Below are 54232 nucleotides of genomic sequence, written 5' to 3'. Positions count from 1 at the left end.
CCGAATCCGAAGGTCGCCGCCACCGCCTCCGGTCTGACCGAGCTTGCCGGCGGCATCGCGCTGGCCACTGGCCTTTTCACCCGGACCGTTGCGCTGGCGGTCGCGTTCAACATGGGCGTCGCCACCTACAAGGCGCACTGGAAAAACGGCTTCTACGGACAGGGCGGCTACGAGTTTCCATTGCTACTCGGCACCGTGGCGTTCAGCCTCTGCCTCACCGGCCCGGGCCGCCTGTCGGTCGACCATCTCACGTCGTTGAAGTAACGTCCGCCTAAGGACTAACCGCTCAGCTTGCCGAGAGCCGCGGCATCGACGACACCGATCAGCTTGGTCTCACCGCTGGGGTCGTAACTCACGACCGAGAATCCACCGGCGACGTTGTGCCATGGATCGAACACAATCGGTCCTGACGGCCCGACGTACTGGATGGGGTGCTTACCGGCCAGGGCCGTGATCCCCTCGTCGAACGAGTGCACGACCACCGCGTTCGCCCCGGCATCCGTCACGGTTTTGATGAAGCGGTTGTAAAAGCGCGGATCGGTCGTTCCCGCCTCGACCATGGCGAGGGCGGCGATTGTCACCGCGTCATAATTCGCGATCGCGTATGGATCGCTGCTCCACTGTCCCGGGTTCGGCACTGCCGGGCCCGCGGCCAGTAAGGCGTCGTTGAAGATCTCCCACGGCCGGCCCTGCGGCGCCGCGTACGGCTGAACACCGGCGTAGGTGCTCGCCAGCGTATGGGCGCCGATCGAGCGGGACACCGCCTGGAGCCAATCCGGTTGGGCGGTGGCCTGCGTGCCAACGATCGGGATCGCCGGCTGCCGCTTGACGAACTCCGAAAGAAAGGCGGCTGCACTCGGTGGGTCGATCTCCGTGAAAATCACGTCGGGGCGGGCCTGGATCACGGCGGCGACCTCGCCGGCATACGACGTTTTGCCTTCCACCAACGGCTCGTTGATCACGATGGTGCCGCCGAGTTGCCGGAACCCTTTCAACAAGGTCGGCACGGTCGTCTGGTCGGTGTCGTTTCCAAAGAGTGTGGCACCGCGCCGATAACCCTGCTTGTAAGCCCAGATCGCCAGTGCATAACCAGCCCCATCGTCGGAGGCCGTGAGTCGCCAGAGGTATTGATAGCTGGTCCGGTCGTAGAGTCGCTGCCCCGCGTCGAGGAACATCGGAATGTGCGCGGCATCGATCAATGGGACGGTGGGCACGGATTCATCAGAGCTGGGGCCGAGGATGGCCACGAGGTTCGGGGTCGAGGCGAGCAGGTTCCGCAGCGCGAGCTCGCCTGCGACCGGGTCGCCGTGCGTGTCGACATTCAGGCATTCCAGCGGATGACCCAGAACGCCGCCGGCCCGATTAATGAGCTGGATCGCCGGATAGCAGCCAGCGAACTCCTCCGGGCCGAAGCTCGCATCGGGACCAGAAAAGGGGTTGAAGGCGGCAATCGTAAGCGTTCCGGTCATCGTCCGCGGCGTGGCCGCGCCGCTGCCGCCGCAGGCGCTGGCCGCCAGCGCCATCACGATCATCAGGACGGCCAGCCGCCTCATGATGCCAACCTCGACGCCTCTTTTTCCCGGTACATCGCCTGGTCGGCCGACGCCATCAACGCCTCGAGTGTCACGGGATGCGCCGGGTCTGACCTGGCCACCCCCACGCTGATCGAGAGCTGCCATGAAAATTGTGCCTCCTGGTTGAACGCCTTGATGTTTTTTTCTACGCGGTCAAGGACGGTCCGCAAACCGTCGCTGTTGGTGTCGGCCATCAGGACGATGAACTCGTCACCGCCCAGACGCGCGACCACGTCAGATCGCCGGAAGGTCCGTAGCAAAAGCCCGGCCAGCTCCCTGAGCGCCTTGTCACCCTCCTCGTGGCCAAACTGATCGTTGATGCGCTTAAAGCGGTCAATATCGAGGAAGATCAAGCAAAGCGACGTTCCCTTTCGCTCTGCCAGGCTGCGCTGGTACTCGGCGAGCAACATGAAGCCTCGGCGGTTCGGGAGCCCGGTGAGCTCGTCGGCGATGGCCAGTTGACGGACTTGCTCCAGCATTCGGTGCCGTTCGATCGCGTAACGAATGGCGCGGGGTAGCACCTCACCATCCACCCGCGCTTTGCGGAGGAAATCCTGGGCTCCCTCATTGACGGCCTTGAGCGCGATCGATTCGTCGTTTAGTCCCGATAGCACCAGGATCGGGCAGGCTGGAGACAGGGCATGGACAGCGCGGTACGTTTCGAGGCCCTGGCTGTCGGGCAGGGAGAGATCCAGCAAGACGACATCCACCTCGTCGGCTGCGGTGCGCAGCGTCTCCAGCGCTTGTTTCAACGATTCAGCCACCTGGACCATGAACTGGCCGGGGAGCGCCTCGTTCAATGCTTCGCGTACCAGGCGAGCGTCACCCGGGTTGTCTTCGACCAGAAGGACACGGGTTCGCTCGACTACCACGTCAGCTCACTCCGAGGGCAGCTTGACGATTTCCACCCAGAACTCCTCAATAGCCTTGACCACCTGCAGGAAATGGTCGATGTCGACCGGTTTCGTCACGTAGGCATTGGCATGTAGCTCATAGGCGCGCGCGATATCGCTTTCGGCCTCGGACGAGCTCAGCACCACCACAGGAATGCGCCGGAGATCCTCATCCTTCTTGATGGCGGCCAGCACCTCCCGACCGTCCATCCGCGGCAAATTCAGGTCCAGCATGATCAGGTGCGGCCGCATCGCGCCGCTGTACTGGCCCTGACGACGGAGGTACGCGAGCGCCTCGACCCCGTCACCCACCACCTCGACCTTGTTACGGAACTTCGCCTCCTTGAGCGCCTCACGCGTCAGCCGCACGTCACCAGGGTTGTCCTCGACGAGCAGAATCTGGACGAGTTCGTGAATGTCACTCATGCTGCAATTTGCTGACCTCCTGTGGCGGGCAACGTGAAGAAGAAGGTCGTGCCCTTGCCCGGTTCGGACTCCAACCAGATGCGACCCCCGTTCCGCTCTACGATCCGCTTACATACCGCCAGGCCGATTCCGGTGCCTGGATACTCACTCTGTTTGTGCAGTCGCTGAAAGATCAAGAAGATGCGGTCCTTGTATTGCGGATCGATGCCGATCCCGTTGTCCGCCACCGAAAAGACCCAATCCCCGCCACGCGCTTCTGCCTGGATACGAACGATCGGCCGCTCGGCTTTACAGAACTTCAGGGCGTTGCTGATCAAGTTCTGGAACAGGCGAACCAGCATGCCGTGGTTCGCCCAGACCGTTGGCAGCTGACCGCATGACACCATGGCAGAGCGGTCATCGATCGCTGTCTGGAGATTGGCCAGCGCTTGATCGAGGGCGACCTGCGTGTCGACCGCTTTGGCTGCAACCTCCTCGCGGCCGACCCGGGAGTAGGAAAGCAGATCATTGATCAGCGATTGCATCCGGTTGGCGCCGCTCACCGCAAATTCGATGTACTCGTCCGCATCGGCGTCCAGCTTGCCGCCGTAGCGGCGCTTGAGGAGGCCCGTGAACCCGCTCACCATCCGCAGCGGCTCCTGCAAGTCGTGCGACGCGACATAGGCGAATTGCTCGAGATCGGCGTTGGAGCGTTTCAGCTCAGAAGCCTGTTGGTTGAGCGACCGTACCATCGTCGTCATCGCGCGTGAGAGGCTGCCGATTTCATCGCGCCGATGCGTGAGCCCCGGCTCGACCATCTCACCAGCCGCAATCCGATCGGCGGAGGCGCGCAGCCGTCGCAAGGGCGCGGAGATGCCGAGCGTCACTGCGATGGCCACCGCCAATGCGGCGCCGATACCGATCAACGAGGCCATGATGACGAGCCGCGTCGAATCGGACGCGGATTTCTGGGCGTCAACCGCTGATATCCGAATGTCCAAACCGATGTCGTCAGCAATGCTGGCCGCCGTCGATCGCGCCGAGTCGACCAGGACAATCTCCGCGTCACCTTCGGCGCCAAGAGGCAGTCCTGACCGAAGCGTGGCGATCTCCCGGCTTGATTCCGCTTCTACGGATTGAATCTGCGTGCGGAGCCGGGTGATGGTCGGAATCAGCGCTGCAATACCGGGGTCTTTTTCGAACTGAGCCAGTGCGGCCAGGTCGCCAAAGATTTGGTCATGGGCTCGGAAGTAGGGTTGAAGCAGATCTTCCCTGCCGCGCGGCACGGTGTCCACCGACCCCTCGAAGCGAGTCAGGGCGATTTGCTCGTTGAGGATCTGCACCCTGAGATCGTCGATGAGTTGCAACTCGGGGACATCCTCCCGGCTCAGGCGATCCGTGACCGCCGCGGTGTCGCGCAAGCGGACGAGAGTCAGCGCGGCGATGGCGAGCATCACGAGCAGAATCAGCCCGTAACCGGCGGCGATACGAACAAAGAGTGGGACGCCTGGCGCACGGAGTCTCGGTTTCACAGCACGAGCCTCAGGTACGACGCCGCCCAAGCGTAGAGAATGCAAAATGGCAGTCAGGACCCGAAAACCAGCAAACGCCGGTTGACTTAGTGCGTGCCGATCAGCTGGCTGACCACCAGCGCGACGGATAGCAGCGTGATCAGACCGGTCACGACCCAGCCGGCCACGTAGAGCGGGAGACTGCTGCGCAGCCGGCCCAACAGCCGGCGGTCCCGGCTCATCAACATGACAAAGACCAGGATGAAGGGCAAGAGCAATCCGTCGAACACCTGGCTGAGGTACATGACGGCGATCAGCGGCAGGCCGGGGATCAGGACGAAGAGCGCCGAGAATCCGACGAAGAAGGCCAGCAAGCCGTAAAAGGCCGGCGCCTGGCGCCAGCTCCGGTCGAGACCCTTTTCCCAACCAAACGCTTCCGTCACCGCGTAGGCGCTCGTCAGAGGAACCGTTCCCAGACCCAGGAGAGAGGCGGTGAGGAGCCCCAGCGCGAAGAGCAGCTCCGCGGAATGCCCCGCCAGCGGGCCGAGGGCGCGCGCGGCGTCGGCGGCGCTCGCGATGGTCGTCTGCCCATGCGACCAGAGGGTCGCGGCACAGGCGACCACGATGAAGCCCGCGACCAGGTTGGTGAGGAAGGCACCCGCCCCAACGTCGATTCGCGATGCGGCGAGATCCTTCGGCCCAAGGTGTTTGTCCGCGGCATAGGACTGGATGAACGCCTGGCCCCACGGGGTGATCGTGGTGCCCACCGTCCCCATGACCGCGACCAGGTACAAGGTGGTCACCGAACCATGTGGCACGACGGTGTATGAGAGCGCCGCACCCCAGTCGGGATGGGCGAGGATCGCCGAAAGCGCATACGCGAGTGAGGTGCCGATGCCGACCGCCAGAAAGACAAACTGGATACGACGGAAGTTCGCACGGGACAGAAGGAAAATGATGAGCAGCGCAGCAAGCGCGGAGCTCACCGCGATGGGCACGCCGAAGATCGCGAGCGCGGCGCCAATGCCGGCGAACTCGGCTACGGTGTCACCCAGGTTCGCCAGGAGCATGACCCCGATCGCGAATGCCGCGCGCCGGATGCCATATTGCTGGCGGATCAAGCCCCCGAACCCTTGCCCGGTGGCGAGCCCGAGCCGGGCCCCGACCTCCTGCGTGATCCCGAGCGCGATCATGCTGGCAAGGACGACCCACATCAAGTCATAGCCGAATTGGGCGCCGACGACCGAATAGGTCGTGATGCCACCGGCGTCGTTGTCGGCGAACCCGCTAATCAGCCCGGGACCCAGTGCGGTGAGAAACGCCAACCGGGGCAGTCGCGAACGCAACAACCAGCGCACGTACGGGCGCAGGCCACCGGGGGCTCGGCCGCGTCGGGCACGGGGCTTCCTCTTCAACATGGATCTTTCGGTTTCATCCAGACGGGCGGGCGCAAACTTGCCGATCGTATTTTCGGGTACAAAGGCACTGATGCCTGAACCGAGGACGCTGCCCCTACTTCTCGCCTCGGTGGAGGACGTCACGCCACACATGCGCCGGATCCAGCTCACCGGTCCATCACTCGAGGCATTCGAATATTTCGCTGGGCAGGACCTGGCCCTGCCGGTCGTGCGCGATGACGGCAGCGTCGTTCGCCGCCGATACACGATCCGCCGGTATGATCCCGAGCGGCGCCTGATCGACCTCGACTTCGTGATGCACGGTGATGGTCCCGGCATCCGGTGGGCGCAGGCAGCGCGCCCTGGTCTGGCCATCGAGGCGATCGGCCCGCGCGGAAAGATCGGCCTGAATCCAAACGCGAAATCGCACCTGTTTGCCGGTGACGCGACGGCGGTCCCGGGCTCGTTGGCCATGATGGAGGCGCTGCCCGCCGGCGTGCGCGCCAATGCGTACCTGATGGTTGGCGGTCCCCGCGAGCGGCAGTCGTTCGCGGCCGACGCCACCAAGACGGTGACCTGGCACTACGAGAGCGGCATGGGCGGACCCGATGGGCTGGTCGCTGCCGTCTCAGCCGTCGGGGTCGTACCCGATGCAGGGCACGCGTACCTGGCCGGCGAGGTCGCTTTGGTCTCGGCACTCAACGCCACCCTCCTCGCTCGCGGCTGGACCGCCGATCAGATCTCGGCCAAGGCGTACTGGAACCGCGGCCGAGCGAATGCCGATCGGGGCGAGCCTGAGGTGAAGGCTTAACGAGGAAAGGCCGGCAGGCGTCAGGCGCGGAACTGCGCCTCGCTAAGCTGCCAGAGACGGCTGGCGGCCTCGCGATCCTGAGCCGCCGCTGATGGCGCGACCACGTGCTCGTCGACAAAGTAGCCACCGGTGGTCGCACCCGCGGCATCCGAGTCGACGAGCCAGACCAACGTCTGCGCGCCCTTCACGGCGCTGTGAGCGAACGGCCGTGAGATCGCCATGCCGATGCGCATCAGAAAACCGTTGTTGCGATTGAAGCCGGTGGCCACGAATCCCGGATGGAAGCAGTTGGCGGTGACGCCGGTGCCGGCCAGGCGGCGCGCCAGCTCGCCCGTGAAGAGAATATTGGCCAGCTTGGTCTGGCCATAGCGCGGAAACCCGAAGCCGCCCCACGAGCGCTCGGCATTCAAGTCGTCGAAGGGGATTCGGGCACCCTCGTGCGCATCCGATGAGGTGGTGACAATCCGCGCCGGCGCGCTGGCCTTCAGGCGGTCGAGCAGCAAGGTGGTGAGCAGGAACGGCGCCAGGTGATTCACGGCCCAGGTTAGCTCGATGCCATCGGGGCTGAGCTGTCGCGTTGAGTAAATCGCGCCCGCGTTGTTGATCAGCACCTCGATGCTGGAGTACTTCGCCTGGGCGTCGAAGGCGAATTGCCGGATGCTCGCCTGTGACGCAAGGTCCGCGGTCAGCACGTCCACGCTCGCGTCCCTGGCTGCGGCCTGGATCTGGCGAACCGCGTCGGCGGCCCTCACCTCGCTCCTGGCGACCAGCGTGAGCAAGGCTCCCCGCCGGGCAAGCTCGACGGCCGCTGCCAATCCAATCCCGCTCGTCGCTCCGGTGATCACGACGCGCTTGCCGGCCACGCCACCCCAGGTCTGCATTAGAAGTCCCGGCGTCCCTCGAAGGTCGCCGCCGCACCTGGCCTGGTGAGTTCGTAGACCGCGATCCGTTGCCCTCCGGGGGTGCGGAACGAACAGATCGGACCGTGGGGGATCTCGAACGTCTCCTCTGGTTTCCACCCCTGCTTGGTCAGCCGCGCCAGCGCCTTGGCGAGGCTCGGAACCCGGTAGACCAGGATTGGCGTGCTGCCCTTGACGTGATCCGCCAGCAGCAGGAGCGGCGGTGGCGGGGCGAGCTCGATGGCGGCGACCTGCGCCCCCATACCCTCCACGGCAAAGCGGAGGCGACCGCCGAGGACATCTGTGAAATAGGCAACGTCCCGCTTCACGTCGCGACTCGGGTGATAAACGAAGTCAAGCGACTCGAACGCCACCGCGATCAGCTCTTGGACCGGTCGCTGCGGTCCTGGATCTCCCAGGCATGATCGAGCACGTGCCAGGCGATCCGGCGCGCGGCATAGCGCTGGGGCCAGCCCTTCTGCAGCGGCGGAGCACCGTTCGACGGTTTTCGTAACGCCGCGATGATCGCCTCGCGGAAGGCGACGACCGCCTTCGCGTCGTCGCGGTCTGGCCGCTTGAGACCTACGCCAAGCTTTCGGACGTAGGCCCCCTCGGCATCGAGTACGTGGTCGGCGATCTTGTCGCGATCTCGGCCACCGCCCCTCGGCCCCTTTCGCAGCTCCGCGGGAGCCTGCGCAACTACCTGGTCGAAGACCGCCCAGGCTGACTTGACCAGGCTCGCCAGCCGCTCACCATCTGACTTCGCGAGCGGTTTGGTGTCCAGCGTGGTGACTTTCGCGGGTACCCCGAAATCGGTCGAGGCGTCGCCAGGAATGCGTTGCGAGACCCGGAGATCGATGGCCCCGGCCGGGAATGGGATCCGCGCCCGCCGGGCGATGGGCGCATAACGCGGCGCGTACGCGGCGAGCGCGGCGACCGCCGACGCTTCGTCCTTCCCCGACCGGCACCAACCGGGCCAGTCGCTCGCGCAGGCGAAGGTGCGCGTGCGACCAGCCTCGATGTAGACGGTCGTCGCTTTAGCGGACGCCGGCAGCTTCTTTGGCAGCGACAGGAGCCTTCTTCTGCAGCAGGCGGATGAACTCTCGCATCCAGCTCGGATGATCGGGCCAGGCCCGGGCCGAGACCATCTGCCCGTCCACCACCGCGTCGGAATCGACATAGGTAGCGCCCGCCGCCTTGACGTCGGGCTCGAGGGCCGGATAGGCGGCCGAACGCCTGCCCTTCAGCACGCCGGCGGCGGCCAGCACCAACGGGGCGTGACAGAGTTGGGCGACCGGTTTCTCCTCGTCGAAGAAGTGACGGATGATCCGTTGAACGTCGCGGTCGTTGCGGATGTACTCCGGGGCGCGCCCGCCGGGGATAACGACAGCCGCGTAGTCGGCGGGGTTGACGTCCTTGAAGGCGAGGTCGGCGTCCCAGCTATATCCGGGCTTCTCCGTGTAGGTGTCGTAGCCGGGCTCGAAGTCATGGACGACGAAGTGCAGTTTCTTCTTGGTCAGCGCCGCGATCTGGACGTCGTATCCCTCTTCCTTGAGCCGCTGATAGGGATACATCACTTCCAACGACTCACCGGCATCACCGGTCAGGATCAGAACTTTTGGCGTCGACATAGGTCATCCTCCTCAATTCAGGGCGGCCGATGCAACAAACCTAACTTATACGCCCGCCGACCCTGATCGACGAGTATCGAGCACGAAGCGACTCAGCCTACATCGTCATTCCGGGTAGACCGTGCGCGGTCACGAGGACGACGGCACCGTACGCCACGAGCGCAACGCCGGCAACTCTTGCGATCGCCGATCCCCATCGCAGCGATTTCTCGGCAAAGATGAGGAGCGTGAGCAAGACCATGGCCGAGATGTTCATCACGCCGAGCGGGAAGAGGATGGCGAAGAGCAGCCAGCAGCAGCCCAGGCAGTAGGCGCCGTGCTTCAGGCCCATGACGAAGGCGCCGCCGTACCCATCGCGCCACGATGTGAGGAGGAAGCTCAGCGGGCTCCGGCACTTCGCCAGACAGAGGCTCTTGAGCGGAGACAGTTGGTAGAGGCCTCCGACCAGCAGGACGGCACCGCCGAGCCGCACTGCGTTGCCCATCAGCCAGGTCGACTGCATCGCCACCGCCTCGAGGCCGGCGGCCGCGGCGTAGGCCACCACCCCAAAGCTAATCCACACGGTGAGGTAGGCACTGACAAACACCCAGGTCGGGACGAACGGTTGGGCGCGCTGCTGTTTCCCCGCCGCCACCGTCCCAAACATCACGATCATCGGCGCCGCCGTCGGGAACATCATGGCGATCATCATCGCCACCCAGGCGAGCAGGAAGAGTGGCAGCGTCAGCCCCATGGTGAGTCCCATCCCCTGCGTCGTACCCGCCTGGCGAAGCACGACGAGCCAACAGGCCCCGGCAAGCGTCAGCAGCGAAGCCAAGACGACATTACGTTGACGGCGAAGTCGTGCGGCGCTCGACTGGGCGATCACGACAGAGGATCCGATTGGTGAGGCTAGTTCTCGTAACGGAATTCTGTCAGGAAGGCATTCGTGCCATCGACCTCAGCCTTCCAGAAGTGGTCATAACGCACGACGCCGGCCTTGCCCTTCCGAACGGGCTGGGTCACGGCCCCAAACGGCGCGTTGCTTATCACCACTGGAGACTGCCCGTCGCCGCCTTTGAGTTCCTCGATCTCGCCGCGAAGGTACTGGCCGACCGCCAGTCGGCGCTTCCCAGCGCCACTCTCGAACGTGATGGGTGCGGCCGTCACGCCGGCGACGCTGCCCACGAGAGGACCGAGGTTGGCGAGATGTCCACCTGCCCCGCCCGAGAAGATCCCGGTTAGCGCCTCCGCCTGCCCCTTGTTTGCCCGCTCATCGATATACAGCGCGAGTTTCCAGCCACCGTCCGTCATCTGCTTGGGCGACCACACAACCAGTGCCGCGTTGAGCCCCTTGAGGTCGACATCGCCCATCTTCCCGTTCCTGATGTGCCAACCGATGAAAACGTCGCAGTGATCCTCGGTGGCCGGTGCCAGGAAGATGCACGAACACATCACCTTGCAGCTGCATGCCTCGAAGTAGTCGCCCTCGACCACGAACTTCGTCTTCGGCTGAGTCGTTGCCGACATAGCCTGGGCCATAATCCCCTCCTATCCCCCACATACCGACGGATGCTGATCCAGTCTAGCCTCTTCGGCTCGACGTCGCCGAAGGCCTAGCAACCCCGATCAGCCGAGCCTCGAGCGCCGCGGGCCGATCCCCCACGCGAGCCGCGCTTCAGTGCGATGCGAGCGTTAGAGGCGTTCAATGATCATCGCCATTCCCTGTCCGCCGCCCACGCACATCGTTTCCAGGCCGATCGTCTTGTCTTCGGTGACGAGACCGTTGAGCAGCGTGCAGAGAATGCGGGCCCCGGTCATGCCGAATGGATGACCGAGCGCGATCGAGCCGCCGTGCGGATTCAGCTTGTCGCTGAAGGGGTCGATCCCTAGCTCCCGAGCGGAGGGGATCACCTGTGCGGCAAACGCTTCGTTGATCTCCACGATATCGACGTCCTCGATCGACATCCCCGCGCGCTTGAGCGCCTGCCGCGACGCCTCGATCGGGCCAAGGCCCATGATCTCGGGCTCGAGTGCGGAGACCCCGGTGGCGACGATCCTGGCCAGCGGACGGATCCCGAGGTCCTTCGCCCGGCGGTCGGAGGTGATCACGACCGCGGCCGCGCCGTCGTTCAGCGGACACGAATTGCCGGCCGTAACGCGCCCGTTTTCTCGGAACACTGGCTTGAGGGTTGCAAGGACCTCTATCGTGGTATTGGGACGCGGGCCGTCATCGCGGCTCATCGTTGTGCCGTTTGGCAGTGGCACGGGGATGATTTCTCGGTCGAAGAAGCCGCCGTCGCGCGACTGGACGGCACGCGTCTGGCTCTTGACGGCGTAGCGATCCATTTCCTCACGCGTGATCTGCTTCAGGTCGGCGACGTTTTCCGCGGTTTCTCCCATCGCGATATAGATGTCGGGGTACTCTTCGGTGTTGCCCCGCTTGAGGCGGGGGTTCTGGGCATCCGGCTGGTCGGCAAACCCATTGACGTATCGCGAGACGCACTCCACACCGATCGAGAGGAAGGCGTTCCCTTCTCCAGCCTTGATGGCGTGGAAGGCCATGCGGCTGGTTTGTAATGACGAGGCACAGTATCGGTTGACCGTCGTCCCCGGCACATCGAGACGGGTCAGGATGCTCACCGCCCGGCCAAGGTTGAATCCCTGCTCGCCGGCCGGGAGGCCGCAGCCGCAGATCACGTCGTCGATCGTCCCACGGGCGAGCTGCGGCACTTTTTGCAGCACCTTGTTCATGACGTGGGCTGCCAGGTCATCCGGACGCACCTCGACCAGCGAGCCCTTGCCCGCTCGTCCGATTGGGGATCGACCGTAGGCGACGATGACAGCTTCCGGCATGGCGCCAGATCAGTCTATCGGTCTAAGAAACGCCTCTAACGCTCGCATCGCACTGAAGCGCGGCTCGCGTGGGCCGGCAGGCCCGGCTTGCGGTCGCGATGCATGTGCAGCCGCACCGTCGTCCCGCTCTTGAAGGAGCGTAGCTGTACCAGGTCGCAGAGCTGGTTCGCCAGCCAGAGCCCGCGGCCGCCGTCCTGTGTGGGAGCGGGTCGGCGCCGGTCGGCGAGCGGGTCATCGAAATGTCCGAGGTCCCGAACCTCGCAGACCAGGACGCCGCCGTCGCGCCAGATCCGGAGGGTACCCGACCCGCCGCCGTGCTCGATGCTGTTGGCCGCGACTTCGCCGACGGCTAGGACCAGATCGGCGATCGGTCCGCTGGCGAAGCCGGCCCGTGCGGCTTCGGTCGACACCAGCCGGCGTACCGGCCTGAGCCCCATCCGGGTGAACGCCAGCGTCGCGCGGGCGGCTGGCGGCTCCGGAAGCGGGGTGTTGAACGGCGCGCGCGCAATCGCCTCCTCGGCGTAGAGGCCGCTGGCGACGTACGAGTGATCGTAGGCGACATACGGATGGCTGCGGTGTGCCTCCTCAACCACGTCCGGCGGAAGCGCCGTCGTGTTGTAGGGGCACAGGAGTCGCCAGGCCGGTCCTTCGTCGAAGGCCACGTTGAGGAGCGCTTCGTGGCGCTGGCATTCGATGAGCTCGGCAGCCGAACGCTCCGGGTAGATTGGCTCGCCGATCCCGCGGAACGGACGCCCCGCCCCGACATGCGACTCGACGAACTGGTGCCACGCCGGGATGATGCGGGCGGGATTGGCGCCCACGTCGGCCATATTCTTGAACTGCACGCGGCCGGCGTCGGGCCCGAGCCGAGCCTTGAGCGCCGCGATCTTCGGCGCCCCAACCACCACCAGAATCGGCTCCGATGTCGCAAGCCCCTCCCGGATGAATGCGAGCGTACCGGCCAGGTATTCATCCATGTCTGAGTAGAGCAACGCCTCATGACTGAAGCGCTCCACCGGGACCGTCCCCATCATCCGCTTACCCCTCCAGCGATCGCCAGATTCGGGAGCGGCGCCCAGTCGACGATCTCCAGTGCGCGCTCGAGCTGCCGCGGGATACCGTGGAGCACGAGGCGGTGACCCGCACCCAGGGCCTGGGAAGCTCGCACGATCACCTGGAGCCCGCCCAGATCGCAGAAGAGCAAACCACTGAGGTCGAGATGCACGTCGCCAGCATGTCCGCAGGCCCGGGCGAGGGCCTGGGCCACCGCCGCGACGTTCGATCGGTCGACGTCGCCGACCAGGGCCAGACCCGGAGGATCCACCGTGGGGAGGATCTGGAGAATGGTGTCCGAGTACAGCGGCCGGTCCCACAGCCGGCGCGCCGCCGAGACGACAGGCTCGATGGGAGCCCCCAGGAAGGCGCGGGCCGGCCGGTCAAAGACTTCCAGCGGCTTCTCGTCGAGTCGCGGCGTGGCGAGTTCGGGGGTCCGAACCCAGGCCCAGACCCACTCCTTGATGAGCTGGCGTAGCGGCTCGGCCGGGAGCCCAACGTCCCGAAAGCGCTCGTCATTCTGCTCCAGGAAGCGGTCGATGGTGCCGAGAAACCCATTGATCAGCTGCTCGAGCTCCGGTTCTCGCGCCGCAGACGCCGGACCGGAATGGAGGCGGGCGCGGGCGTCGAAGAGCCGCTCGCGGTGGGGCCGGCTGAGCTGGTCGAACTCGTCCTGGAGGGCGCGGACGACGTCGAGCTTGGCCGGGCTCACCTGGGCCAGCCATTGCACGCGCTGCTCCTTGTCACCAAGCGCACAACGGGGGTAGAAGCGGCCTCGGTTCTCCAGGTCATTCCCGGTGCCGAGATGGCGGCAGGTCCGCCAGGTGCCGAGTGGCTTGTTTCGGGAATCGGCGGCGATGAAGCTGGCCGCCTGGAACGCCGGGCAGGCGTCGAACCCGTCGGCAAATGGGCGCGGATACACGCAGCGGTCAGCGTGGTGGTCAATCAGGGCCATAATCGCCCATCCGGGCTAGCACATATTATGCCCGATGGAATGGGCCGTCAACCACCTCCGCTGCTGCGTACCCCGCGCACGGGCCGGAGTCTGCCTTACATCGCGTTGAAGGTTTCGGCGACTTCGATGCTGCCGCCACCCGCCAGGACCGGACAACCCTTAGCCAGCTTCACGGCGGCGTCCAGGCTGTCGGCCTTGATCACGCTATAGCCACTGACCGGGTTCTGCCCACCGCCATCGCTGACTCCGCCCTTGCTCGTGATGGTTTTTGCCTTCATCACCGGGTTCCCGCCGTCGACCAGAGCCGAACCAAGGTCCTGGAACCACTTACCCCACTGGGCCATCAGCTTGTTACGAGCCGACTCATCCTGCGCCATCCCGCCGCCACCGTGATACGCGAGTAGATAGTTCGCCATTCGCTGTCCTCCTCTGCCTCGATTTACGTTGACCGGCGATCGATAGTCGCTGCGCTCGAGCATACGGCGACATAGTCGGGCAACACACCATTCCATCCGGATTGGTTGGCGTCGCGCCACCCCGGTCCGCGGCTGCCGAGACGCTCCCAACCCCGGTGTTCGATCTCGACGCGCGTGTGATCGGCACCCTGGTGGTTGAAGCGGATCTCCACTTCGGTCGCGTCCGCTCGATCGGTCCGGATGTACCAGAGGTAACAAAGGCGACGAGGTGGGTCCCATACGGTGATCTGGCCCCATTCCACCTCCCGACCGGAGGGGGTTCGCTCGAAGATCCGTCCGCCCGGGCGGCTCTCGAACACGACCTGCACACCGGGGTCGGCGGTCACCGTATGGTTAGCCGGCCACCAACTCGCCGGCCGCTGCGTCCAGACATCGAAGGCGTGCTGCACCGGGCACTGGACCTCGAACGTCATCCGCAGTGGCTCGATCACGCCTTACGCCTCGAGGGGCGGGTATTCTCCGCCAGGAGCTTGAACCGGGTCGCGGCGTCGCCCCAGACCTCCAGCAGGTACGCCTGCACCGCCTCGACACCGCGCGCGTGCAGCTGGTAGATCCGCCGGGTGCCGCGGGGTTCGTCGATGACGAGTCCGGCCTGTTTGAGCAGCCGCAGATGCCGCGATACCGCCGGACGGCTGATGGGAAGCGCTTCGGCGATTTCGCCAACCGTCCGGCCACCCGAGCCGAGCAACTCGACGATGGCGCGGCGGTTGGTATCGCCCAGTGCGTCGAACGGGTCGCCGGCGAGCGGCAGAGCGGTCACGATGGGAGCGTAACAAAAATGCTACCGTTGTCAGAGCCGCGAGGCAGCATCATTCGACGGAGGAGGACGACGTGAAATTCTACGAAGCGACCTCGACGATTTCCGCCAAACCCGAGGCGATCTGGTCGATCCTGACCGACGGCGGCAGCTACCCGTCCTGGGACTCCGGGGTCGAGCGGGTCGAAGGCCGGATCGCGCCGGGCGAGACGATCAAGGTCTATGTGAAAGTCAATCCGGGTCGCGCCTTCCCGATCAAAGTCACGGAGTTCGTGCCCGGGCAACGGATGGTGTGGTCCGGCGGCATGCCGCTCGGGCTCTTCAAGGGGGTGCGGACCTACACGCTGTCGCCACAGGGAAACGGAACCACGACCTTCAAGATGCGGGAGGAGTACACCGGCCCCATGCTGCCGATGATCTGGCGCTCGATCCCGGACCTCGGACCATCCTTCAGGCAATTTGCGAACGGCCTCAAGCAGCGATCCGAAACCGCCGGGCGCTAACCGCCTAATCCCAACCGGATCGCTACTACCCCGACCGCCCGGACTCCGACGACGACGACACCCGCGGTGACGAGCCCGACGGCCACGACCCCGGCGGAGACCAGGCCGAGGGCGACGACGCCGACCGCGACGAGTCCGAGCGCAACCGGGGCCACGGCGATGACGCCTACGGCCACGATCCCGATGGCCACCACCCCGACCGCGCTGTCGCCGACGGCGATCACCCCGCGGGCTCGTGCCGCGCGATAACGACCACCCTCCCGGCGGCCAAAGGCAACGTGCACCAACGGAATCCCGCGCCAGTTCTCCGACGATCGATACTCAAACCCCGGCATCTCAGCTCCTCAGCGATCTGATCGGATGACGGCCGCAAGCGTACGTTGCGGCCAGCATCCTGACCATTCACTGAGGTCAGTGCCTTTGCGTGACGGGTGTCATCGACGCCAGGCGGAGGGCCAGGACCGGGCAGGCATCGACGGCGCGCCGGGCATGCTCGACGAGGCTTGGCGGAAGCGTGCCGGCTTTGATGATCGGGAAGCCCCAGTCGTCCAGGCTGATCAGCTCGGGGAGCAGCTCGGCGCAAAGCCCGTGACCATCGCAGCGGATGCGATCGATCTGCAGTGTTTCGGCCATCAAGCCACCGCCACTCTCGCCGGCACGGAGGTCGTCAGACAGCGCCGGCGCTGATGCGCGGCAAAATCGTCGGCGAAGACGTGCATCGCACTCTGCAGCAGGGCGACCGCCCCATCGGGATGGCGGCACGCGCCGCGCCCCGTCAGCTGCCCGCTCCAGCGGGCGATGCGCTCGAGGTCGTCAGCCTTCGGCGACCTCGCACCCAGCCGCTGGGTGGCGCCGGCGATCGCCGCCAGACCGAAGACGCAGGGTCCGCACTGACGCGCGCTCTGCGAGGCGAGGTAAGTCATGATGCGGGCGGTAGCCTCAACCCCGCAAGTCTGGGCGGGGAGGAAGTGCACAACCCCGCAGCCCAACGCCAGGCCCCGAGCGCGCATCGAGTGCGCGTCGAGCGGCAGCCCCCACTGCTGGTCGACGTCAGCCCAGCCCCCGAAGTAGCCACCGAGGAGCACGGCGCCGACATCGCCGCTCACGCCGCCCGCTGCGGCCGCCGCGTCCCCCAACGTCGATCCGAATTCGACTTCGCGAACCCCAGCATGGTTAACCGCGCCGGAGACGGTGACGAGGCCAAGGCCACGTGCCTGGCCGTGACCGAGACCCTGGTACCAGGCGTGGCCCCGACGAGCGATGAGCGCGGCCAACGCGAGGCTTTCGACGTTCTGCACCAGCGTCGGCCGGCCGCCGACACCACGTTCGAAGGGGCGAGGCGGTATGGTGGTCGGGCGGGCATCGCCCGCATTCACGAAGTGCACCGCGGCGGATTCCTCCCCCGACACGTACCCGCCCGGCGCAGTGGCGATGCGGGCGCCACCCTGCAGGTCCCGACTGCGCTCAGCGAGGGCGTCTCGCAGCGCCGCTTGGGCCGCACGGTGTTCGCCCCCGACATAAAAGATGATGTTGTCGGCGGCAACGGCGCGCGCGGCGAGCAGCGCGCCGTCGATCACGAGATGCGGCCGGCCCGCCATCAACGTCCGATCCTTGAGGCTCAACGGCTCGCCCTCGGCACCATTCGCCAGCACGACCGCACCGCCCGAGGAGCGTTCGGCGACCGCTCGCCACTTGCGCCCCACCGGGAAGCCGGCGCCGCCTCGTCCGAGGAGCCCGCTCGCCTCCAGTTCGGCGATCAGCTGGCCGGATGGCAGCGTCGGGAGCGGCCCCAGGCGCTGGCGATGCGCGGCGAGGCTTTCGGCCCCGGGCGCAAGCGGGATCAGCTCCATTTCCGCGCCCGAGGTGTGACGGCTGGGATCTGGCGCCAGCCCGCGTTCGGGCGGCTCACGCGCCAGGCGACCGCGGCCATGATGCTCCCGATACAGACCGCCTCGATCACCAGCATCCATGCGAAACGCGGGTCGGTGCCGGTGCCGATGCCGTGGATGACGGCGATCGGCCACATGAGGTAGGCGAGCCAGTGGACGAGCCGCCAGGTGCGCGGTCCGAAGAGCGGGCGAAGCAGGCTCGTCACCACGATCGCGAGCAGCAAATAAATGGCAACCACGCCGAGGCCCAGCCAGAATCGACGGTATGACGACGAGAACGGAATGAGGGCAGCCTGCCAGCCGAGCGCCGTGAATGGGTCGACGACGGCCGTCACGATGTGAAGCGCGAGGAAGATGAGCGTCGCGAGCGCCAGGTTGCGGTGAAAGCCCGTGGTAAGAAAGCGCGGCCATGACGCGGTCTGCCAGCGCATTGCGCTCGCGATGCCCAGCGCGACAACGCCGGTCAGCAGGGCGAGGCTGACGACGCCGGCGCCGCGAGTCGCGTACCAGAGAATGGTGTCGCTCACGCCGCCACTCCCGATGGATCCGGCCAGCGGCCGATGTAGTGAATCGTTCCATCGTTTTCGACCAGCCGGGCCGGCAGGCCCCAGCTCGTCAACCAGTCGATGGCCGCCTCTCCTCGAACGATCGCCGCCGTTGATGCGATGTTGGCGTCGAGGCAGGTCGCGGCGGCGACCGTCACCGTTCGGAAGGGACCGGTCGTCGGCCGGCTGGTCTCCGGGTCGATGATGTGATGGAGGACCGCGGCGCCGCGAGTCCACCGGCGGACGGTGGTGCTCGAGGTGGCGACTCCGCCGGCGGGGAGGCAGATCACCTCGCCGTCCCCATCAGGTTTTTCGCGGCTGTCTTCCGCCACGTGGATCCGCCAGGCGCCGGACGGCGGCGTCCCCGCGGTGGCGATGTCGCCCCCGAGGCTGACCAGCACCCCGCCTGCGCCGGCGGCCGCGAGGGCGGCGCGCGCGGCGATGTCGGCCGCCAGCGCCTTTCCGGTCGAGCCCAGGTCGAGCTCCACTCCGGGCGGCAGCAGGACCGTGCGTGACCGGCGGTCGAAGCGGATCGCCCGCCAGCCCGGGACGCGCCAGGCGCGCAGGTTGATCGGACCGTCTTGAGCGGCAATCCGTGAGAAGTCGTCGTCATACCCGGCCACGCGAATGGCGTGACCGATGGTGGGATCGACCGCCCCATCGGTCAGGCGCGCCGCGCGCTGGGCCGCGTCGATCGCGGTTGCCAGCAGCGGGCTCACGCGGACGGTGCGGCCCGGGCTCGCGTTCAGGCGGCTCAGCTCGCTGTCCTCGCGAAACCGGCTGTAGGCGGTGTCGACGTCCTCGAGGACGTCGCCCACCGCGGTGGTGGCACGGCCGAGCCCATCGGCATCGGTCGCGATCACGTGCACCGAGGTGCCCAGCGCCGTCCAGCTCTTGAGCGCGACGGTCATCACGAACCGCCGCTGGTCACCGTGCCGCTACCGCTGCTGCCGGTGGTGGGCGCTTGGGTCGACTGCAGGCTGCTGCCGGTCGCCGAGCTCGAGCTGGAGTTATCCGTCGTTGTCGTCGACGTCGTGGCATTCAAGGCGGTCGTGGACGATGACTTGCCGGCGTACGAGGCGGCGGCGACGTAGCTAACGCCCACCACCGCGACCAGCGCACCCGCCGTCGCTCCGAAGGTCAGTCGCCGTAGGCGCTGCAGCCCACGGTCCCGCTGGATCGCTGTTGCTGAGTTCATAAGAGCATGGTGCCGGAGGGCACCTTGCAAAACCGTGACGCCAGCTTTTAAGAAACTAGGCGTCGAGCCGGGCCAGCGGCGGAGGCGTCTCCGATACCGCCGACCGGGTGGCTGCCGGGCGGGCTAGCAGCCTAGGCCAGGTGACCGCCATGCTGGCGCCGCCTGCCGCCGAGGTCGAGACGTCCCAGCGCCCGTTGGTCGCGCGGACGACGGCATCGGCGATCGCCAGACCGAGTCCGGCTCCGCCCGGTTGGTCCGTGGCGCGCCGGAACCGGTCGAAGATTCCAGCCCGCTGGTCCAGGGGAATACCGGGCCCGGAGTCGTCGACGACCAGCTTGATGCGGTTGCCTTCGGCGGCGACGCGAACATCGATCGTGCCCCACTCCGGCGTGTACTTGCAGGCGTTGTCGAGCAAAACGCCGATCAGGTGATCCAGCCATTCGGGTGAGGCGGCGATCACGTGGGAATCTCCGGTGAGCCGGACGCTCAGCCGCTGCTGACGGGCCTCGGCGACCGCGGCAAACCGGTCCACCGCCTGTTGCGCCATCACGCCGACATCCACCGGCTCCGCCTGGCCCGAGCGCGGCATGGCTTCGAACCGGGCGAGCCAGAGGAGGTCGTCGACGAGGTGACGCATGCGTCGGCTTTCCTGGTTGACACGCGTGAACGCTCGTTGATACCAGTCCCCGTCGCGAGGTTGCGATAACGCCAGCGATGTCTGTGCCTGGATCACCGCCAGCGGCGTGCGGAGCTCGTGTGAGGCGTTGGCGGTGAAGTCCATCTGCCGCTGGCGTGCGTGCTCGATCGGCGCGGCAACACGGCGACCGATGGCCAACGCTCCGAGGAAGACGATGACGAGGAGCACTGGGCCGATCAAGAGTTCAGCCTGGATGAGGTTTGTCCGGGCCTGGTCGACACTGCTCATCGACTGGGCGACGACTGCCCAGTCGTCCCCGACGTGGCCACCCATGACTCGCAGCGGGATGCCGGACACCGTGATGGTCTGCGGATTCGTGATGCTGGTCGGCGGAACCGGCAGCTTGACGGACTGGGCTTCGGTACTGCTGTCACTGAAATTTCCATCGGGGTGCCACATCCACCAGAGGACCGGCGCATCACCGAGATGCGGTCCCACGGGAGGCCCTGGGAAACCCCTGGTTATCGTCTGTCGGTCGGCGGCCATCGAGGTCAGCCAGGTCGAGAGCGTGCCGTCGACGTTGGAGGTCAGGTTATGCGTCAAGATCAAGACGACGGCCACCGCGATCAGCAGGTAGAGTGCGGCGACAATGCCGGTTGCCGCGAGCGCCACCCGCTGGGCGCCGGAACGAACAAGGTCAACCCGAGCCATACTCAACGTCCTTTCACCCGCTCCCAGTCTCGCAGCGTATTCCTTTCGATTTGATGACACCATACAAGTCTGGGGCCGGAAATGATCCCGGCCCCATCGTCGTTCTCACGTGGCGGCTAGGGAACAGTCGGGACCTGGCCCGCGTTCTCCTGCGCCTCCCGCGCTGCACTCTCTCCAGCCTCGTGCGTCGCGTTTTCGTTCGGCACGAACGTGCCGGAACCTGCGCTCGGGGTGGCCGCCGTCGCGGCGACATTGGTCGTCGTGGCCGCGCTGGCCGCGAGCGGCCCGCCGATCGCGGCGCCGACCACACCACCCGTCAGCAGCGAGCCCGCTACCGCGGCGCCGACGAGAATCCTTCTGATTGGGTTCATTTCTTTCACCTCCTTCTGCGTTGCAATGGAGCCAGCATGGAGGCGGACGCCTTTCGAAACCATGACAAAACACGAGCACTCTGGCCCGGGTGTGGCTGGGCAGGCTGAAATCGATGGCCGTCGAAGCCCAGCCGCAAACCCTGACCGATTTTCTTTGCAGCCTCCGTGCCGTGCGCGAGTTCCAGCGAAAGCCTGTGCCGGAAAAGACCGTGCAGGATATCCTCGAGGTGGCGCGATGGTCGGGCAGCGCGAGTAACCGTCAGTTCAGCGAGGTCATCGTCATCCGTCAGCGCGAGACCCTCGAAGCGCTCGCCACCATCGGCGGCTACACCGGCCATCTGCGAGGCGCCGCGCTCGGCAGGCGTGCCCGGTAAGAAACGGGTGGTCCGCACCGCAATCTCACTCGGATTTCCGGCCCGCCCCCCGCGGCGTGGCGACCGAAAGCCGCTCAGCGACCTCGTCCACGAGGAGCGCTACCGGGCTTCCTGACAACCGACAATTGACGGATGCCCAAGTACGTCCTCTTCTACGAGTCGGCCGATGACGTTCGCTCCAAGGCACCTCTGCACTTCCCGGCCCACGTTGCACGCTGGAAAGAGTTCCAGGAGCGGGGCACGCTGCTGATGATCGGCACCTTCGCCAATCCGCAGGAGGAAGGCTCGATGGCGATCTTCACCACGCGCGAGGCCGCGGAAGCGTTCGCGCGGAGCGATCCCTTCGTCCTGAACGGCGTGGTGCGCCGCTGGTCCATTCGCGAATGGAGTGAGGCGATCGGCGACGGAGGGAGCTAGCGGGCGGTCGCCTTCGTCTCGGCGTAGTAGCGCCGCCAGATCAGCCGATAGATCGGGATCCAGCGTGGGATATCGCGTAGGCCCGGGATGAATGGCACCAGGACCAATAACACGGTCAGCAGCCCCATCATCAGGACCACCAGCAGGTCCCCATACGAAACCTGGTTGAAGGGCGGGAGCTGGTACCAAAGCGTGTAGAGCCAGAGCCAGGTCTGGCCGGGATACAGCCCGGTCTCGTTCATCATGCCCCACTGGTTGCCGGTGAGATGCTGGTCATGCGCGAGGCCCGGCACATAACCGCCGTCATTGATGAAGAGCAGGGGCTTGGTGTAGTCGGTCTGGTAAAAGTGGTTGCTAGAAAGCAGCAGCCCATCCAGCGCTCCCGCCTGAGCCAGTTGCACGAGAACTGCCAGCATGACCGGGACCGGGCCGTAGTCGCCGGCGGCCACCGTGACGGCGCCGTTCGCGACCTTGGCGTCTTTCAAGGCCTTGGCGTACGCATCATGCCACTTGCCCTGCTGGTCGGCCGACGCCGCCTCGTAGGTGGTGATCACGCCGCTCAGCTGGGTGTTGTTTCCGGCGGCCTGCTTGAGCGGGCTGATGACGAAGTCGTGCGGCTGGTCGACATTCGCATGGACCCCCGCCCAGGACTGCGGTGAAAACGGCCCGATCGTTTGCACCGACCCGCTGCCGTGGTTATAGGGTGGTCCGTAGCTGGCGGTGACGCTCTGCCCGGCCAGTTCATCGTTCGCCGTCGTCGTGAAATCCACCGGATCCGCCTGGGCCCAGCTCTGGATCGTGACCGACGGAACATCAGGCGACGATAGGAAGATGGCGAGCCCGAGGATGACGATCAGGGAGATCACCATCGCGATCGCGATCTCCTTGAGCAGGTCGTAGCTGATGGTGCGAACGCCCGGGTGGGAGGCCTCGTCGGCGGAACGCTCGCTGATCATTTCTTCCGCAGATCCAGCGCGGCGGCTGGTTTCGCGTCGTGCCCGATCGGCGGCACCACGCCCTTCATCCGGACCTGGACGATGTGCAGGAAGACTAGCGCGATGATCGCGATCGGCAGCAGCATCACATGCAGGCCGTACATCTGGCCGAAGTTCAGGACATTGAAGAACCCGCCGACGCCGGTGGAGTTCACGGCATCCTTCGCATTCATCGCGATGTACTGGGCGTCGAAGTTCTGCTGCGAGAGGTAGCCGGTGAAGGCAGCCACGATGCTGACCGCGAACGTGACCACCCCGATCATCCAGGTTGGCGCCCGGCCTTCACGCCAGCTGGCCATGAAGTACTGACCCCAGAGGTGCAGCACCATGAAGACGAAGAACACCTGGACGCTCCAGAAGTGAAGGCTGTTGAAGAAGCGGCCGGCGCTGGACAGATGCCACCATTGGGGGCCGAACGCCGCCAGCACGACGCCACTGAGCACGACCCAGATCAAGGCCGCGATGGTGACCACGCCGAAGACGTAGACCCAGGACCCGACGTAGAACGGCTGCCGATCGGGCAGGAGGTTCTCCCAGGGAAGGCGGCGCTCCAGCTGGCGCCGGGCGGCGGCCGTCCAACTGCCGGTTGACTCGTCGCCGACACGGCTCTTCACGCCTACTCCTCCTTCTCGGTGGAGCCGCCGTGTCCCGGGAACGGGAGGATCAGCGCCAGTGCAAAAAGGACCACCATGATTCCAATCACGATCAGGTTGGGCCAGGAGATCAGGATGAAGCCCCAATGGAGGTACCCGGCCGGTTGGTCCACGGAACACACCGTAGTCTTCTGCAACAGAATTTGCAATAAATTGACGTGTCTGGACCCTGAAGCCGGATCGGCAGCCCCCAGCCTTGCCCACCCAACGCGGCGGCTAGACTCACAGGAACGCGATGACAACCGAAACGCTGACCGTCACCGATAACCGAACCGGCCGCCGCTACGAGGTCCCCATCCGGAGCGGCGCGATCGCCGCCGCCGACCTCCAGAAGATCACCTCCGATGGGTCCGGCTCCGGCTTGCTGAGCTACGACCCGGCCTTCCTCAACACGGCCAGTTGCCGGAGCGCCATTACTTTCATCGATGGCGAGCGGAGCATTCTCCGCTATCGCGGCTATCCCGTGGAGGAGCTAGCCGAACGCAGCAGCTTCCTCGAGGTTGCCTATCTACTGATTCACGGTGAGCTGCCGGATCCGACCCAGCATCGCGAATGGGTCGAGGCGATCACGCATCACACCCTGCTCCACGAGAACATCAAGAAGCTGATCGACGGCTTCCATCACGACGCCCACCCGATGGGGATCCTGGTCGGCACCGTGGGGGCGCTCTCCACCTTCTACCCCGATGCGAAAGACATCTTCAACGTGGAGAGCCGGAGGCTCCAGATCCTGCGCCTGATCGCGAAGATGCCGACGCTGGCCGCCTTTGCCGCCCGCCACGCCGTCGGCATGCCCTATGCCTACCCGGATAACGACCTTTCCTACGCCGGTAATTTCCTGAATATGATGTGGAAGGCCACCGAGTTGAAGTACGAACCCAACCCGGTGCTGGAGCGGGCGCTCGACGTACTGCTCATCTTGCACGCTGACCACGAGCAGAATTGCTCGACCAACGTGATGCGGGCCGTGGGCAGTTCGCACGCCGACCCATTCTCGGCGACGGCCGCGGCCTCCGCGGCGCTCTACGGCCCGCTCCACGGCGGCGCCAATGAGCAGGTGTTACGGATGCTCAAGGAGATCGGGTCGGTCAGCCGTGTGCCCGACTACGTCAATCGGGTCCGTGGCGGTGAACTGCGGCTGATGGGGTTCGGCCACCGTGTCTACAAGAACTACGACCCGAGGGCGCAGATCATCAAGAAGGTGGCCGACGATGTGCTGGCGGTGACCGGTCGGAGCCCGTTGCTCGACATCGCGCTCGAACTCGAACGAGTGGCGCTCGCCGACGACTACTTCATCAAGCACCGCCTCTACCCCAACGTTGACTTCTACTCCGGCATCATCTATGCCGCGATCGGCTTTCCCGTCGAGATGTTTCCGGTGCTGTTTGCGATCGGGCGCACGCCTGGCTGGCTGGCGCAGTGGCAGGAAGGCTTGCTCGATCCCGAGCAGAAGATCATGCGGCCGCGTCAGGTTTACACGGGCCCGGCCGAACGCCACCTCCCCGGGGTGCGCGCCGTTAAGGAAGCAGCCGGAACCAGCGCAAGCTGAACAACCCGCCGGCCACCAGGATGATGGTACCGAGTGCCAGCAGCGGCGCGGTGAGATCGAGCTTGGTCGTCACCCAGCCGATCCGTGACCCGAGGTCGCTGTAGATCTTGTTCAGCTGGCTCTCGTCCGAGGCGTAGTAGTAGTGGCCGCCCGTCGCGCTGCTGATCTGCTGCAGCGCCTGCTCGTCGACGCCGTCCACAACCTGGCCCTGGACCATGGTCGTCTGGTTCCGCGCCCCGATCCCAATCGTCTCGACCGGGATCTTGGCTTGCGCCGCGTTGGCGGCGGCGGTCGTCGTGTCGATTCCGGTATTGGACGAGCCGTCGGTCAGCAACACGACCATTGCGTAGTTCTGGGACTTTGAACTGTTCGGGTCGATGATGTTGGCGAGCTGGGCGACGGCGACCTGAATCGCGTCGCCAATCGCCGTTCCCCCACCTGGCTGGAGGCTGCCCAGCGCGTCTTTCACCGAGCCCTTGTCCTGGGTCAGCGGCGCGACCACCTCCGCGTGGGCGTTGAAGATCACGAGGCCAACCTGGGCGTTGCTTGGCAGCTTGTCGATCAGCGTGCGGCCGGCCGCGATCGCCGCTTCGATCCGGGTGGGCTGCACGTCGGTGGCCGCCATCGATCCCGAGACATCAACCGCGAGCATCACGCTGGTCTGCCCCTTGGGGACACGGATCGTCGCCTGGGGGCGTGCCATCGAGAACAGCAAGCCCGCCACGCCGGCGATGAAGAGGATCGCGGGGAGATGACGGCGGAACCCTGGCCCCTTGCCCATCACCTGGTTGAGCAGCGTCAGGTTGGTAAAGCGGACCGCATAGGCCCGGCGACGCTGCTGACTCGTGATGTACAAGCCGACCAGCAGCGGGATCGCGAGCAGCCCGAGCAGGAGCCAGGGTGACTGGAAGCTCATGCGCTCGCCCGCGCGACCCGATGGCCGCGCTGCGCCTCCCGTTGCTTGATGAACGCGACCAGCTGGGGCACGATCTCAGCGGCGGTACTCAGCTCGGCGATCGCCGCCCGAGCCCCAAGGAGATCGGCGCGGATCGTCTCACGCTGCGCTCCCGCCGCCTCCTGGAAGCGGGCCCGCAGCGGCGCGCTCCGGGTATCGACCAGGATCTGCTCGCCGCTTTCCGGGTCCTCGAAAGTCACGACCCCCACGTCGGGAATCTCGCGCTCTCTCGGGTCCGTGATCCAGGCCGCGACAACCTCATGGCGGATCGCCAACGCTCTCAGCGGTTGCTGCCAGCCGCCGGGCGTCATGAAATCGCTGATGAGGACCATCATCGAAGGGCGGCGGATGAGCCGGCCCGCCTCCGTCAGCGCCCGGCCCAGATCGGTCGGACCGTCGCCCGGGCTTTTAGCAGCCCGCTCCATCCGCGCGATCAGCTGCAGCAGCGCGGTGCGGCCCGCAGACGGCGGGATGATCGAGCGGACGCGGTCGTCGAAGAGCAGCGCGCCGACGCGGTTTCCACGGCCGATCAGCAGTTGCCCGACGACCGCCGAGAATTCGAGCGCCAGCTGCCGCTTCAGGCAGCGGGCCGTGCCCCAGTCGAGCGAGCGCGTGATGTCGACGAGCAGCCAGGCATCGAGGCCGCGGTCGGGAAGCGACTCCCGGACGTAAGGCCGGTCCGACCGGGCGGTGATATTCCACTCGATGGTGCGCGGGTCGTCGCCAGCCTGGTACTCGCGCACATCGCTGTACTCGAGTCCCACGCCGCGCACGCTCGAGCGCTCGTCGCCGCCTGGGTGGAACCCGAGGCGGCGCAGCACCGGCCAGCGCGACCGGCGCAGCAATTGGTCGACGGCGATACCGCCCGCGCCGACGTCAGGAGGCAAACCGGTCTCCCAGGTCGATGCGCGGCGGGGGGAATCGATCGAGCACACGCTTGACGATCGTCTCGGCGTCGACACCGGCCGCGATCCCTTCGTAAGTGAGGACGAGACGGTGCCGGATGACTTCGGGCGCCACCTCGCTCAGGTCGTGCGGGAGGACATACGAGCGACCGCGCATGAAGGCGAGCGCCCGGCCGGCAGCGACCAGGTTGATCGAGGCGCGCGGGCTGGCGCCATAGGCGATGGCCGGCGCGAGGTCCTCGAGGCCTTTCACCTTCCCCGGACGGCTCGCATAGGCGAGCGTCGTGGCATAGGTCCGCACCGCGGGATCGACATACACCTCGGTGACCGCCCGCTGCATCTCCTTGAGCTGGTCGAGGGTGACCACCTGGCGGAGCCCGATGGCCGGGCCGGTGATCCGCTCGACGACGACGACCTCTTCCTGGAAGGTCGGGTAATCGACGAGCACCTTCAGCATGAAGCGGTCGAGCTGGGCCTCGGGAAGCGGGTAGGTCCCGTCGGTTTCGATCGGGTTCTCGGTCGCGAGGACGACGAACGGATCCGGAAGCGGATGGGTGTCCTTGCCGATCGTGACCTGGCGTTCCTGCATGGCCTCCAACAGTGCCGACTGCACTTTGGCGGGAGCGCGGTTGATCTCGTCGGCCAGCAACAGGTTGCAGAAGACGGGGCCGAGCTCGGTCGAGAAGTCGCCGCGCCCGGGGTTGTATATTCGCGTGCCGATCAGATCGGCGGGCACGAGGTCGGGGGTGAACTGGATGCGGCCGGCCGCGCCACCGATCACCTGGGCAAAGGCCTTGACGGTGACGGTCTTGGCGAGTCCGGGCACGCCTTCGAGGAGGACGTGGCCGCCGGACAGCAGGGCGATCAGCAGGCGCTCGAGGAGCCGGTCCTGGCCGACGATCAGGCGTTTGACCTCGAACAGGATCTGCTCGATGGGCGCCGGAACGCGGGCGGCGAGCTCCCGGGCCGTGTCGGTCGGGCTCGCGGCTTCCTCGCGGGCCAGTTGCGGTCGATTGATCATAAGACCCTCCATGGCATGACAGTCCTCCGATTGAACCTCGTCGAGATGAGGTCGTTCTGAGCGATTCATAAGGGAAATCTAAGATCGCGGCCCTGGCGGAGCCCGGCTACGTGGTCGATGTCGAGGCGATCGCTGTCCTTGACCAGCCCTGACGAATCACGATTTAGAAGCGAATCTCCGCGCATTCTGGGGTAGGGTAGCGCCGTGGGAATGCTGCCGCCGGATCACGGCGGCCCGTCGATGTTCTGGATGTGGGGCCGCCGGCGCCGCGGGAATCCGCAGACTGGGCCGGCCAACAGCGGTCTGACCGGCGACCCGGTGATCGAGGAGCCGCAGGAGCCGCAGGGTCCGAAGGACCTGCGTAGTCGCTGGCGCAATCTCAAGCAGGCGGTCCGGGGGACCGCCGCCGCGCTCCCCAGGGTGATTCGGCTGGTCTGGGACGCCAGCCCCGCGGTCACCGCCGGCCTGTTCGCGGTGACGGTGGTCGCCGGCGTCATCCCCGCCGTGTCCGCCTACACCTCGAAGCTGCTCGTCAATGCGGTCGTGCTGGGCATCGAGGTCCATAACCACCCAGGCGCCGTCGCCGACGCGGTCCGATTTGACTTTGGACCCTTCCGCACCCCGGTCTTTACGACGGTCAACGGGATCATCTTCCTCGCCATCCTGCAGCTGCTGATCTTCGCGCTGATTGCCTTCCTCAGCACCGCGCGCAACATCACGCAGCAGCTCCTGCAGAACGCGGTGTCGATGCGGATCCAGTTGATGGTCATGGAGAAGGCAGCCTCACTCGACCTTGCCTTCTACGAGGACCCGGCGTCGTACGACCTGCTGCGGCGGGCGCAGACCGATTCCATCAACCGGCCGGTGCAGATGATCTCCACCGCCTTCGGGCTGGTCCAGACGGCGCTGACCTTCGTGACGATGATCGCGCTGCTCGTGATCGTGAGCCCGCTGCTCGCCCTACTGGCGCTCCTCTCCCCTGTCCCGGCCTTCATCGCCGACACCCGGTACGGCTGGCGCGGATACAACATCGCGCGCTGGGGCTCGAGGCTGCTCCGCCGCATGAACTATCTCGTGACCCTGCTGACAACGGACAGCTACGCCAAGGAGGTCAAACTGTTCGGGCTGGGCCACTACTTCATCGACCGCTACCGCCTGATCGGAGAGCGGTATTACGGCAGCCAGCGCCGCCAGGTGGTGCGACGCTACCTCGTCGGCTTTCTCTGGGGAAACCTGAGCACGATCGCGACCTCCGTCACCTATCTATATGTCGCGCTGCAGGCGATCGTCGGCAAGCTGACGCTCGGCGACCTCACGCTCTATACCACGGCCGCCCAATCCGTCCAGAACTCCATTCAGGGCATTCTTGGGGGGTTCTCCGGCATGTACGAGCACAATCTCTACCTGAGCAACCTGTTCGAGTTGATGGAAACGACGAGCAAGCTGCCGGCACCCGCCAACCCCGTCGCCCTGCCAGATCCGGTTCGGGGTGAGATTCGTTTCGAGCACGTCAGCTTCGCCTACCCGGGTGCCGCCGAAAATGCGCTGACCGACTTGAGCTTCACCGTCACCGCCGGAGAGACAATCGCCATCGTCGGCCGCAACGGCGCCGGAAAGACGACGCTCTTCAAGTTGATCTGCCGGCTCTACGACCCTATCGAAGGCCGCATTCTGATCGACGGCATCGACATCCGGGACATCGATCCTACGCAGCTGCGGGCTCAGATTGGCGGCATGTTCCAGGACTACGTCACCTACCAGGCGACGGCGGCGGAGAACATCGGCCTTGGAAACCTCGGCGCCATCGCCGACCGGGAAGCGATCCTGAAGGCGAGTCGGCAGGCCGGTTCCGACGGGTTGATCGCCGGCCTTCCCCAGGGCTACGAAACCGCGCTTGGAAAATGGTTCGATGCCGGCGTCAACCTGTCGGGCGGCGAGTGGCAGAAGGTGGCGCTGGCGCGCGCCTTCATGCGCGACGCGCGAATCCTCCTGCTCGATGAGCCGACCTCCGCCCTCGACGCCCAGGCGGAGTACGAGCTGTTCGAACGCATCCACTCGCTGACACGGGGCCGCACCGCCGTCTATATCAGCCACCGCTTCTCCACCGTCAGGCGCGCCGATCGGATCCTGTTCCTGGAACACGGCCGCCTCGTCGAGCAGGGGACGCACGAGCAGCTGATGCGACTCAACGGCCGCTATGCACGGCTGTTCCGCCTGCAGGCGTCCGCCTATACGGGGGAGGACGTTCTCCCCGAGGATGTCGAGCTGGACATCGCGCCGACCGCGTGACCCGTCGCGGATGGGCGCTGTTTGGGGCGATGGCCTTCATCTGGGGTATCCCCTACCTGCTGATCAAGATCGCGATCGGCGAACTGGCGCCGGCCAGCCTGGTCCTGCTCAGAACGGCAATCGGCGCCGCGCTCCTCCTGCCGGTCGCCGCCGCCCGCGGCTGGCTGGCGCCTCTCATTCCCTACTGGCGTTGGGTGCTGGTCTACACCATCGTCGAAGTGTCGCTGCCATGGTTCCTGCTGGCGGATGGCGAGCGCCGCCTCTCCAGCTCATTCACCGGCCTGCTGATCGCGGCCGTCCCCCTGATCGCCGCCGTGCTCCAGCTGCTGACCCGCGGCGACGACCGGCTGGACCGACGCCGGGTCTTGGGCTTACTCGTCGGCCTGGTCGGGGTGGCCGTCCTGGTGGGCCTCAATGTCTCCTTCAAGGACCTGGGGGCGGTTGCTGAGGTCGGGCTGGTTGCGCTCGGCTATGCGAGCGGGCCGATCATCATCGCCCGCCGCCTCCCGAGCTTGCCGGCCGTCGGCGTGGTCGCGGCATCACTGGCGCTGACTGCCCTCTTCTACGCCCCGCTGGCACTGCCGCAACTCCCGAGAACGATGCCATCCGGCACGGTGCTGCTGGCGGTGGCGACCCTGGCGGTCGTATGCACGGCGCTCGCCTTCCTGGTCTTCTTCGCGCTCATCGGCGAAGTCGGCCCTGTACGGGCCACCGTCATCACCTATTTCAATCCGGCGATCGCCTTGCTGCTGGGCGTAGCCGTGCTACGCGAGCCCTTCACGCTGGGGGCCGTCGTCGGCTTTTCGCTGATCCTCGTGGGGTCGGTGCTTGCGACGAGGCGGACTACTAGTGCGCCTGCTGACCCCGCGCCTGCCGCATCATCGAGTTCTTGGGGAGCTGCAGCACGGTATAGACGCGCGCGGCGGCGCCGATCCCAAGGATGAGGAAGATCGCGGCCAGCACGAAGAGCGCGATGAACGCCAGTCGGTTCGCGGCGTATACGGTCAGGTAGAGGACGGCCGCAACTGCCCAGAAGGCAGCGATGGCGGCGGCCAGGCGAGCCCAGACCGGCACCGATGGGCTATAGCGTTTGTCTGTACCGAGATTCAGCGGGATTCGCGCCGCCCACGCCGGCTTGACAGCCCAAACCCAGGCGAGGAGCGCCCAGAACACGACATTGAGTATGGCGAAGATGCTTAGCACAACGCGAAGGAAGGTCATGCCAGTGAAACGTTACGATCCTCATAAAACCTGCGGCGCGGTCTGAGCGAGGAGGGAACGATGAAGGCAAGGGCGGACACGGCGATTCGAACTCGTTTCGCAGGGTGGCCCAAGCCGGCGTTACAGTTCTTTCACGGCCTGAAGCGCGACAACAGCAAGACCTACTTCGAGGCCCACCGGCAGGTCTATGAGGAGCAGGTGCGCCAGCCGATGGAGGCCCTCCTCGCCGAGCTCGAGAAAGACCTGGCGCAGCCGGATATCGAGGTCAAGATCTTCCGCCTCAACCGTGACCTTCGCTTCTCTCCGGACAAGCGCCCGTACAAGGAGCACCTGGGCGCGTACCTGTCCAGCCCACGCGCCGGCGGCGTGTACCTCCAGGTCTCGGAGGACGGCTTGTACGTGGCCATGGGCTCGCATGAGATGGCGCCCGATCAGCTCACCCGCTACCGCGATGCGGTTGCCGGAAAGGACGGCGAAAAACTGGCTCGGATCGTCGGCGCGCTCGTCAAGGATGGCTACCAGGTGACCGAGCCAAGCTTCAAACGGGTCCCCACCGGATACCCTGCCGATCATCCGCGGGGTGACCTGTTGCGCTGCAAGGGGCTGATGGCTAGCCGGAACTGGAAGCCCGGTCCATGGCTGCACACGGTCGAGGCGAAAGAACGACTACGGCAGGCGATCAAGGACAGCAAGCCGCTGACCGGCTGGCTCGATACGCAGGTAGGCCCGAGCCGCGAGCCCGCGCGGTCGATGCGCTAATACTTCGCGAAGTACTCGACGACGCGGTTCTCGTCGGCCGGCACATCGATCTCGCTGCGCTGCGGCCGATGCGCCACCTTCCCGCTCAAGGCCTCCTGGTCGCGCTTGCGACGACGGCCCATGCTGCCCGGCGCGGCTTTGTTGCCCAAGCGGATAGGGGCAGCGGATTCGGCCGCTCTTGCCCGCAACCTGGCGGGCCCCCTTCAGGCCGAGTTCGACGCCGGCCCGACGCGGGAGTTTTTCGACGGGACGTCGAGAAGACGCGGGGGACCTATACCTCTATATATGTATATATGGGCCCCTTAAACGTAGGCTCCACGGCGGACCTCAGGCGGCCAGGCGGTCGACCATGCGGGCGTTGGCGACGGAATGCGCCATCTGATCCGCCAGGATCTTCAGCAGTTTCAGGTGGTTCTTGGAGTACTGGTTGCGGCCAAGCTTGACGACCTCGATTACCCCGATGAAGTCGTTATTGATGAGGACGGGCACGGCCACGACCGATGCCTTCATCGCCGGGGCCTCGAAGCCGACCAGGCCCGGGTCGGCGTCCCCGACCACGATCCCGTGCCGGTTCACGAGGACTTGCCCGGCGATGCCTTCCCCCGCCAGCAGGATCTTGTGCTCGAGCGCCGTCCGCACTGCCTCGGGCTGGTCAGGGGGACTGACGTAACGAGGCACCAGGCGGCGCTTGTCACCCGCCACCAGGTAGACGCGCGCCTGGTCATGGGGCATGAGGTTGGCGGCGACCTCGGCGGTGAGCCGGCAAATCTGCTGCACCGCGCTCTCCGCATCTGGGCGCGCTCTGGTGGTCTGTTCTTGGACCCGTTGAAGGGACAGCCCTGAACGTGGTTGCTCGGACTCGCGGCGGAGGTTCGCAGCCTCGGCGTCGCGCTGTTCGACGACGGCGATCACCGCCATGACGACTCGCGGATCGAACTGCGAGCCCGCCTGGCTTTGCAGCTCCTTGATGATCAAGTCGGTGGCGAGCGCCGGTCGGTACGGCCGGTCCGACGACATCGCATGAAAGGCGGCACAGACGTGGAGGATGCGACCGCCGAGAGGAATCATTTCGCGGGCCAGCCCATCGGGGTAGCCACTGCCGTTCCAGCGTTCATACTGCGCCCTCACGATCGGGCAGATGGCCTGCAGGGAGGGGACCCTCGACAGGATCCGCTCCGCAATGACCGGATGCTCGTGCACCAGTGCCAGCTCCTCACTCGTCAAGGGTCCCGGCTTGTTCAGCAGGTGGGCGGGGATCCCGACCTTCCCGACGTCGTGCAGCAACGCGGCGTACTCGAGTTGGCGCAGGGCGAGCCCCTTCAAGCCAAGGAACTTGGCCACATCGACGGCTAGGGTGGCGGTTCCGCGAGAGTGGGCGTCCATGAATCGGTCCTTGCTGAAGACCATGGCGGACAGCGCCCCCAGCGTCGTCATGAAACTTTCTTCGATCTGCCGCCGGCGATCCTCCACCTCGCGTTTCTGGTTGCTCATGTTGCCCAGCATGCGAGTCTGCGTGTAAACGATCAGGCCGATGACGCAGACCAGCACCAGGAGGGAACGCTCATAGAGCGTTGACCAGCCGGCCACGAGGGGGACCGCGGCGGCGACAGCCGCGAGCAAACCGACCGCCATCGCCGTTCGAAGCGGGAGCAGGGCGGCGGTAAAGATCGCGAGCACGATATAGACGGACACCAGATCGCCACTGTGCACCTTTCCGGCAATGCTCAGGTAGAGGAGTGGCACAGCGATGCCGACCACGACGGCTCCCAGTAAATGGTCCACGGGAACCCTCACCCGTGGCAGTCCCCAGCACAGGACTCCGAGCACGAAGCCGACGGCCGGGGCAGCCCAGGCGGAGAGCGATCCCATGTGGATCGGTGAACCCGAGTAGCTGCTGACGAGCTGGACGGTCGTGATGGCCCAAAAGGCGACCGCGACGACCCGGAGAGCGGGCCACTCGCGGGTAGCAAGCGTTCGTACCACCGTCCTGAACCGCAGGCTTGCCTTCCCCAGCAAGGGAAGCTTGAACTGGACCGACTCCCGCGCCGACGTGACCAGGCGCCGCAGGTCGAAGGCTTTGGGCGCTCGATAGAGCAGTCGCCCTTGCCGGGCAACCGGTGCCGGCCGCTTCGGCGATCGGCGGCTCATGAGTGTTCCAAGCCCAGCGGTCGACCGAAACCTTCGTCGAGGAGCCGTGCCTAGGCGATCACCTGTATTTGTATGTCGACCGTGGTCGCGACCGCGACCGCCTTATAGAGTGGTCAACGGCGCTTGTAGTGCTCCACGAGGTCGACCGCCTCTGCCTGGCTTGGACCAGACAGGCGGAACCGAATCTCGATCCGCTGGAAGACCGACGTGTCCGACCGATGCCGGACCCCTTCGATGGTGGCCTCGACCTGGTCCAGGCGCACCCCGGTGTCCCCGGCCCGCCCCTGCACCAGCAGCACCCCGCACGCGGAGACGCCGGCCAGGAACGCTTCCGCCGGAGTGATCTGTTCCCCCGGCCCACCCAGGTGAGTTGGTTCGTCAATGACAAGCTGGTGGTTGCGCACCTGGTTGATGGCGCGCCCCGGTGTCGCGCTGCTGGAGGAGACGACGCGGTTGATCACCAGGTCGTCAGCGGACATCCGGACCCCCCTTCAAGGCGGAGGCGCGCTTGCCCTGGACACGGGCGAGGAATCGCTCGAGGTCAATCACCACGCGCTGGTGCGTGCCCCGAGCAACCAACTCGACCTCGTCGAAGGCCGAGATCTCGAAGTCGACCCGGCGTCCGTCGACGGCGGCCACGCGCGCGATCACTCGAACCTGCATCCCCACCGGTGTGGCCTTGAGATGCTCGAAGCCGACGCGGGTGCCAACACTGGCCTCACCGGGTTCGAGCTGTTCGGCAATCGCACGAACCGCCGCCGACTCGAACCAGTGACACAGGACTGGCGTGGCCAGCACCGTCACGCCGGCATTCTGGAGGCGGTCGGCACCGTGTTCGGGCCCGACCTTCTGCTCGAGCAGCCCTTCCTGGCCGACACCGATCGACCTCACAGCTGCCACTTTACGTCGAAGCGGCGACCAGCGGGTGTGATGGCGGAGCGGGCGAGATTCGAACTCGCGAACGGGGTACGCCCGTTACGGCATTTCCAGTGCCGACCCTCAAAAAGGCTCATTCCGAGGGTCACATGTGCCTCAACTTCAATTCGACTTGAACGGGACTTCGCCAACTCTTCGACTCTTCTTTAACGGAACCCTGTTTTTGGAAGTGCCGCAACCACCGGGCCGGAAATGCCGCGCCCTCCTGCGGTGATGTTCGCGCCGTGATCATAGCCGGTGGTTCCTCTTCCCATCCTCTCCACTTTTGCCCTCCCACAGCCCCTACATCACCCAGAACCTCGCCTGGGCCGGCGCTTACCGGAGCCCGGACAAAAAGGTAGTAAGAGGCGGGAGTTTCACCACGCCTCTTACTCGGATCTGACCATCAGCCGCCGAACAGCGTCGAGGTTTTTCGGGGCCACTTACCAGAGAATCAGAACGTACCCGTCTTGCCCGTTCCCGTTCTGACTAGGACCAAAGCCGTCTCCACCCCGACCGAAACCATCGCCTCCCCCCGGTTTCTCAATTGACCCACTGACTGGAGAGCCACCAGAACCTGGAACACCAGCAAGACCCTGCCCTGGGTGACCATCCCGTGAAACCCCGACCCCACCGGTGCCAGTCCCACCGAAGCCGCCAAAAATGCACTCCGTACCATCGCCACCGGCACCCCCTGTGGCAGTTGCCAGGCTCCCGAATGAGGAACTGCCGCCTTGATTCCCTGAGACGTTGATGACTGTCGACCCGGTCCCGCCAGTACCGACCGTGACGACATAGGTTTGACCAGGTGTCACGGCGATCACCGCCCGACGGTAACCGCCCGAGCCGCCACCGCTCCCGCAGGTGGCTGATCCGCCTCCACCGCCACCCCATATCTCCACGAAGACGTGAGTGACCCCGGAGGCGACTGTGAAGTTGCCTGAGGATGTGAACTCGGCAAGACCGTTCAGTGAGCCGGGATCGCCCTTAGGGCCGGCGGGACCCTGTGCCCCGGTGGCACCGGTGTCGCCTTTCGGCCCAGCCAGCCCGGCCGGACCCGCATCGCCCTTCAGTCCTTGCAGCCCGGTGGCTCCGGTATCGCCCTTTAGTCCCTGAAGGCCTTGAGGCCCCTGCGGACCCTGCGGGCCGACCTGACTCCACGTAACAAGGGTCGAATTCCCATTGCAGGTCGGCTGAGCGCTTGGGTCCGTCGTGATCTTGTGCAGGGTCCCACCATTGGTCAGGCAACCGAAAAACGTGGTGGGACTCGTGTCAGCAACCCCAGCCGTCCCGGCTACAATCAATACGACGCCGCCGATAATCGCCGACGACAACAATCGCGAAGTCTTTAGGCGTCGAAATAGCTGCGAAAGGGGTGTTCCCATCTTCTCCGGCCTCCTTATCGGAATGGGACCAGGCGCACCACTCCGTGGGCAGATCGTAGCCCGGTTTCACGGAGCGTTCAATGGGAACTTCGGCTCACTTGATCGCCTACCGCCGAGATAGCCCTTCCTGCGCCGCGAGGTAACCGATTGCTTCCGCGGGCGACCCTCTGCCTGAGCATCGAAACGCGACGGCCTGAGGGGGCTTGGAGGTCGCGGCATTTCCTGAAAATCGGCTGATTCGGCCCGCTAATGCCGCGACCGCCTCCGGATCCACAGTGTGGGTTATCTGCGGTCCGATCACCCCGAAACTCATGCAGACGAACGTTCGACCTTCTTCAGGCGATCTGTTCGCTAGCAACCGTCACAAACCTGCCCGCACAAGCAAAGACGTGCGGGCCATGGCCTCAGTGGCTACCGGATATGGTGGCGGAGCGGGCGAGATTCGAACTCGCGAACGGGGTACGCCCGTTACGGCATTTCCAGTGCCGACTGTATCAGCGGCCCGACTTTGGGGGTCGCGGGCACCTGAATTTCAATTCGACTTGAACGGGACTTCGCCTGGTCTTCAACTCCTCCTCAACGGAACCCTGTTTCTGGAAATGCCGTAGCCACCGGCCAGGAAAAGCCGCGACCTCCTTCTCGTCCTACCGGGCCTTCGTGTCTGCCTTCATCTGGAAGAAGGCGTGACTGGACGAAGTCTTCATATTTGTTAAGGCTAGCCGAGGTCTCGTCATTAATCTTGCCGCGGCTGGATTAGGAGCCTTCGCTAGGCAGCTGCGTCACGGAGATCGTATTTCCGTCCGGATCTGTGTAGACCGCAGTTCTTCCCCAGGGCTTCGCCTCGGGCGGGTGAACCACATCGACACCGGCGCGCTTGAGCGTGGCATGCAGGCCGTCCAAGTCTTCGACGGCAAAGCCGACATTGGTGCGAGATTCCTCCCCGGTCTCGGCGGGATAGATGTTGAACAACAGGAAATCCTCCGCCCCATTGGACCACGATCCCCGCGAGGCATGCGCATGGCGAAGGCCGCCGTCTGCGTGGACCTCGGGCTGTCCAAGCGGCAATCCAAGAAGGTCCCGGTAGAAGCGAACAGACCGCTCAAGGTCGCGTACCCTCAGCTCCACCTCGATCAGGCGAGCAGCCATGTTTACTTCCTCCGTCTTCTCGACCCTGCGTCAGCGACCCGGTATTCACGGCGCTCCGGTTGACGGCTCGATGATACTGGCTGCGAGATGGGCGCCCTGCGGTGCTCCGTTGATACCGAGGATTCGGACCACGCTTGGCACCGTACCCAAGGGCGCCGGCAGCAACCTGAGTCACCCTGCCTGGGCGCGCGGTTAAGGCTCAATCAAGACTTCGTCCGGTCGCGCGATCTCTGGATGAGGGCAGCTGATCGAGGAGGGCTGGACGAATTCTTGACTTCGCTTAACAGGCTTTGGGAACCTCATCACCTGAGCCCTCGCAGAACCTACCCCATCGCCACTAGGTAGGCATCCTCATTGGGCCGCGCGGCCGCCTGGCCAGCATGCGACTGGCGGTTGACCAGCTCCGTCATCTTCAGTGACGAGTCGCCGTGTCTGGGACTGGCGCTCCCAGGGCGCGAGGTATTGGCGAGCGGCCCTCCAGGATGTGGGTTGAGGGGACAGGCGTTGGGCATTGCGGGTTCTCAGAACATCTCGACAGCGTTCAGGTCGCCGCGCATAATTGGGCCAGTCGCTGGCCAACGTTTGTTGGAGAGAGGAGGCATGCGGCGATGATGACATCGACCGACGTAAGGCGATTTGTCGACCACGCTCTAGGACTGGGCAACAGTGGCGATCTCGACGGACTGGCGGAGCTTTTTGACCCGAACGTAGAGATGGTGGGGCCGGACGGTACAGTCAAGGGTTCCGAGGCGGTGCGCGTGGCCTTTGATGTTCTCTATACCGCCTTCCCCGGCGTACAGGTCGAGATCAACAGGCTCATCGTCGAGGACGACTGGGTCGCTTACACCGCGACCGCCACGGGCACCCATGGAGGTCCGCTCCGGCTCCCTGATGGACGCGTGATAGCGCCCACCAATCGGTCGATTACTCTACGGATGGTAAATGTCCGACAGGTCAAGGACGGACGCCTAACCTACATCGAGAATAGTTGGGACCGCCTTCACCTGCTCAGTCAATTGGGCTTGCTCCCCACGTCAGGGGGGTAGACGTAGATCGTCGACGTCGTAGCGCTCGCCGAGGAGGTCGGCGATGCCGCGCCATTGGTCGAGCCTTGTCACCATCACGAGCCGCTGCCCCTGCGATAAACCAACGCTCCGAGTCTCCGCCGCCGTAAAGAAGCAATAAAGACTTCGTCCAGTCGCGCGATCATGTGGATGATCGCGTGCCTGCGGGCTCGGGGGCGCAAATGCCACCTATCCTTCTTAAATGCTTTTGAACCAGCGATCTACTAGAGAGTCGCCTAGTTCGCTGGCCTGGAATGAATCGCCAGGCTTATGGCCGGTGCGTGCACAACCCCAAGCTCGTTAGCCGTAGCGATCGGCGATAAGCATGCGTTTCTCAGCGTTCAAGATGAAGGGGTCCTTGAAGACCCGGAGGTGTAACCTTTTGCCCCTAAAGAGCCCCATATAAGGTAGTGCAAGCCCGAGCCACCGACGCGAGCAAGAGCGCCGTCGAGGCCCTCTACCGCACCCATGGGGATCGAATCTGGCGGGCGGTCCTGGCATATACGCAGGATCCCGAGGTGGCCAGCGATGCGGTGGCGGAAGCCTTCGCTCAGGCACTCGTTCGGGGCGATGCCGTTCAGTCGCCGATCAGGTGGGTCTGGCGGAGCGCGTTTCGGATCGCGGCTGGGATGCTCGAGGAGCGAACGCGATCGATTGCCTTAGTCGGAACGGAGTCGTACGAGATGCCGGCCAGCCGCGGAGAACTGGTCGCCTCGCTGGCCACACTGCCGGCAAAGCAGCGCGCTGCCCTCATTCTGTTCTATTACGCGGATTATCCAATCAGTCAGATCGCGTACATCCTGCGGTCAAACGCACTTGCCGTCCGGGTCAACCTGAGCCGCGGACGGAAACGCCTGGGCCGCATCCTGGAGGCAGACCATGCGTGACTTGAAGGAGCGGTTCGCGGAACTAGAAAGACTGCCGGCGCCTGACCTGCAGCAGCGCATCCAGACCCGAGTTCGGCGCCTCCAACAGCCTGGACGCCTTAAGACCGGTGCCGAGCGCGCATGGCATCACTTTGAGCGGCCCCGGCTGTTAACCGCTTGGACCACCCAAGTCCTGGCCGCGGCGGTCATCGTGGCCTTGGCGATCGGCCTCGCCCTCATCTTCCACTACGCGCGGACGGTTGGACCGGCCAGACCTACGCCCATCCCAACAACTACGCGCACCAGCGTCGATCTCCCGAATTGTCGGCTCCCCGTCATGGTGACCGTCGGGGCGCAGTTGACGTCCGAGGTCGGCTTTGTCGACACGCGGAGCGGCCATTACACGAAGGACGGGTCCGCTTCTGTCGCCGGTCTCCCCGTCAGGGAAGGCGGCATCAGCGTGGGGAAGCCCCCTGGCGGCCCGCCGGCCCCGGCGTGGTACAGCGCCGCACTCCGGCGCTGGATCCCTGTCGGCGGTTCCAGCCTGGCACCCGACGGCCGCAGCTATCTCTGGCTGCGGGTTTTACCCGAAGGCAGCACCTCCTCGAACTTCCAGAAGGCCGAGCTTCACCGCTACGATGTCGCGAGCGCGACTGATCGCACGCTTTGGACGTACGCGGGGTCGATCATGGTTTCCCGTTGGGACGCCTCCGGCATCCTGGTCCAGACTGTCCCCCCCGAGGGTGGAGTTGCGCTCTGGTGGATGGTCGATCCACGAACCGGCACCGCGGACCGGGCAAATGCGCCTGCCGCCTATGCCAGCTTCTTCGGCTTCACCCCCCTGCCGGGCGATCCGCAAGAAGGCGGCAGCTCCGGGACGGACTCCCAGGGCCGCACAGTGTTCAGGCTGGGCCTGTCCCCTGGCGGCCCGGAATGGGTGTTCTTCGAGACCGCCCCCGGCCAGCGCGTGACGATCTACCGGGGCAAACAGGGCGACGCGACCGGGTTCGACCCCGGGGGAACCATGGGCGATGCCACGGGCATCTGGTTCGGCGCCTCCAGCGGCCGTACGCTTTGGCACTGGCAGCAAGATACCGGCCTCCACAAGCTCACCCTCACCGGACTGCCCGGCTCCGCCAACTCGACCGTGTACGTCGACCCTGCAGGGCCCTGCCTGTAGAGAGGTAGGACATGAGCAGCAGAGTCATCCGCACCATTGTTTCAAGCACCATCGTGGTTGTCGTGGCTCTGGCGGGATGCGCTCCGCCCGCCGCGGCGAGCCGACAAGCGGTTGCGTCCGGCAGCTTCACATCTGTGCAAACAAGCCAGACGCACATCCGCACGGCCGGGGGCGACAGCGTCGACCTCCTCGTCTTCTCCGTGACCTCGGTCGGAGGCCTCACCGGGGTAGCCACCGATACATTCACGGCCGCCACGCACGCAGATGGATCAGTGGACGCACACGGGACCGAGGTCTGCAGCTCCTGTACGATTGGCCGCCGAACCGGGTCTTACATAGCCGCGTTCTCGTTGACGGTGTCAGTCGCCGGCGTGCTCGCTGGGCATCTGACGTTCACCAGCGGGAGCGGCGGGCTCGCTGGCCTGCACGGCGAGGGCACCTTCACGGCTGGTACGTATTCGTACAACTACCGCTTTGCGCCGTAGGCACACGCTCGCTCGATTGCTTCGAGGCCGTTCAGGCACGACCGCCAAAGTTGAGAGCTATGCGGTGGAGTCCTGGTCCGAGCGTCCTCGCCAGGCGGTGGCCGCTAGCAGAGTTTTGCCGCCCTTCACCCTCTTTTGGACCCGGAGCCGTCTGTGTTGCGCGCGTGCCACCCGGATCGGGTCAAGGTATCACTTTATCGGTCACCGCGCTAACCGCACTTCTATGAGGCTGTAAATTTGTGTTGACCAAGCACCGAATTGCGCGTAGCGTGAACTTCCCTCAGTGTGGGACTGGGGATCTTCGGCAGGGGTTTCTCTTTCAACTTTCAAGGAGGAAATGGCCATGAAAGACGTACACATTACGCGGCGACAGATCCTGAAAGGCGCTGGAGCCGCTGGCGCCCTCGGTGCCCTGGCCGTCCCAGCGGCAGCGTTCGCGGATGGGGGCAACGGGGGCGACCAGGAAGAACGCGGGATCGTTGGGGCGTGGCTGATCAAAGTGGTTCCCGATGGACTGGCCTCGGTCCCGTACAAGGTCCTCAACCTCTACACGCCTGGCGGCGGCGTCGCCGGGGTGGCGAGCAATGAGATGGAGCCAGCCAATCTGAGCACGTCGGTCTACGGCGCCTGGGAACAAACCGGACCGCACAAATTCGCCATTACGTTTCTGCTCTTCACCTTTACGCCCCCGGGAAGTCCGTCGGGTACGCTGAAGATCCGGGCGAAGGCGGAGCTCAGTCAAGACAGCGGACAGATCTCCGGGCCGGCCGTTATCGAGTTTGCACCGCCTGACGCGAGCTTCTTCCAGGTTGGGACGACCACCTTCACCGGGACACGAATCACTCCCGAACCGATTTAAGCGGCGGGCTAGTCGCAAGCCGGCCAGCAGCCTGGCCGCCAGCTGGCTTCGCGACCGAACGCCAAGCTTGTGATAGGTGCGCGACAGGTTGTCGGGCGGCAAAAGTTCGTCCGCCCTGGGAGACTCGATAAATAGGGTGCGCTAGCGGCGTCTGACAAAGCGGCGCCGGAAGGGTCCGTCCCGGCGCCCTCTCGGCGAATGGCGGCAGGGCGTCTTCCTCCCACAACCTTGACTCTCTTAACAAAGGGAGGCGGTCTCTCGACCGCCTCCTTTAACGCGAATGCGAGTGAGCGCTTAGCGGCCTGTCGCGGCAGGTTGTGCGAGCGCGGGGATAACACCCAGCTTTTGCATCAAGCCGAGCGTATCCCAGTTCCCCCAACCCTCCACAAACTTTCCGCCTGAGTAGCGGTCAATGGTGATCCCAGTCACACTCGCCACATGTTTTCCGGTCGGCGCAATTCCCATCAGCTCGCCCTTATGGGTGCCCTCACTTGACCAACGAGTTACCACCTTGTCGCCCTCGGCGACCTGATCTTCAACGGTGAAATGGAGATCGGGGAAGGCGGCGTAGTACATCTTGAGGAACTGCTTGAATGCCTCGCGACCCCTTATATCATTCCCACCCACCCCGTCCGCCTGGTGGACCACGCAGTTCGGGTCGGCAAGCTCGTCAAGCAGGTCGACGCTCCCCCTGTTGGCTGCGTCCTCTAAGAAACGGCGCGAGTTGATCTTATTCTGTTCTGCTGACATCTGACGTCCTCCTTGTCCGACTTCCTGTCGCAAGTCGTGACCGCTTGAGCTATCGACCTTGAAGGACCAAGCTCAAGCTCAACCCTGAGGAAGGGAGGGACGTCAAAGCGCCCCGACGTGCCTTGCCGCAGCTATACCCAGTCACGACGGTGTTCACCCCGCGTGGACCGCTCTGCATTCACTCCCGTAAGGTGGCACCGGAAGTCAGGGAACGTCCGTCGTCCAGCGAACTCCTTTGCCGCCCGATCTTAGGCGGTCTCCACCGCAGTTCTGGATGGGCCGCGTGACCGGCGTGCCTTTTGCCGTCCCACAGCTCAAAGGTTCGAACGCCTGCGATGATGAATCAAATGTCGTCACGACTGAGCCGCTCATAGGCCGCGGCCAGGGTTGAGGCCGATCAGCAGCACGTGCCGGTCGAAGTTCGAGGCTAATGCGGTCGCTCAAGTGCCTTTGGCCAGCACCCGGCTCCTCATCAGTGGCTCTCGGTCATTGACATGAAGATCATCATCATCGTTCTAGCACTCGTGCTCGCTGCCTGTTCCGGCTCTAACCCGCCACTACCCCCGCCCACCACATCGCAGCACGGCCTTCTCGTGATGGGCGGCACGGACGCGAAGCTATTCACCGTCCGAGACGATGGCACCGGCAAGGTGGTGCTGCCTGGGTCCGGGTCCATGCCTTCGTGGACGCCCGACGGCAGGATCATCTTTGTCTCCAATCGAGGCAGTTCGCCCCAAATCTGGATCATGGATGCCGATGGCAGCAATCCGCAGCAAGTCGGAAACCTGTACCTGGCCATGAACAACCCAATCGCTAAGCCGCAGTTGGCGAAAAATGGCCTGATCGTGTTCTCTGACCAGCAGGGCGCGCCGACCCAGACCGCAGACAACCCCGGTCCGCAAAACGGCACCTATGTCATGCAACAGGACGGCTCGGGCCTCAAGCTGTTGTTTCAACATTGCACCGCACCCTCGCTCGCGCTGTCAGGCCAATGGCTGACATGTACAAAGGAAATCGACGGTCACCGGGAAATCTGGCGGATTAACACCGATGGGACGGGGCTACAGCAGCTCACGTTTACCGGCGATCCAGACTACCCGGACGGCAACGCGTCGAGCATCTCGCCGGATGAGAGTACGGTAGCGTTCTTCAGCGGCAAGGAATCCGACCTGGGCTTGGGTGGTTTTACTCAATCCCCGCTAACCTGGGGACACCGCAACGTTGCACTAATCCCGGCTGCCGGCGGGGCGCGCAAGACTATCACGGGTTGTACACCGGCAACGACACTAGCGCGAATCCAATCTTTCCCTCGCGGCGCATGCCTCGCGGCCGATAACCCCGCTTGGTCACCGGACGGAAAGTGGCTCATCTACGACCGCGGCGGCCCGAATGCCGATGACAATGGAACCTGGATGATCGGAACTGACGGGCAGAATAATCGTCGCCTCTGGCCCGACACACGGGGCGCGGGAAACGTGCCGATGAAATACCTCGCGCACTGAGGGGCCAGAGAGAACGAAGTCCCGCGGAAATGAGCTAAGAATCCAAGTTTGGCGCCCCCTTCGGCAGAGATCGCATAAGTAGTAGCCGGTGTTGGACGGAGCCGATGCGCGGCGCGAGGCGCTACGGGCACAAGGGGCGACGGAGCGTGTTCGCTCGGAGCTACGAGAGCGCCGAGGCGCGCGTGCGCTCTGATGAAGGTGGCTCGTGTCGCACGGGCGGCACGGTCGTTGGGCGTGGCCCCGTCAGCTGGCTAACCGTGGTGGTCGACAGACCAGAGAACCGCGATATGGAACGAACCGCGCATCAACTGGGTCGCGGCATTACCGAGCCGACTCCTTCGATCTTCAGGAAGTGCCGCGACCTCCAAGCAGTCTGTTCGCTGGCAACGTTGCCCACATGAGCGCAAGAGGTGGGGCCATGGCCTCAAGTGGCTACCAGGTGTGGTGGCGGAGCGGGCGAGATTCGAACTCGCGAACGGGGTACGCCCGTTACGGCATTTCCAGTGCCGCGCCCTCGACCAGACTAGGCGACCGCTCCGCAGCGAGTCGATTCTATCCGCCGTCGGCGCCGGCGTAGAATCGCGCCGTGAACGAGGGGGAAGTTCGAGAGATCGCGGTGGTCAAACGCGATCAGGTCACCAAGGGGGAGTCGTCGGGGGCGATGACGCGACAGGGGGCGATATCCGCCGATACGGTCGGTTCCGAAGGCATCTTCATGGGGCTCAGCCGTCTCCCAGCGGGGATGCGGAGCACGACTCACTATCACACCAACTGCGAATCCTCGCTCTATGTGTTAACCGGGCAGGGCCGATTCCTCAGCGGACCTCAACTCGATCGAGCCACTCCCATCGAGCCCGGCGACTTCATTTTCGTCCCACCGAATGCGCCGCACACGGTCATCAATGACGGCGACGTCGAGTTGGTCTTCATCGTCGCGCGCAGCGCGCAGCGCGAGCTCGTCGAGGACTACGACCCAGACCACTAGAGGAGGGATTACTTCGGCCGGCTGCGTACCTGGCGGCGGCCCATGACCTCCGGCGGCTGGCTGCGAAGCCAGACGTTCAATAGGACCACTGCCCACATCCGGTAAGGCCGCCAGGTCTCCGCGCGTTTAAGAACCGTGGCTCGGTCAGGACGCTCGCGAAGCCCATACAGCAGCTGGATCGCCCGCGGCGTGATGTCATCGTCGGTGACGGCGTCCACGAGCCCGGCGCCGCGCATCAAAATGCCTTGCGCAAAGAATTCGCCGATGCCGGGCAGGGTACGCAGCTGCGTCAAGGCCTCGGCCTCGGCTAGCGACCGCAGCCGCGCGCGATCCAATGTGCCCTCGAGCGCAGCGCGTGCGACGTGGTGCAGGCGTTCGATCTTCATGGGCGCCACGCTGGGAAAGCTCTCGAGCCGAAGCAGCGCGCGGGGGTCGGGAAACGCCGTGAACGCGGTGCCGTCGACCTCGATCGTCGCGCCCGCTTGCTCCGACATCCGCTGCCGAATGCGGCGCGTCTGAAGGATCGAGATCCGGTGTCCGATGAGGAAGGCGCAGGCGGCCTCGTAGGGTGAGTGAAACAGCACCGGCCGAAGATTCTTGTATTCGGCCTGCAGCCGGCGGATGACAGGATCGCGGCGTCCGGTGTCGACGAAGCCTTGGCCGTCGACGTCGAGCGAGACCGTTGCCAGCGCCTGCCGCCAGGCGCGCTCAGCGTCGGCCTCATCGGCGCCGTGTACGTCACCCGTGACGGAGTCCCCGCGCTGACGCATCACCACGGCCGCAGAGCTCCGCCAGCCTTCCACTGGAAAGGCCATCACGACCGCGTCGCCAAGCCGGGGCCAGCCACCAAAGCGACCAGCCTCCGTTTCGAGGTCGAATGGGCCCTGGGGAACCAGTTCGAAATGGGCGACCTGACCGATGAGTCTGGCCATGGCGGCTTTCCCATCGTAGACCGGTGTCGGGCCCGGCAGCCGTAAACCCCTCGTCGAATCAACCCAGGCGACGCTGCAGCAGGGCGCGCTCGGCGGGATTCGCCGTCAGCTCGAGCGCGCGCGCCAGCGCTGCTCGACCCTCGGCATCACGGCCGAGATCGCGGAGCAGTTCCGCGCGGGTCGCGTGGAACAGGTAATAGTCGTCGAGCGTCCCCTCCAGGGCATCAACCTCCGGCATGGCGGCCTCCGCCCCGTTGAGGTATCGATGGGCAATGGCGCGGTTGAGCTGGACAATCGGAGACGGCATCAGCTCGAGCAGCACATCGTAGAGCGCCACGATTTGCCGCCAGTCCGTTTCCTGCCAGGAGCGCGCCTCGGCATGGCAGGCAGCGATCGCCGCCTGGAGCTGGTAGGGGCCAGCACGCTGCAGCGCGGCGGCACGCTGGAGCACCACCATCGCCGCGGCGATGCGTTCCTGATCCCACTGGCTCCGGTCCTGGTCCTGGAGCAAGACCAGGTTGCCCTGCTGGTCGAAACGGCTGTCGGCGCGCGCGAGGTGCAGACGCATCAACGCCAGCAAGCCCATCGCTTCCGGCTCTTCCGGCATCAGGCGGACCATCAGCCCGGCCAGCCAGACGGCATCCTCGGCAAGGTCGCGGCGCGATGCCCGCTCGCCGGCCGTCGCGAGGTAGCCCTCATTGAACATCAGGTAGAGGACCGCGAGGACCTCCGCGAGGCGTTCGCCCATGTCCCGCTCGGCGGGAACGCGGTACGGAATCTTCGCGTCCACGATCTTCCGCTTCGCCCGAACGATGCGCTGCGCGATGGTCGCCTCGCTGGTGATGAAGGCGCGGGCGATCTCGGTCGTGGTCAGGCCGGCCACCGCCCGCAGCGTCAGCGCCACCTGGGCTTCGCGGGACAGTGCCGGGTGACAACACGTAAAGATCAGTCGAAGCCTGTCGTCTCCTTCCGCTGTGTCATCTCTCATTGACGCTCCCTCGAGCAGTGCGAGCTTCTCCCGGAACCGCGCCTGGCGCCGGAACAGGTCGACAGCCTTCCGTCTCGCGGTGGTCAGCAACCAGGCCCCGGGCTTGTCCGGAATGCCGTCCTTCGGCCAGTGCTCGACCGCCTCGAGCAGCGCCTCCTGGACGAGCTCCTCGGCGAGGTCGAAATCGCCGAGAGCCCGGACCAACGCCGCGGTCAACCGGCCGGTCTCCTCGCGGAAGATGGCCGTCAGCGCGGCGTCGGTCGCGGATTGCCTCCCGGTTATCGCTGCGGCTCGCCCCGATCGACCACCGGACGGACTTCGACGAGCCCTCCGGTCGGCCATTCTTTCGCCATCCTGATCGCCTCATCCAGGTCGGCCACATCGACCTCGGCATAGCCGCCGATCACTTCCTTGCCCTCGATGAAGGGGCCGTCCGTGACGACGGCCTTGCCATTGTTGAACTTGACGGTGGTTGCCGTCCGCTCTGGCTGAAGCTCGTGGCCGCCGGTGATCTTGCTCCCGTATTTGCCGAACCACTGGTTGATGGGGCCGTAGGCCGCCACCTTCTGGGCTTCGGGCATTGAGTCCCACTGCTTGGCCCGCTCCTTGGTGTCGCCGAACAGCAATACGTATTTCATCGTCTGCGTACCTCCTTGATGGTCCGCGGCCTCGCCGCTTTGTACAGTACGACGAACGGCCGGGCCTCGAAATCGACAGCCGGGCTTGTTACGCTGTTAGGCGTTGGCTGAGTCCGCTCGATACGGGGATCGTGTCACGATCCCCGAACCCTATTCCATCGAACACATCCCGTTTGCGGAGCGGCACGGCCATAGCCGCCAGTTGCTCTGGCTCTGGCTGGCGGCCAACCTCACGATCGCCGACTATGCGATTGGCTTCGTCCCCTTTTCCCTGGGGCTGTCGGTGGGCCCGGCGCTCCTGGCCCTTGCGCTGGGCAACATCCTGGGCGGGCTCGTCCTCGCCTGGTCCGCCGCGATGGGACCGGCCGCCGGCTACCCGCAAATGTTCATCGGCCGCCGCGCCTTCGGCCACATCGGTGGCTACATCCCCGCCGCCCTCAATTGGTTGAGCACCGCAGGCTGGTTCACCGTCAATACCATCCTCGGATCGTTCGCCATCCAGTTGGTACTGCCCGGACTCCCGTTTTGGCTGGCGGCCGCGATCCTGGTCGTGGTGCAGACCCTGCTCGTGATCTACGGCCACAACGTGATCCAGGAATTCGAGCGCTACATGGTCCTGATCCTCGGTTTGCTGTTTGCCATCGCGACCGTAATTGCCCTCACCCACGGCTCCGCGATCGGCGCCTGGCACCCGAAGCCGTTTGGCGGCACGCTGACCTCGTTCGCTATCGTGCTCGCCGTCTCCTTCTCCTACATCATGAGCTGGTCGCCCTACGCCTCCGACTATTCGCGCTACTTACCGGAGATCACCTCGCGCTCGTACATCGCGATCTACGTCTTCATCGGCGCCGTTGTCGCCTCCTTTCTCACCGAGGTTGTGGGGCTGCTCGTCGCGATTGTTGCCCCCGCGGGCGCAACACCGATTGCGGCTCTGAAGACAGTCATGGGCGGCTTCGGTGCCTTCGCGGTGGCGGCCGTCATCCTCGGCGCGACGACTGCCAATGTGCTCAACCTCTACTCGAACACGATGTCCGCCAAAGTGCTCGATATCCGGCTGCCGCGCTGGCAGCTCGCGATCGTCGGTGGCGTCCTCGGGTTCGTCCTGGCGCTGATCGGCTACCAGAATTTCACTCAGAACTACCAGAACTTCCTGATTGTCTTGGACTACTGGATCATGCCCTGGCTCGCCGTCGTGCTCCTCGACTTCTATGTCTTCCGCCACCGTGAGCCGATGGGGTTCAGCGAGGCCGTTCCGGTGAACTGGAACGGGGTGATCGCGTGGTTCATCGGCCTGGGTGTCTCGCTGCTCTTCATCTCAGAGCAGTTCCAGGTTTTCGGCCTGAAAGCCCATGGACCGTTTGCCACCTGGTTCGGCGACGCGGATTTTGGTTACTTCATCGGCTTCGTCGTCGCCGGCGTGGTATACGTTCTGCTGAATCGCGGGGCGACGCGCAGCGCCAAGCAATAACTGGAGGCAGCGGATGGCAAACAACGAGCGGTCGGTGGAGACGAAGGCGAGCCCTCAGACGGCGTGGAAGCTCTGGTCCGATACCAGCACGTGGCCCGAGTGGAATCCGGACGTGCAGTCGATCACGCTCAATGGGCTGTTTGCGGCGGGCACCACCGGGACGATGAAGACCAAACAGGGAACGCGCGCCATCCAGTTGACCGAGGTCGTACCCGGGCAGTCCTTCCGGTTGGAGACAACCGTGATTCCGCTGACCCGGTTCGCGTTTGTCTGTAAGGTTTCGCCTGGCTCCGCGGGCAAGACAACGCTCAGCCAGACTATCCAGGTTGGGGGGCCGCTCGGCGGACTGGTCGGCGGGATGATGGGCAAACAGATTGCGGATACGTTCCCGGCCCTGCTGCAGGGCCTGGCCCGCAAGGCGGAGGCGACCGAAGGCCGAGGCTAGCGATTCGCCGGCGGCCGCACCTCGGGCCGGAAGAATGTTCGCACCGACTCTGGAAACCGCTGCAAGATGTCGTCGGGGACCTCGAAGCTGATCTCGGACGCGTGCTGCGTGCCGATGAAGCGGTCGACCGCGACCTGGATCAATTTGAGAGCGGCATCGATCGGCATGTCGATTTCCGCGAACGCCGCGCTCCGCTTATGGAGGAACTGGTCGAGCTCCGCGGTCATCATGCCGGCAAGCCGCCGTAGCTCGATCGTGGCCGGGCCTGCATCGCTGCCGTCGCGTATGGCCCGCAGTTGCTGACCCTTCAGCTCCCAGAGACGAGTGGTGTATGGTGCGATCGCGGCGCCGAGCTCGCGCTGGACCGCACGAATCCGCTCGAGACGGACGACGCCAACCTGGCGCGCCCAACGGCTGCGGGCGTCGGAGTTGCCCAGTGTGCAGGCCCCGTACCACCGGTGACGCTGCGTCATCGACCGAGTCTCGAGGTGACGGCATGTCAGCACCGGTTCGAGCGGCTGATAGAGGGTGTCGAGCGGAATGAACTGGCGGGCCTGGTAGGCGGGGCAGTCATCGAAGTACTCTGAAAACGGTTTCGGATATGGACACTCGTCATCGGGACGGCGCATTGCGGGGCTAAGTCTACGGCCCGGGGTCGCATCATATAGGTGATGCTGGGCTCGCTCTACCTCGAGCATTTGTCCGATACGGATCTCGCACTCCTCGACGCGGCGGGGGACTCGCAACGTGACGTGCGGCGCGATCCCGAGCGGCTCGAGGCGCTGATCGACAATCCCGCGACCTATCGCATGCTGTTTGCGGTGCCCGGTCGAGATCCACTGCTCCGCGGCTCACCTTTCCTCCTCTTCGCCGTGCTGATCCATCGCGTCGTCCGCGACCTCGGTCAGGCGTCCTTCGTCGAGGAATGGGTTGGGCCAGGCCAGCGCGTCCCCGTGTTCGACACGGGCAGCCTCCGAGACTTTGGGGCCGATCCCTTGCGGCGCTTCTTCCTCGCCCAGCTGCTGTCCTCGTACACCAGGGTCGCGAGTGGCAGCACCCTGGTGAAAACCAGCCGCGGCTGGCGGCGGCGGCGCTTCACCGAGCTCGATCCGATCCGGCTGGTCGAGCTGGCGGAGATCGTCCCGGAGTCAGAGCGTCCCGCCGTCTATCGCCGGCTGGGCGATCTCTCGTTGTTCTTGACCGGCATCTTTCCCGATTACGCGGGCGAGAGGCTGGTCGCCGAGCGCGAGCGCCGCCAGTTGGAGCGCGCCCTGGGAACCGTCGAGAGCGAGCGGTCCAATCGCCACGACGGCATCTGGCTGCTTGAGCAGCTCGGGCGGCGTGCCTATCGGATAGCACAGCAGGGAGCGGATCACCGCGCGGCCATGGCCGGCGTCCTCGCCGAGGTTAGCCAGAATTTTGCCGCCGCTCGCCGTGTTCTGAATTTCCTGACCGACCGCTACCTCTTCCCCATGCGAAGCCAGTGGTTCGGGACCGGTTGATGGCGAGCTGGGCTGAGTTTGCCTCCGCCGAGCCGGCTCTCGCGAGCCGGGTCCAGGAACGGTTCGCGCTCCGGAAGCACAAGACGCTGGCGACGCTGCGAAAGGATGGCTCGCCCCGCATCAGCGGCATCGAGGTGGAGTTCGCAAATGGCGAGCTCTTCCTCGGGATGATGCCGGACTCGGTCAAGCTTCGCGACCTGGAGCGCGATCCGCGGATCGCGCTCCACAGTCCGACGGATGATCCGCCCGAACGCAACCCACAGGGGTGGCCCGGCGAGGCGAAGCTCGCCGGACAAGCGCTCGAGGTCGAATTCCAGAACTCTTCCGTCGTGGGCGGCCGTCGATTCAGGATTGACATCACCGAGGCCGTTCTCACCCACCTGAACGAGGCGGGCGACCGGTTGGTGGTCGAATCCTGGCGACCGGGAAAGGGATCTAAGCGACTCGAGCGGCTTTAGCTCAGGAGCGCGCCTGCGCGCCGACCGGCACGGGAAGGCTGATGACGATCAGGTTGCCTTCCGAGTCCTTGAACCACGCGACCTTCGACCCACCAAGGGTGGCGACGCCATTGACGGTCTTGAGCCCGGGCATGTCGTACTCTTCGAATTTGACGCCCTTGGCCTGGAGGTCCTTGACGGCCCCCTCGACATCCTCGACCTCGATCCCCATTTGGGTATGCGTCCCGGACGGCTTGCCACTGCTGGGGAATACCCCAAAACCGGTGCCCGCCGCTAACGCAAACATCATCCCGCCCGGATCATCCTGGGTCGGCGTCAACCCAAGTTTGTCGCGATAGAAAGCCTTCGCCCGTGCCATATCCTGCGCCGGAAGCGCCGCCGCCGCACGTAGTGGTTTGAACATTGCCCACCTCCTCTTGTCGCGAGCATAGCACCGACGGTGCACCGCTGCCGTGGCACAGCGCACCGATAACCGTCGAACTTCAATCAAGTGTTTAATTGATACCGAATGAGCCCGGTCGCTACGACGCATCCCGTCCGCTCACACAAGGAGGACCGCCAGCAGGCGCTCGTCCTGGCGGCCTTCAACCAGATCGCCGAACGCGGTTTCGAAGGACTGCGAACGCGCGAGGTCGCGGCGGGTGTCGGCCTGAACATCGCAACGCTGCACTATTACTTCCCCACCAAGGAAGCGCTGATCCGGGGCGTGGTGGCGCACTCCATGGATCGCTTTCGCTCGACGCTGGCTCCACATGGCTCTCCGGGAGATCAGCTTCGCAACCACCTGCGGGCGGTGCGCAAGCTGCTGCGTGATGAACCCGAGGTGGGCGCGGTTATGGGTGAGCTGGCGCTGCGGTCGGCACGGGACCCATCATTGGCGCGGATCATGGGCGAGGCATTCCAGGCCTGGCATCGGACGTTGAGGGGCCTGCTGCAGCGGGCGGCCCGGGACGGGCACCTGGCGCGCGAGCTCGACACCGACGACGTGGCGGCCCTGATCATGGCGACCCTGACGAGCATGACCCTTCCGAGCACTGCCGACCGCACCGATCGGGCCTTCCGCCAGCTGGAACGGTGGCTGGGACTCGTGCCACAGAAGGCGCGGCGGAATAAATCAAGCAACTGATTGATTGAAATGATAGACTAACGTCAATCACCTGCTTGGATACTTGGAGGCGCCACTATGATGCCAGCCCAGCACATGGATCAACCGCAACGTAAAACCCGCGTACCCTTCTTCGTTCCCATCTTCAATCCCATCGCTCGCCGAATGCTCCGCGGGGGCGTTCCACTCGGTCCAAATGCCCTCCTCACCGTTCGCGGCCGCAGCAGCGGCCTGGATCGAACCACCCCGGTGGCCGTCGTCGCGATTGGTGGCCGCCGCTGGCTGATCGCAACCTTCGGGGACGTGAATTGGGCTCGGAACCTGCGCGCCGCCGGCGTCGCCACGCTAACCGTCAACCGCCGGCCGGAGCCGATCGCGGCCAGGGAACTGCCGAAGGCCGAGGCGGGCGCCTTTTTCCGCGACATCCTTACGCCATATGTGAGTGGCATGCCCCTGGGCCGCTGGATGCTCGGCACGATGCTCGGAGCACGTGAGATTTTCACGGATCCGGAGGGTGCGGCGCAAGGCCATCCGGTCTTCGAGGTACAGCCCCGCGCTAGCGGTGATTCAGAGGGGGAGACGGGGCGACCGGCGTAACGGCGGCGGGGGCCACGAACGCGGGGCGGCTGAACTCCTATTGCCAGACGCGTGCCGAGATGCGGGCGATCACTGACCACCCCGCAGCCTCGTCGAGGCCGTCGATCGACACCGACAGCACGTACGAAGTCGGCCAACCCAACGATGATGTAGGCGGAGTCGTTCTCCGTCCCCTACATCGTCCCCACCTTGTGCACCACCCGTCGCGGAGGCTTGTAGACCGGCGGGGATCGCCGCATCGTTAGGCGGATGAGAAGTGCCTAAGGCGCGAAGACAGAGACCAGCACCCCCAGAAACGGAACGACGCCGAACCAATCGGGCGTCGTGAGGCCGCCGGCAACCAGGCCCAGGATCGTGGGGAAACCTTCCGGCTGGGGAGGGCCTCCGCCACCGTTCGGTACTCCCACAACGGCTGGCGTGAATGTGGTCCCAGGGGACGGCGCCGGCGCGATCGCGGGTGCAATAGATGGCGTCGGCGTCGGAGCGAGTGTCGGTGTCGGCGTTGGCGTCGGTGTCGGCATTGGCGTTGGTGTCGGCGTTGGCGCTGGCGTTGGTGTCGGTGTCGGTGTCGGTGTCGGCGTGGGTGTCGGTGTCGGCGTGGGTGTCGGCGTCGGCGTTGGCGTTG

At 65.2% G+C, this 54232-nt stretch carries 65 protein-coding genes and 1 tRNA gene (1 of these 66 cut by a window edge); 22 read left to right on the top strand and 44 right to left on the bottom strand.

The window, feature by feature from the left end; genetic code table 11:
- Positions 1-264, top strand: partial view of a DoxX family protein gene (locus tag VHK65_17615; protein HVS07968.1) — the 3' portion only. Its footprint begins 195 nt before the window's first position; 264 of the gene's 459 nt are visible here — the last part of the coding sequence; the start codon falls outside the window, past its left edge; its stop codon occupies positions 262-264.
- A 14-nt stretch (positions 265-278) separates the two neighbouring features.
- Here the strand turns inward: VHK65_17615 and VHK65_17610 are convergent, their stop codons facing one another.
- The 5 genes from VHK65_17610 to VHK65_17590 all read right to left on the bottom strand — a co-directional run bounded on the left by VHK65_17610 (position 279) and on the right by VHK65_17590 (position 5801).
- Positions 279-1553 (bottom strand): ABC transporter substrate-binding protein, encoded by a 1275-nt coding sequence (locus tag VHK65_17610; protein HVS07967.1) that lies wholly within the window; start codon positions 1551-1553, stop codon positions 279-281.
- Entirely contained in the window at positions 1550-2446 is an 897-nt protein-coding gene (locus tag VHK65_17605; protein ID HVS07966.1) for a diguanylate cyclase response regulator, read from the bottom strand. The genes VHK65_17610 and VHK65_17605 overlap by 4 nt, the downstream gene beginning before the upstream one ends.
- A gap of 6 nt (positions 2447-2452) precedes the next feature.
- The gene (locus VHK65_17600; protein HVS07965.1) at positions 2453-2893 is read right to left on the bottom strand and encodes a response regulator; all 441 of its coding nucleotides are present in this window, start codon (positions 2891-2893) and stop codon (positions 2453-2455) included.
- Positions 2890-4404: an ATP-binding protein gene (locus tag VHK65_17595; protein HVS07964.1), complete on the bottom strand. Its 1515-nt coding sequence runs from the start codon at positions 4402-4404 to the stop codon at positions 2890-2892. Before VHK65_17595 ends, VHK65_17600 begins: the two co-directional genes overlap by 4 nt.
- A gap of 86 nt (positions 4405-4490) precedes the next feature.
- Positions 4491-5801 (bottom strand): divalent metal cation transporter, encoded by a 1311-nt coding sequence (locus VHK65_17590; protein HVS07963.1) that lies wholly within the window; start codon positions 5799-5801, stop codon positions 4491-4493.
- Positions 5802-5871: 70 nt separating this feature from the next.
- Between VHK65_17590 and VHK65_17585 the strand changes: the two genes are divergently transcribed.
- Positions 5872-6591 (top strand): siderophore-interacting protein, encoded by a 720-nt coding sequence (locus VHK65_17585; protein HVS07962.1) that lies wholly within the window; start codon positions 5872-5874, stop codon positions 6589-6591.
- A gap of 20 nt (positions 6592-6611) precedes the next feature.
- Here VHK65_17585 and VHK65_17580 read toward each other — a convergent pair whose 3' ends face one another.
- The 12 genes from VHK65_17580 to VHK65_17525 all read right to left on the bottom strand — a co-directional run bounded on the left by VHK65_17580 (position 6612) and on the right by VHK65_17525 (position 15200).
- Positions 6612-7472 (bottom strand): SDR family oxidoreductase, encoded by an 861-nt coding sequence (locus VHK65_17580; GenBank protein ID HVS07961.1) that lies wholly within the window; start codon positions 7470-7472, stop codon positions 6612-6614.
- Entirely contained in the window at positions 7472-7864 is a 393-nt protein-coding gene (locus tag VHK65_17575) for a hypothetical protein (GenBank protein HVS07960.1), read from the bottom strand. Before VHK65_17575 ends, VHK65_17580 begins: the two co-directional genes overlap by 1 nt.
- Before the next feature lie 5 nt (positions 7865-7869).
- Positions 7870-8511 carry a hypothetical protein gene (locus VHK65_17570; GenBank protein HVS07959.1) on the bottom strand — a complete coding sequence of 214 codons (642 nt, stop codon included), beginning with the start codon at positions 8509-8511 and terminating at the stop codon, positions 7870-7872.
- A gap of 16 nt (positions 8512-8527) precedes the next feature.
- Positions 8528-9121, bottom strand: a complete 594-nt coding sequence (locus VHK65_17565) for a DJ-1/PfpI family protein (protein HVS07958.1) — start codon at positions 9119-9121, stop codon at positions 8528-8530.
- A gap of 97 nt (positions 9122-9218) precedes the next feature.
- Positions 9219-9989 (bottom strand): DUF2182 domain-containing protein, encoded by a 771-nt coding sequence (locus VHK65_17560; protein ID HVS07957.1) that lies wholly within the window; start codon positions 9987-9989, stop codon positions 9219-9221.
- A gap of 23 nt (positions 9990-10012) precedes the next feature.
- Positions 10013-10642 (bottom strand): DUF1326 domain-containing protein, encoded by a 630-nt coding sequence (locus VHK65_17555; GenBank protein HVS07956.1) that lies wholly within the window; start codon positions 10640-10642, stop codon positions 10013-10015.
- Positions 10643-10795: 153 nt separating this feature from the next.
- Complete coding sequence (locus VHK65_17550) at positions 10796-11956, bottom strand: acetyl-CoA C-acetyltransferase (GenBank protein HVS07955.1); 1161 nt, start codon at positions 11954-11956, stop codon at positions 10796-10798.
- A gap of 35 nt (positions 11957-11991) precedes the next feature.
- Positions 11992-12990 (bottom strand): sensor histidine kinase, encoded by a 999-nt coding sequence (locus tag VHK65_17545; GenBank protein HVS07954.1) that lies wholly within the window; start codon positions 12988-12990, stop codon positions 11992-11994.
- Positions 12987-13964, bottom strand: a complete 978-nt coding sequence (locus VHK65_17540) for an STAS domain-containing protein (GenBank protein ID HVS07953.1) — start codon at positions 13962-13964, stop codon at positions 12987-12989. Before VHK65_17540 ends, VHK65_17545 begins: the two co-directional genes overlap by 4 nt.
- A gap of 95 nt (positions 13965-14059) precedes the next feature.
- Positions 14060-14380 (bottom strand): hypothetical protein, encoded by a 321-nt coding sequence (locus tag VHK65_17535; GenBank protein ID HVS07952.1) that lies wholly within the window; start codon positions 14378-14380, stop codon positions 14060-14062.
- 23 nt (positions 14381-14403) lie between these two features.
- Entirely contained in the window at positions 14404-14871 is a 468-nt protein-coding gene (locus VHK65_17530; protein ID HVS07951.1) for an SRPBCC domain-containing protein, read from the bottom strand.
- Positions 14868-15200: a metalloregulator ArsR/SmtB family transcription factor gene (locus VHK65_17525; GenBank protein HVS07950.1), complete on the bottom strand. Its 333-nt coding sequence runs from the start codon at positions 15198-15200 to the stop codon at positions 14868-14870. The genes VHK65_17530 and VHK65_17525 overlap by 4 nt, the downstream gene beginning before the upstream one ends.
- Positions 15201-15271: 71 nt before the next feature.
- Between VHK65_17525 and VHK65_17520 the strand changes: the two genes are divergently transcribed.
- Positions 15272-15700: an SRPBCC domain-containing protein gene (locus VHK65_17520; protein HVS07949.1), complete on the top strand. Its 429-nt coding sequence runs from the start codon at positions 15272-15274 to the stop codon at positions 15698-15700.
- Here the strand turns inward: VHK65_17520 and VHK65_17515 are convergent.
- The 8 genes from VHK65_17515 to VHK65_17480 form a co-directional block, all read right to left on the bottom strand.
- Entirely contained in the window at positions 15697-16035 is a 339-nt protein-coding gene (locus VHK65_17515) for a hypothetical protein (GenBank protein ID HVS07948.1), read from the bottom strand. The two genes, VHK65_17520 and VHK65_17515, sit on opposite strands and share 4 nt — an antisense overlap.
- A gap of 76 nt (positions 16036-16111) precedes the next feature.
- Entirely contained in the window at positions 16112-16333 is a 222-nt protein-coding gene (locus VHK65_17510; GenBank protein ID HVS07947.1) for a ferredoxin, read from the bottom strand.
- Positions 16333-17550, bottom strand: coding sequence for an NADH-ubiquinone oxidoreductase-F iron-sulfur binding region domain-containing protein (locus VHK65_17505; GenBank protein HVS07946.1), 1218 nt, complete (start codon positions 17548-17550; stop codon positions 16333-16335). The genes VHK65_17510 and VHK65_17505 overlap by 1 nt, the downstream gene beginning before the upstream one ends.
- Positions 17541-18116, bottom strand: coding sequence for a ferric reductase-like transmembrane domain-containing protein (locus tag VHK65_17500; protein HVS07945.1), 576 nt, complete (start codon positions 18114-18116; stop codon positions 17541-17543). Before VHK65_17500 ends, VHK65_17505 begins: the two co-directional genes overlap by 10 nt.
- Entirely contained in the window at positions 18113-19045 is a 933-nt protein-coding gene (locus VHK65_17495; GenBank protein HVS07944.1) for an FAD:protein FMN transferase, read from the bottom strand. Before VHK65_17495 ends, VHK65_17500 begins: the two co-directional genes overlap by 4 nt.
- Positions 19045-19332: a hypothetical protein gene (locus VHK65_17490; GenBank protein HVS07943.1), complete on the bottom strand. Its 288-nt coding sequence runs from the start codon at positions 19330-19332 to the stop codon at positions 19045-19047. The genes VHK65_17495 and VHK65_17490 overlap by 1 nt, the downstream gene beginning before the upstream one ends.
- Before the next feature lie 55 nt (positions 19333-19387).
- The gene (locus tag VHK65_17485) at positions 19388-20680 is read right to left on the bottom strand and encodes a HAMP domain-containing sensor histidine kinase (protein ID HVS07942.1); all 1293 of its coding nucleotides are present in this window, start codon (positions 20678-20680) and stop codon (positions 19388-19390) included.
- Positions 20681-20796: 116 nt separating this feature from the next.
- Entirely contained in the window at positions 20797-21051 is a 255-nt protein-coding gene (locus tag VHK65_17480; protein HVS07941.1) for a hypothetical protein, read from the bottom strand.
- Between the two features lie 113 nt (positions 21052-21164).
- On the opposite strand from VHK65_17480, the gene VHK65_17475 reads away from it, so the two are divergent.
- Together VHK65_17475 and VHK65_17470 are read left to right on the top strand one after the other, a co-directional pair.
- Positions 21165-21425, top strand: a complete 261-nt coding sequence (locus VHK65_17475; GenBank protein HVS07940.1) for a nitroreductase family protein — start codon at positions 21165-21167, stop codon at positions 21423-21425.
- Between the two features lie 132 nt (positions 21426-21557).
- Complete coding sequence (locus tag VHK65_17470) at positions 21558-21842, top strand: YciI family protein (GenBank protein ID HVS07939.1); 285 nt, start codon at positions 21558-21560, stop codon at positions 21840-21842.
- Here VHK65_17470 and VHK65_17465 read toward each other — a convergent pair.
- From VHK65_17465 to VHK65_17455, 3 genes are read right to left on the bottom strand one after another with little or no spacing between them, the layout of a single operon-like run.
- Positions 21839-22798: a hypothetical protein gene (locus VHK65_17465; protein ID HVS07938.1), complete on the bottom strand. Its 960-nt coding sequence runs from the start codon at positions 22796-22798 to the stop codon at positions 21839-21841. The two genes, VHK65_17470 and VHK65_17465, sit on opposite strands and share 4 nt — an antisense overlap.
- Positions 22795-23451: a cytochrome b N-terminal domain-containing protein gene (locus VHK65_17460; GenBank protein ID HVS07937.1), complete on the bottom strand. Its 657-nt coding sequence runs from the start codon at positions 23449-23451 to the stop codon at positions 22795-22797. The genes VHK65_17465 and VHK65_17460 overlap by 4 nt, the downstream gene beginning before the upstream one ends.
- Positions 23452-23453: 2 nt before the next feature.
- Positions 23454-23603: a hypothetical protein gene (locus tag VHK65_17455; GenBank protein ID HVS07936.1), complete on the bottom strand. Its 150-nt coding sequence runs from the start codon at positions 23601-23603 to the stop codon at positions 23454-23456.
- Positions 23604-23725: 122 nt separating this feature from the next.
- On the opposite strand from VHK65_17455, the gene VHK65_17450 reads away from it, so the two are divergent.
- Positions 23726-25039: a citrate synthase gene (locus VHK65_17450; GenBank protein ID HVS07935.1), complete on the top strand. Its 1314-nt coding sequence runs from the start codon at positions 23726-23728 to the stop codon at positions 25037-25039.
- On the opposite strand, the gene VHK65_17445 is transcribed toward VHK65_17450, so the two are convergent.
- The 3 genes from VHK65_17445 to VHK65_17435 are packed head-to-tail and all read right to left on the bottom strand — an operon-like array spanning position 25008 to position 27920.
- Positions 25008-25955, bottom strand: coding sequence for a VWA domain-containing protein (locus VHK65_17445; protein HVS07934.1), 948 nt, complete (start codon positions 25953-25955; stop codon positions 25008-25010). The genes VHK65_17450 and VHK65_17445 overlap by 32 nt on opposite strands.
- Positions 25952-26881: a DUF58 domain-containing protein gene (locus tag VHK65_17440; GenBank protein ID HVS07933.1), complete on the bottom strand. Its 930-nt coding sequence runs from the start codon at positions 26879-26881 to the stop codon at positions 25952-25954. Before VHK65_17440 ends, VHK65_17445 begins: the two co-directional genes overlap by 4 nt.
- Positions 26871-27920 (bottom strand): AAA family ATPase, encoded by a 1050-nt coding sequence (locus tag VHK65_17435; GenBank protein ID HVS07932.1) that lies wholly within the window; start codon positions 27918-27920, stop codon positions 26871-26873. The genes VHK65_17440 and VHK65_17435 overlap by 11 nt, the downstream gene beginning before the upstream one ends.
- Before the next feature lie 210 nt (positions 27921-28130).
- On the opposite strand from VHK65_17435, the gene VHK65_17430 reads away from it, so the two are divergent.
- Both VHK65_17430 and VHK65_17425 read left to right on the top strand, forming a co-directional pair.
- A complete protein-coding gene (locus tag VHK65_17430) occupies positions 28131-30209 on the top strand; it encodes an ABC transporter ATP-binding protein (protein HVS07931.1) in 2079 nt (692 codons plus the stop codon).
- Positions 30206-31153, top strand: a complete 948-nt coding sequence (locus tag VHK65_17425) for a DMT family transporter (protein HVS07930.1) — start codon at positions 30206-30208, stop codon at positions 31151-31153. The genes VHK65_17430 and VHK65_17425 overlap by 4 nt, the downstream gene beginning before the upstream one ends.
- On the opposite strand, the gene VHK65_17420 is transcribed toward VHK65_17425, so the two are convergent.
- Positions 31056-31430 (bottom strand): hypothetical protein, encoded by a 375-nt coding sequence (locus VHK65_17420; GenBank protein ID HVS07929.1) that lies wholly within the window; start codon positions 31428-31430, stop codon positions 31056-31058. The genes VHK65_17425 and VHK65_17420 overlap by 98 nt on opposite strands.
- Positions 31431-31490: 60 nt before the next feature.
- Here VHK65_17420 and VHK65_17415 point away from each other — a divergent pair, with 60 nt between their 5' ends.
- Positions 31491-32189: a DUF2461 domain-containing protein gene (locus VHK65_17415; GenBank protein HVS07928.1), complete on the top strand. Its 699-nt coding sequence runs from the start codon at positions 31491-31493 to the stop codon at positions 32187-32189.
- Here VHK65_17415 and VHK65_17410 read toward each other — a convergent pair.
- The 5 genes from VHK65_17410 to VHK65_17390 form a co-directional block, all read right to left on the bottom strand.
- Complete coding sequence (locus VHK65_17410) at positions 32186-32311, bottom strand: hypothetical protein (GenBank protein ID HVS07927.1); 126 nt, start codon at positions 32309-32311, stop codon at positions 32186-32188. The two genes, VHK65_17415 and VHK65_17410, sit on opposite strands and share 4 nt — an antisense overlap.
- Before the next feature lie 205 nt (positions 32312-32516).
- Entirely contained in the window at positions 32517-34337 is a 1821-nt protein-coding gene (locus VHK65_17405; protein HVS07926.1) for an HD domain-containing phosphohydrolase, read from the bottom strand.
- A gap of 113 nt (positions 34338-34450) precedes the next feature.
- Positions 34451-34816: an OsmC family protein gene (locus tag VHK65_17400; GenBank protein HVS07925.1), complete on the bottom strand. Its 366-nt coding sequence runs from the start codon at positions 34814-34816 to the stop codon at positions 34451-34453.
- A complete protein-coding gene (locus VHK65_17395; protein HVS07924.1) occupies positions 34806-35228 on the bottom strand; it encodes a thioesterase family protein in 423 nt (140 codons plus the stop codon). The genes VHK65_17400 and VHK65_17395 overlap by 11 nt, the downstream gene beginning before the upstream one ends.
- Positions 35229-37390: 2162 nt before the next feature.
- On the bottom strand, positions 37391-37783 hold the full coding sequence (locus VHK65_17390) for a VOC family protein (GenBank protein ID HVS07923.1): 393 nt from the start codon (positions 37781-37783) through the stop codon (positions 37391-37393).
- A gap of 608 nt (positions 37784-38391) precedes the next feature.
- Here VHK65_17390 and VHK65_17385 point away from each other — a divergent pair.
- The 5 genes from VHK65_17385 (at position 38392) to VHK65_17365 (ending at position 42237) form a co-directional block, all read left to right on the top strand.
- Positions 38392-38829 (top strand): nuclear transport factor 2 family protein, encoded by a 438-nt coding sequence (locus VHK65_17385; GenBank protein ID HVS07922.1) that lies wholly within the window; start codon positions 38392-38394, stop codon positions 38827-38829.
- A 428-nt stretch (positions 38830-39257) separates the two neighbouring features.
- Positions 39258-39734, top strand: coding sequence for a sigma factor-like helix-turn-helix DNA-binding protein (locus VHK65_17380; GenBank protein HVS07921.1), 477 nt, complete (start codon positions 39258-39260; stop codon positions 39732-39734).
- Complete coding sequence (locus VHK65_17375) at positions 39727-40893, top strand: hypothetical protein (protein ID HVS07920.1); 1167 nt, start codon at positions 39727-39729, stop codon at positions 40891-40893. The genes VHK65_17380 and VHK65_17375 overlap by 8 nt, the downstream gene beginning before the upstream one ends.
- 11 nt (positions 40894-40904) lie before the next feature.
- On the top strand, positions 40905-41378 hold the full coding sequence (locus tag VHK65_17370; GenBank protein ID HVS07919.1) for a hypothetical protein: 474 nt from the start codon (positions 40905-40907) through the stop codon (positions 41376-41378).
- A 343-nt stretch (positions 41379-41721) separates the two neighbouring features.
- Complete coding sequence (locus tag VHK65_17365; protein ID HVS07918.1) at positions 41722-42237, top strand: twin-arginine translocation signal domain-containing protein; 516 nt, start codon at positions 41722-41724, stop codon at positions 42235-42237.
- A 294-nt stretch (positions 42238-42531) separates the two neighbouring features.
- Here the strand turns inward: VHK65_17365 and VHK65_17360 are convergent, their stop codons facing one another.
- Positions 42532-42987, bottom strand: a complete 456-nt coding sequence (locus tag VHK65_17360; GenBank protein ID HVS07917.1) for an ester cyclase — start codon at positions 42985-42987, stop codon at positions 42532-42534.
- A 494-nt stretch (positions 42988-43481) separates the two neighbouring features.
- Between VHK65_17360 and VHK65_17355 the strand changes: the two genes are divergently transcribed.
- A complete protein-coding gene (locus VHK65_17355; protein ID HVS07916.1) occupies positions 43482-44489 on the top strand; it encodes a hypothetical protein in 1008 nt (335 codons plus the stop codon).
- Between the two features lie 445 nt (positions 44490-44934).
- Here VHK65_17355 and VHK65_17350 read toward each other — a convergent pair.
- Positions 44935-45027, bottom strand: a tRNA-Ser gene (locus VHK65_17350).
- A gap of 48 nt (positions 45028-45075) precedes the next feature.
- Between VHK65_17350 and VHK65_17345 the strand changes: the two genes are divergently transcribed.
- Positions 45076-45474 carry a cupin domain-containing protein gene (locus VHK65_17345; GenBank protein HVS07915.1) on the top strand — a complete coding sequence of 133 codons (399 nt, stop codon included), beginning with the start codon at positions 45076-45078 and terminating at the stop codon, positions 45472-45474.
- An 8-nt stretch (positions 45475-45482) separates the two neighbouring features.
- Here VHK65_17345 and VHK65_17340 read toward each other — a convergent pair whose 3' ends face one another.
- Genes VHK65_17340 through VHK65_17330 form a run of 3 tightly spaced genes read right to left on the bottom strand, consistent with a single transcriptional unit; the run spans position 45483 to position 48032 of the window.
- On the bottom strand, positions 45483-46406 hold the full coding sequence (locus tag VHK65_17340; GenBank protein ID HVS07914.1) for a DNA-3-methyladenine glycosylase 2 family protein: 924 nt from the start codon (positions 46404-46406) through the stop codon (positions 45483-45485).
- Positions 46407-46464: 58 nt separating this feature from the next.
- Positions 46465-47736, bottom strand: coding sequence for a sigma-70 family RNA polymerase sigma factor (locus VHK65_17335; protein HVS07913.1), 1272 nt, complete (start codon positions 47734-47736; stop codon positions 46465-46467).
- Positions 47673-48032 carry a YciI family protein gene (locus VHK65_17330; GenBank protein HVS07912.1) on the bottom strand — a complete coding sequence of 120 codons (360 nt, stop codon included), beginning with the start codon at positions 48030-48032 and terminating at the stop codon, positions 47673-47675. The genes VHK65_17335 and VHK65_17330 overlap by 64 nt, the downstream gene beginning before the upstream one ends.
- A gap of 103 nt (positions 48033-48135) precedes the next feature.
- On the opposite strand from VHK65_17330, the gene VHK65_17325 reads away from it, so the two are divergent.
- The gene (locus VHK65_17325; protein HVS07911.1) at positions 48136-49500 is read left to right on the top strand and encodes a cytosine permease; all 1365 of its coding nucleotides are present in this window, start codon (positions 48136-48138) and stop codon (positions 49498-49500) included.
- 13 nt (positions 49501-49513) lie between these two features.
- Entirely contained in the window at positions 49514-49945 is a 432-nt protein-coding gene (locus VHK65_17320) for an SRPBCC family protein (protein ID HVS07910.1), read from the top strand.
- On the opposite strand, the gene VHK65_17315 is transcribed toward VHK65_17320, so the two are convergent.
- Positions 49942-50574, bottom strand: a complete 633-nt coding sequence (locus tag VHK65_17315) for a hypothetical protein (GenBank protein HVS07909.1) — start codon at positions 50572-50574, stop codon at positions 49942-49944. The two genes, VHK65_17320 and VHK65_17315, sit on opposite strands and share 4 nt — an antisense overlap.
- A 39-nt stretch (positions 50575-50613) precedes the next feature.
- Here VHK65_17315 and VHK65_17310 point away from each other — a divergent pair, with 39 nt between their 5' ends.
- Entirely contained in the window at positions 50614-51447 is an 834-nt protein-coding gene (locus VHK65_17310; protein HVS07908.1) for a hypothetical protein, read from the top strand.
- A complete protein-coding gene (locus VHK65_17305) occupies positions 51447-51905 on the top strand; it encodes a pyridoxamine 5'-phosphate oxidase family protein (GenBank protein ID HVS07907.1) in 459 nt (152 codons plus the stop codon). Before VHK65_17310 ends, VHK65_17305 begins: the two co-directional genes overlap by 1 nt.
- Position 51906: 1 nt before the next feature.
- Here VHK65_17305 and VHK65_17300 read toward each other — a convergent pair whose 3' ends face one another.
- The gene (locus VHK65_17300; GenBank protein HVS07906.1) at positions 51907-52308 is read right to left on the bottom strand and encodes a VOC family protein; all 402 of its coding nucleotides are present in this window, start codon (positions 52306-52308) and stop codon (positions 51907-51909) included.
- 105 nt (positions 52309-52413) lie between these two features.
- Here VHK65_17300 and VHK65_17295 point away from each other — a divergent pair, with 105 nt between their 5' ends.
- Together VHK65_17295 and VHK65_17290 are read left to right on the top strand one after the other, a co-directional pair.
- Positions 52414-53031, top strand: coding sequence for a TetR/AcrR family transcriptional regulator (locus tag VHK65_17295; GenBank protein HVS07905.1), 618 nt, complete (start codon positions 52414-52416; stop codon positions 53029-53031).
- A 75-nt stretch (positions 53032-53106) separates the two neighbouring features.
- Entirely contained in the window at positions 53107-53607 is a 501-nt protein-coding gene (locus tag VHK65_17290; protein ID HVS07904.1) for a nitroreductase family deazaflavin-dependent oxidoreductase, read from the top strand.
- Positions 53608-54232 lie beyond the last annotated feature (625 nt).

Source organism: Candidatus Dormiibacterota bacterium (genome assembly GCA_035544955.1).
Taxonomy (GTDB): Bacteria; Chloroflexota; Dormibacteria; order CF-121; family CF-121; genus CF-13.
This window is presented reverse-complemented; position numbering and strand designations above follow the sequence as displayed.

Excerpts from the sequence above, each read along its gene's own strand:
- VHK65_17480 (HVS07941.1), bottom strand. The coding sequence starts at position 21,051 with ATGAACCCAATCAGAAGGATTCTCGTCGGCGCCGCGGTAGCGGGCTCG.
- VHK65_17445 (HVS07934.1), bottom strand. The coding sequence starts at position 25,955 with ATGAGCTTCCAGTCACCCTGGCTCCTGCTCGGGCTGCTCGCGATCCCG.
- VHK65_17365 (HVS07918.1), top strand. The coding sequence starts at position 41,722 with ATGAAAGACGTACACATTACGCGGCGACAGATCCTGAAAGGCGCTGGA.
- VHK65_17550 (HVS07955.1), bottom strand. The coding sequence starts at position 11,956 with ATGCCGGAAGCTGTCATCGTCGCCTACGGTCGATCCCCAATCGGACGA.
- VHK65_17400 (HVS07925.1), bottom strand. The coding sequence starts at position 34,816 with ATGTCCGCTGACGACCTGGTGATCAACCGCGTCGTCTCCTCCAGCAGC.
- VHK65_17375 (HVS07920.1), top strand. The coding sequence starts at position 39,727 with ATGCGTGACTTGAAGGAGCGGTTCGCGGAACTAGAAAGACTGCCGGCG.
- VHK65_17465 (HVS07938.1), bottom strand. The coding sequence starts at position 22,798 with ATGATCAGCGAGCGTTCCGCCGACGAGGCCTCCCACCCGGGCGTTCGC.
- VHK65_17610 (HVS07967.1), bottom strand. The coding sequence starts at position 1,553 with ATGAGGCGGCTGGCCGTCCTGATGATCGTGATGGCGCTGGCGGCCAGC.
- VHK65_17470 (HVS07939.1), top strand. The coding sequence starts at position 21,558 with ATGCCCAAGTACGTCCTCTTCTACGAGTCGGCCGATGACGTTCGCTCC.
- VHK65_17360 (HVS07917.1), bottom strand. The coding sequence starts at position 42,987 with ATGTCAGCAGAACAGAATAAGATCAACTCGCGCCGTTTCTTAGAGGAC.
- VHK65_17510 (HVS07947.1), bottom strand. The coding sequence starts at position 16,333 with ATGGCCGAAACACTGCAGATCGATCGCATCCGCTGCGATGGTCACGGG.
- VHK65_17410 (HVS07927.1), bottom strand. The coding sequence starts at position 32,311 with ATGGGCCGTCGTCGCAAGCGCGACCAGGAGGCCTTGAGCGGGAAGGTG.
- VHK65_17505 (HVS07946.1), bottom strand. The coding sequence starts at position 17,550 with ATGGAGCTGATCCCGCTTGCGCCCGGGGCCGAAAGCCTCGCCGCGCAT.
- VHK65_17290 (HVS07904.1), top strand. The coding sequence starts at position 53,107 with ATGGATCAACCGCAACGTAAAACCCGCGTACCCTTCTTCGTTCCCATC.
- VHK65_17490 (HVS07943.1), bottom strand. The coding sequence starts at position 19,332 with ATGAACTCAGCAACAGCGATCCAGCGGGACCGTGGGCTGCAGCGCCTA.
- VHK65_17590 (HVS07963.1), bottom strand. The coding sequence starts at position 5,801 with ATGTTGAAGAGGAAGCCCCGTGCCCGACGCGGCCGAGCCCCCGGTGGC.
- VHK65_17565 (HVS07958.1), bottom strand. The coding sequence starts at position 9,121 with ATGTCGACGCCAAAAGTTCTGATCCTGACCGGTGATGCCGGTGAGTCG.
- VHK65_17335 (HVS07913.1), bottom strand. The coding sequence starts at position 47,736 with ATGGCCGACCGGAGGGCTCGTCGAAGTCCGTCCGGTGGTCGATCGGGG.
- VHK65_17330 (HVS07912.1), bottom strand. The coding sequence starts at position 48,032 with ATGAAATACGTATTGCTGTTCGGCGACACCAAGGAGCGGGCCAAGCAG.
- VHK65_17485 (HVS07942.1), bottom strand. The coding sequence starts at position 20,680 with ATGGCTCGGGTTGACCTTGTTCGTTCCGGCGCCCAGCGGGTGGCGCTC.
- VHK65_17315 (HVS07909.1), bottom strand. The coding sequence starts at position 50,574 with ATGCGCCGTCCCGATGACGAGTGTCCATATCCGAAACCGTTTTCAGAG.
- VHK65_17385 (HVS07922.1), top strand. The coding sequence starts at position 38,392 with ATGATGACATCGACCGACGTAAGGCGATTTGTCGACCACGCTCTAGGA.
- VHK65_17355 (HVS07916.1), top strand. The coding sequence starts at position 43,482 with ATGAAGATCATCATCATCGTTCTAGCACTCGTGCTCGCTGCCTGTTCC.
- VHK65_17300 (HVS07906.1), bottom strand. The coding sequence starts at position 52,308 with ATGTTCAAACCACTACGTGCGGCGGCGGCGCTTCCGGCGCAGGATATG.
- VHK65_17535 (HVS07952.1), bottom strand. The coding sequence starts at position 14,380 with ATGGCGAACTATCTACTCGCGTATCACGGTGGCGGCGGGATGGCGCAG.
- VHK65_17320 (HVS07910.1), top strand. The coding sequence starts at position 49,514 with ATGGCAAACAACGAGCGGTCGGTGGAGACGAAGGCGAGCCCTCAGACG.
- VHK65_17415 (HVS07928.1), top strand. The coding sequence starts at position 31,491 with ATGAAGGCAAGGGCGGACACGGCGATTCGAACTCGTTTCGCAGGGTGG.
- VHK65_17405 (HVS07926.1), bottom strand. The coding sequence starts at position 34,337 with ATGAGCCGCCGATCGCCGAAGCGGCCGGCACCGGTTGCCCGGCAAGGG.
- VHK65_17555 (HVS07956.1), bottom strand. The coding sequence starts at position 10,642 with ATGGCCCAGGCTATGTCGGCAACGACTCAGCCGAAGACGAAGTTCGTG.
- VHK65_17420 (HVS07929.1), bottom strand. The coding sequence starts at position 31,430 with ATGACCTTCCTTCGCGTTGTGCTAAGCATCTTCGCCATACTCAATGTC.
- VHK65_17340 (HVS07914.1), bottom strand. The coding sequence starts at position 46,406 with ATGGCCAGACTCATCGGTCAGGTCGCCCATTTCGAACTGGTTCCCCAG.
- VHK65_17540 (HVS07953.1), bottom strand. The coding sequence starts at position 13,964 with ATGGCCCTGATTGACCACCACGCTGACCGCTGCGTGTATCCGCGCCCA.
- VHK65_17295 (HVS07905.1), top strand. The coding sequence starts at position 52,414 with ATGAGCCCGGTCGCTACGACGCATCCCGTCCGCTCACACAAGGAGGAC.
- VHK65_17495 (HVS07944.1), bottom strand. The coding sequence starts at position 19,045 with ATGACCGTCGCGCTCAAGAGCTGGACGGCGCTGGGCACCTCGGTGCAC.
- VHK65_17475 (HVS07940.1), top strand. The coding sequence starts at position 21,165 with ATGGCCGTCGAAGCCCAGCCGCAAACCCTGACCGATTTTCTTTGCAGC.
- VHK65_17580 (HVS07961.1), bottom strand. The coding sequence starts at position 7,472 with ATGCAGACCTGGGGTGGCGTGGCCGGCAAGCGCGTCGTGATCACCGGA.
- VHK65_17435 (HVS07932.1), bottom strand. The coding sequence starts at position 27,920 with ATGATCAATCGACCGCAACTGGCCCGCGAGGAAGCCGCGAGCCCGACC.
- VHK65_17305 (HVS07907.1), top strand. The coding sequence starts at position 51,447 with ATGGCGAGCTGGGCTGAGTTTGCCTCCGCCGAGCCGGCTCTCGCGAGC.
- VHK65_17515 (HVS07948.1), bottom strand. The coding sequence starts at position 16,035 with ATGCCGGGGTTTGAGTATCGATCGTCGGAGAACTGGCGCGGGATTCCG.
- VHK65_17585 (HVS07962.1), top strand. The coding sequence starts at position 5,872 with ATGCCTGAACCGAGGACGCTGCCCCTACTTCTCGCCTCGGTGGAGGAC.
- VHK65_17545 (HVS07954.1), bottom strand. The coding sequence starts at position 12,990 with ATGATGGGGACGGTCCCGGTGGAGCGCTTCAGTCATGAGGCGTTGCTC.
- VHK65_17390 (HVS07923.1), bottom strand. The coding sequence starts at position 37,783 with ATGGCTGCTCGCCTGATCGAGGTGGAGCTGAGGGTACGCGACCTTGAG.
- VHK65_17430 (HVS07931.1), top strand. The coding sequence starts at position 28,131 with ATGCTGCCGCCGGATCACGGCGGCCCGTCGATGTTCTGGATGTGGGGC.
- VHK65_17370 (HVS07919.1), top strand. The coding sequence starts at position 40,905 with ATGAGCAGCAGAGTCATCCGCACCATTGTTTCAAGCACCATCGTGGTT.
- VHK65_17600 (HVS07965.1), bottom strand. The coding sequence starts at position 2,893 with ATGAGTGACATTCACGAACTCGTCCAGATTCTGCTCGTCGAGGACAAC.
- VHK65_17450 (HVS07935.1), top strand. The coding sequence starts at position 23,726 with ATGACAACCGAAACGCTGACCGTCACCGATAACCGAACCGGCCGCCGC.